The sequence below is a fragment of the Cutibacterium sp. genome, assembly GCF_030525615.1.
Lineage (GTDB): Bacteria > Actinomycetota > Actinomycetes > Propionibacteriales > Propionibacteriaceae > Cutibacterium.
This window is the reverse complement of record NZ_JAUNEJ010000001.1, coordinates 173,015-230,685: the sequence shown is the minus strand read 5'-3', so window position 1 is coordinate 230,685 and position 57,671 is coordinate 173,015. Positions and strand designations below refer to the sequence as shown.

At 59.7% G+C, this 57,671-nt stretch carries 48 protein-coding genes, 1 tRNA gene and 2 pseudogenes (2 of these 51 running past the window's edge); 15 read left to right on the top strand and 36 right to left on the bottom strand.

The window, feature by feature from the left end; genetic code table 11:
- The 3 genes from Q4B98_RS01065 to rpsA form a co-directional block, all read right to left on the bottom strand.
- Positions 1-642, bottom strand: the 5' portion of a protein-coding gene (locus tag Q4B98_RS01065; RefSeq protein ID WP_303195553.1) for a hemin ABC transporter substrate-binding protein. The gene continues 258 nt to the left of window position 1, outside the view; 642 of the gene's 900 nt are visible here — the first part of the coding sequence; it begins with the start codon at positions 640-642; its stop codon lies off the left edge, out of view.
- Between the two features lie 266 nt (positions 643-908).
- Positions 909-2,366 carry an HtaA domain-containing protein gene (locus Q4B98_RS01060; RefSeq protein WP_303194826.1) on the bottom strand — a complete coding sequence of 486 codons (1,458 nt, stop codon included), beginning with the start codon at positions 2,364-2,366 and terminating at the stop codon, positions 909-911.
- A 226-nt stretch (positions 2,367-2,592) separates the two neighbouring features.
- Entirely contained in the window at positions 2,593-4,089 is a 1,497-nt protein-coding gene (rpsA, locus tag Q4B98_RS01055) for a 30S ribosomal protein S1 (protein ID WP_303194824.1), read from the bottom strand.
- 456 nt (positions 4,090-4,545) lie between these two features.
- Here rpsA and Q4B98_RS01050 point away from each other — a divergent pair, with 456 nt between their 5' ends.
- Together Q4B98_RS01050 and Q4B98_RS01045 are read left to right on the top strand one after the other, a co-directional pair.
- Positions 4,546-5,181 carry a class F sortase gene (locus tag Q4B98_RS01050; protein WP_303195552.1) on the top strand — a complete coding sequence of 212 codons (636 nt, stop codon included), beginning with the start codon at positions 4,546-4,548 and terminating at the stop codon, positions 5,179-5,181.
- A gap of 80 nt (positions 5,182-5,261) precedes the next feature.
- Positions 5,262-8,105 carry an FAD-binding and (Fe-S)-binding domain-containing protein gene (locus Q4B98_RS01045; RefSeq protein ID WP_303194822.1) on the top strand — a complete coding sequence of 948 codons (2,844 nt, stop codon included), beginning with the start codon at positions 5,262-5,264 and terminating at the stop codon, positions 8,103-8,105.
- A 32-nt stretch (positions 8,106-8,137) separates the two neighbouring features.
- Here Q4B98_RS01045 and polA read toward each other — a convergent pair whose 3' ends face one another.
- Positions 8,138-10,810, bottom strand: a complete 2,673-nt coding sequence (polA, locus tag Q4B98_RS01040) for a DNA polymerase I (protein ID WP_303194821.1) — start codon at positions 10,808-10,810, stop codon at positions 8,138-8,140.
- Positions 10,811-10,881: 71 nt separating this feature from the next.
- On the opposite strand from polA, the gene Q4B98_RS01035 reads away from it, so the two are divergent.
- Entirely contained in the window at positions 10,882-11,295 is a 414-nt protein-coding gene (locus Q4B98_RS01035) for a PaaI family thioesterase (protein WP_303194819.1), read from the top strand.
- Between the two features lie 18 nt (positions 11,296-11,313).
- Here the strand turns inward: Q4B98_RS01035 and Q4B98_RS01030 are convergent, their stop codons facing one another.
- The gene (locus tag Q4B98_RS01030; protein WP_303194818.1) at positions 11,314-11,961 is read right to left on the bottom strand and encodes an ANTAR domain-containing response regulator; all 648 of its coding nucleotides are present in this window, start codon (positions 11,959-11,961) and stop codon (positions 11,314-11,316) included.
- A 176-nt stretch (positions 11,962-12,137) separates the two neighbouring features.
- Here Q4B98_RS01030 and Q4B98_RS01025 point away from each other — a divergent pair.
- Positions 12,138-12,220: transfer RNA gene (locus Q4B98_RS01025), tRNA-Leu, on the top strand.
- A gap of 27 nt (positions 12,221-12,247) precedes the next feature.
- On the opposite strand, the gene Q4B98_RS01020 is transcribed toward Q4B98_RS01025, so the two are convergent.
- From Q4B98_RS01020 to mraZ, 24 genes are all read right to left on the bottom strand, one after another.
- The gene (locus tag Q4B98_RS01020; RefSeq protein WP_303194816.1) at positions 12,248-12,619 is read right to left on the bottom strand and encodes a CrcB family protein; all 372 of its coding nucleotides are present in this window, start codon (positions 12,617-12,619) and stop codon (positions 12,248-12,250) included.
- Positions 12,616-13,047 carry a CrcB family protein gene (locus Q4B98_RS01015; protein WP_303194814.1) on the bottom strand — a complete coding sequence of 144 codons (432 nt, stop codon included), beginning with the start codon at positions 13,045-13,047 and terminating at the stop codon, positions 12,616-12,618. Before Q4B98_RS01015 ends, Q4B98_RS01020 begins: the two co-directional genes overlap by 4 nt.
- A gap of 237 nt (positions 13,048-13,284) precedes the next feature.
- The gene (gene pyk / locus Q4B98_RS01010) at positions 13,285-14,661 is read right to left on the bottom strand and encodes a pyruvate kinase (protein ID WP_303195551.1); all 1,377 of its coding nucleotides are present in this window, start codon (positions 14,659-14,661) and stop codon (positions 13,285-13,287) included.
- Between the two features lie 168 nt (positions 14,662-14,829).
- On the bottom strand, positions 14,830-15,750 hold the full coding sequence (locus tag Q4B98_RS01005; RefSeq protein ID WP_303194812.1) for an RluA family pseudouridine synthase: 921 nt from the start codon (positions 15,748-15,750) through the stop codon (positions 14,830-14,832).
- Positions 15,747-16,316, bottom strand: coding sequence for a signal peptidase II (locus Q4B98_RS01000; protein ID WP_303194810.1), 570 nt, complete (start codon positions 16,314-16,316; stop codon positions 15,747-15,749). Before Q4B98_RS01000 ends, Q4B98_RS01005 begins: the two co-directional genes overlap by 4 nt.
- Positions 16,313-16,792: a TraR/DksA family transcriptional regulator gene (locus Q4B98_RS00995; RefSeq protein ID WP_303194809.1), complete on the bottom strand. Its 480-nt coding sequence runs from the start codon at positions 16,790-16,792 to the stop codon at positions 16,313-16,315. Before Q4B98_RS00995 ends, Q4B98_RS01000 begins: the two co-directional genes overlap by 4 nt.
- 466 nt (positions 16,793-17,258) lie before the next feature.
- Complete coding sequence (locus Q4B98_RS00990) at positions 17,259-18,572, bottom strand: hypothetical protein (RefSeq protein ID WP_303194807.1); 1,314 nt, start codon at positions 18,570-18,572, stop codon at positions 17,259-17,261.
- Between the two features lie 307 nt (positions 18,573-18,879).
- Complete coding sequence (locus Q4B98_RS00985) at positions 18,880-19,968, bottom strand: DivIVA domain-containing protein (protein ID WP_303194805.1); 1,089 nt, start codon at positions 19,966-19,968, stop codon at positions 18,880-18,882.
- Between the two features lie 150 nt (positions 19,969-20,118).
- On the bottom strand, positions 20,119-20,409 hold the full coding sequence (locus Q4B98_RS00980) for a YggT family protein (protein WP_303194803.1): 291 nt from the start codon (positions 20,407-20,409) through the stop codon (positions 20,119-20,121).
- 11 nt (positions 20,410-20,420) lie between these two features.
- Entirely contained in the window at positions 20,421-20,939 is a 519-nt protein-coding gene (locus Q4B98_RS00975) for a cell division protein SepF (RefSeq protein ID WP_303194801.1), read from the bottom strand.
- Between the two features lie 127 nt (positions 20,940-21,066).
- The gene (locus Q4B98_RS00970; RefSeq protein ID WP_303194799.1) at positions 21,067-21,852 is read right to left on the bottom strand and encodes a polyphenol oxidase family protein; all 786 of its coding nucleotides are present in this window, start codon (positions 21,850-21,852) and stop codon (positions 21,067-21,069) included.
- Position 21,853: 1 nt separating this feature from the next.
- Positions 21,854-23,086: a cell division protein FtsZ gene (gene ftsZ / locus Q4B98_RS00965; RefSeq protein ID WP_303194797.1), complete on the bottom strand. Its 1,233-nt coding sequence runs from the start codon at positions 23,084-23,086 to the stop codon at positions 21,854-21,856.
- Between the two features lie 121 nt (positions 23,087-23,207).
- Positions 23,208-23,921 (bottom strand): cell division protein FtsQ/DivIB, encoded by a 714-nt coding sequence (locus Q4B98_RS00960; protein WP_303194795.1) that lies wholly within the window; start codon positions 23,919-23,921, stop codon positions 23,208-23,210.
- Positions 23,921-25,336 (bottom strand): UDP-N-acetylmuramate--L-alanine ligase, encoded by a 1,416-nt coding sequence (murC, locus tag Q4B98_RS00955; protein WP_303194794.1) that lies wholly within the window; start codon positions 25,334-25,336, stop codon positions 23,921-23,923. Before murC ends, Q4B98_RS00960 begins: the two co-directional genes overlap by 1 nt.
- A 31-nt stretch (positions 25,337-25,367) precedes the next feature.
- Positions 25,368-26,471, bottom strand: coding sequence for an undecaprenyldiphospho-muramoylpentapeptide beta-N-acetylglucosaminyltransferase (gene murG / locus Q4B98_RS00950; RefSeq protein WP_303194793.1), 1,104 nt, complete (start codon positions 26,469-26,471; stop codon positions 25,368-25,370).
- Positions 26,472-26,507: 36 nt separating this feature from the next.
- The gene (gene ftsW / locus Q4B98_RS00945; RefSeq protein ID WP_303195550.1) at positions 26,508-27,683 is read right to left on the bottom strand and encodes a putative lipid II flippase FtsW; all 1,176 of its coding nucleotides are present in this window, start codon (positions 27,681-27,683) and stop codon (positions 26,508-26,510) included.
- 115 nt (positions 27,684-27,798) lie between these two features.
- Positions 27,799-29,295, bottom strand: coding sequence for a UDP-N-acetylmuramoyl-L-alanine--D-glutamate ligase (gene murD, locus Q4B98_RS00940; protein ID WP_303194792.1), 1,497 nt, complete (start codon positions 29,293-29,295; stop codon positions 27,799-27,801).
- The gene (gene mraY, locus Q4B98_RS00935) at positions 29,277-30,347 is read right to left on the bottom strand and encodes a phospho-N-acetylmuramoyl-pentapeptide-transferase (RefSeq protein WP_303194791.1); all 1,071 of its coding nucleotides are present in this window, start codon (positions 30,345-30,347) and stop codon (positions 29,277-29,279) included. Before mraY ends, murD begins: the two co-directional genes overlap by 19 nt.
- Positions 30,344-31,801, bottom strand: coding sequence for a UDP-N-acetylmuramoyl-tripeptide--D-alanyl-D-alanine ligase (gene murF / locus Q4B98_RS00930; RefSeq protein ID WP_303194789.1), 1,458 nt, complete (start codon positions 31,799-31,801; stop codon positions 30,344-30,346). The genes mraY and murF overlap by 4 nt, the downstream gene beginning before the upstream one ends.
- A complete protein-coding gene (locus tag Q4B98_RS00925; RefSeq protein WP_303195549.1) occupies positions 31,798-33,339 on the bottom strand; it encodes a UDP-N-acetylmuramoyl-L-alanyl-D-glutamate--2,6-diaminopimelate ligase in 1,542 nt (513 codons plus the stop codon). The genes murF and Q4B98_RS00925 overlap by 4 nt, the downstream gene beginning before the upstream one ends.
- 35 nt (positions 33,340-33,374) lie before the next feature.
- Positions 33,375-35,129 carry a penicillin-binding protein 2 gene (locus tag Q4B98_RS00920; RefSeq protein WP_303195548.1) on the bottom strand — a complete coding sequence of 585 codons (1,755 nt, stop codon included), beginning with the start codon at positions 35,127-35,129 and terminating at the stop codon, positions 33,375-33,377.
- Positions 35,130-35,299: 170 nt separating this feature from the next.
- Complete coding sequence (locus Q4B98_RS00915; RefSeq protein ID WP_303195547.1) at positions 35,300-35,653, bottom strand: cell division protein FtsL; 354 nt, start codon at positions 35,651-35,653, stop codon at positions 35,300-35,302.
- Between the two features lie 95 nt (positions 35,654-35,748).
- Positions 35,749-36,762 (bottom strand): 16S rRNA (cytosine(1402)-N(4))-methyltransferase RsmH, encoded by a 1,014-nt coding sequence (gene rsmH, locus Q4B98_RS00910; protein WP_303194787.1) that lies wholly within the window; start codon positions 36,760-36,762, stop codon positions 35,749-35,751.
- 142 nt (positions 36,763-36,904) lie between these two features.
- On the bottom strand, positions 36,905-37,333 hold the full coding sequence (gene mraZ, locus Q4B98_RS00905; protein WP_303194785.1) for a division/cell wall cluster transcriptional repressor MraZ: 429 nt from the start codon (positions 37,331-37,333) through the stop codon (positions 36,905-36,907).
- Between the two features lie 337 nt (positions 37,334-37,670).
- On the opposite strand from mraZ, the gene Q4B98_RS00900 reads away from it, so the two are divergent.
- Genes Q4B98_RS00900 through Q4B98_RS00890 form a run of 3 tightly spaced genes read left to right on the top strand, consistent with a single transcriptional unit; the run spans position 37,671 to position 42,051 of the window.
- A complete protein-coding gene (locus tag Q4B98_RS00900; RefSeq protein WP_303195546.1) occupies positions 37,671-38,627 on the top strand; it encodes a MoxR family ATPase in 957 nt (318 codons plus the stop codon).
- Positions 38,624-39,844, top strand: coding sequence for a DUF58 domain-containing protein (locus tag Q4B98_RS00895; protein WP_303194784.1), 1,221 nt, complete (start codon positions 38,624-38,626; stop codon positions 39,842-39,844). The genes Q4B98_RS00900 and Q4B98_RS00895 overlap by 4 nt, the downstream gene beginning before the upstream one ends.
- Positions 39,841-42,051, top strand: a complete 2,211-nt coding sequence (locus tag Q4B98_RS00890; RefSeq protein ID WP_303194782.1) for a DUF3488 and transglutaminase-like domain-containing protein — start codon at positions 39,841-39,843, stop codon at positions 42,049-42,051. The genes Q4B98_RS00895 and Q4B98_RS00890 overlap by 4 nt, the downstream gene beginning before the upstream one ends.
- A gap of 3 nt (positions 42,052-42,054) precedes the next feature.
- Here Q4B98_RS00890 and Q4B98_RS00885 read toward each other — a convergent pair whose 3' ends face one another.
- Positions 42,055-42,528 carry a DUF3040 domain-containing protein gene (locus Q4B98_RS00885; protein ID WP_303194781.1) on the bottom strand — a complete coding sequence of 158 codons (474 nt, stop codon included), beginning with the start codon at positions 42,526-42,528 and terminating at the stop codon, positions 42,055-42,057.
- Between the two features lie 125 nt (positions 42,529-42,653).
- Between Q4B98_RS00885 and gcvT the strand changes: the two genes are divergently transcribed.
- From gcvT to gcvP, 3 genes are read left to right on the top strand one after another with little or no spacing between them, the layout of a single operon-like run.
- Positions 42,654-43,769: a glycine cleavage system aminomethyltransferase GcvT gene (gcvT, locus tag Q4B98_RS00880; protein ID WP_303194779.1), complete on the top strand. Its 1,116-nt coding sequence runs from the start codon at positions 42,654-42,656 to the stop codon at positions 43,767-43,769.
- Between the two features lie 28 nt (positions 43,770-43,797).
- The gene (gcvH, locus tag Q4B98_RS00875) at positions 43,798-44,169 is read left to right on the top strand and encodes a glycine cleavage system protein GcvH (RefSeq protein ID WP_303194777.1); all 372 of its coding nucleotides are present in this window, start codon (positions 43,798-43,800) and stop codon (positions 44,167-44,169) included.
- On the top strand, positions 44,169-47,147 hold the full coding sequence (gene gcvP, locus Q4B98_RS00870; protein WP_303194775.1) for an aminomethyl-transferring glycine dehydrogenase: 2,979 nt from the start codon (positions 44,169-44,171) through the stop codon (positions 47,145-47,147). Before gcvH ends, gcvP begins: the two co-directional genes overlap by 1 nt.
- Before the next feature lie 82 nt (positions 47,148-47,229).
- Here the strand turns inward: gcvP and Q4B98_RS00865 are convergent, their stop codons facing one another.
- The 4 genes and pseudogenes from Q4B98_RS00865 to Q4B98_RS00850 form a co-directional block, all read right to left on the bottom strand.
- The gene (locus Q4B98_RS00865) at positions 47,230-47,922 is read right to left on the bottom strand and encodes a FadR/GntR family transcriptional regulator (RefSeq protein ID WP_303194774.1); all 693 of its coding nucleotides are present in this window, start codon (positions 47,920-47,922) and stop codon (positions 47,230-47,232) included.
- A 102-nt stretch (positions 47,923-48,024) separates the two neighbouring features.
- A pseudogene (locus Q4B98_RS00860) lies at positions 48,025-48,222 on the bottom strand (hypothetical protein); the annotation flags it as partial.
- A gap of 69 nt (positions 48,223-48,291) precedes the next feature.
- The gene (locus tag Q4B98_RS00855; protein ID WP_303194772.1) at positions 48,292-48,750 is read right to left on the bottom strand and encodes an Hsp20/alpha crystallin family protein; all 459 of its coding nucleotides are present in this window, start codon (positions 48,748-48,750) and stop codon (positions 48,292-48,294) included.
- A 120-nt stretch (positions 48,751-48,870) separates the two neighbouring features.
- A pseudogene (locus tag Q4B98_RS00850) lies at positions 48,871-49,600 on the bottom strand (alpha/beta fold hydrolase).
- Positions 49,601-49,645: 45 nt separating this feature from the next.
- On the opposite strand from Q4B98_RS00850, the gene Q4B98_RS00845 reads away from it, so the two are divergent.
- Together Q4B98_RS00845 and Q4B98_RS00840 are read left to right on the top strand one after the other, a co-directional pair.
- Complete coding sequence (locus tag Q4B98_RS00845; RefSeq protein ID WP_303194771.1) at positions 49,646-50,812, top strand: carotenoid dehydrogenase; 1,167 nt, start codon at positions 49,646-49,648, stop codon at positions 50,810-50,812.
- A gap of 44 nt (positions 50,813-50,856) precedes the next feature.
- The gene (locus tag Q4B98_RS00840) at positions 50,857-53,121 is read left to right on the top strand and encodes a UvrD-helicase domain-containing protein (protein ID WP_303194769.1); all 2,265 of its coding nucleotides are present in this window, start codon (positions 50,857-50,859) and stop codon (positions 53,119-53,121) included.
- Here the strand turns inward: Q4B98_RS00840 and metF are convergent.
- The gene (gene metF, locus Q4B98_RS00835) at positions 53,018-53,956 is read right to left on the bottom strand and encodes a methylenetetrahydrofolate reductase [NAD(P)H] (RefSeq protein WP_303194768.1); all 939 of its coding nucleotides are present in this window, start codon (positions 53,954-53,956) and stop codon (positions 53,018-53,020) included. The genes Q4B98_RS00840 and metF overlap by 104 nt on opposite strands.
- 91 nt (positions 53,957-54,047) lie before the next feature.
- Here metF and Q4B98_RS00830 point away from each other — a divergent pair, with 91 nt between their 5' ends.
- Positions 54,048-55,145, top strand: a complete 1,098-nt coding sequence (locus Q4B98_RS00830) for a polyprenyl synthetase family protein (protein WP_303194765.1) — start codon at positions 54,048-54,050, stop codon at positions 55,143-55,145.
- A gap of 10 nt (positions 55,146-55,155) precedes the next feature.
- On the opposite strand, the gene Q4B98_RS00825 is transcribed toward Q4B98_RS00830, so the two are convergent.
- Positions 55,156-55,554 carry a barstar family protein gene (locus Q4B98_RS00825; protein ID WP_303194763.1) on the bottom strand — a complete coding sequence of 133 codons (399 nt, stop codon included), beginning with the start codon at positions 55,552-55,554 and terminating at the stop codon, positions 55,156-55,158.
- A 322-nt stretch (positions 55,555-55,876) separates the two neighbouring features.
- On the opposite strand from Q4B98_RS00825, the gene Q4B98_RS00820 reads away from it, so the two are divergent.
- Positions 55,877-57,322 (top strand): protein kinase, encoded by a 1,446-nt coding sequence (locus tag Q4B98_RS00820; RefSeq protein WP_303195545.1) that lies wholly within the window; start codon positions 55,877-55,879, stop codon positions 57,320-57,322.
- A gap of 49 nt (positions 57,323-57,371) precedes the next feature.
- A protein-coding gene (locus Q4B98_RS00815; RefSeq protein ID WP_303194761.1) for a DMT family transporter crosses the window boundary here: on the top strand, positions 57,372-57,671 show its 5' end (the start). The gene runs 657 nt beyond the window's last position; the window shows 300 of its 957 coding nt (coding positions 1-300); the start codon lies at positions 57,372-57,374; its stop codon lies beyond the right edge, outside the window.

The following is a 57,671-nucleotide window of genomic DNA, read 5'->3' as shown; positions in this document are numbered from 1 at the left end:
GTCCCCGGCAACGTCGTCGCCACCAACTCCGTGGATGAGTTCGCTGGCTCCATCCTCCGAACCGAGGATGAAGAAGATTCCTGCTGTCCCGCGCACGTAGAGCATCGCCACCTTCATCGGCTTTTTCGGAGCCCACTGGGCTATGTCTTCCTTGGCCGCGTCGATCTCGTCCTGAGTTCGCTTCACCAGCGCCTCACCGGCCGCAGGATTACCGATGGCTTTCGCGACAGCGCGGATAAGGTCAGGAGTCTTGTCGACGCTGCGATGAGGGTCGACAAGGACGACGGCAATTCCCGACTCGCGAAGCTGGTCAAGGGCTTCCCGAGGACCGACACTGCGGTCGGCAATGATAAGGGTCGGCTTAAGGGCGGCGATGGCCTCAACATTGAGGGTGTGGCCGTTCTCGGTGACGACGGGAACATCGTGTAACTGCTTCTCGGTTGACGAAACAGTGCGCCCGACGATCTTGTCGCCCATTCCCAGTCCGATGAGAGTACGAGAGAGAGTGCCGTAGAGATCGAGGGCCAGAATCCGGGAAGTATCGGTGATCGTGACCTTGTTGTTCTCGACATCTGTGAGAGTGACGGGAAGCTTCTGGCTGAAAGACCCATCAACGGGAGCCGGATCGGACAGGTCCGGCACCTCGGTAAGACCGCGCAGAGTGCGTGGGTCGGGCAGCTTTTGCGCCGTCGCTGAGGGAGCTACCGAATGGGTTGATGACGGTGTAGCGGTCACAGAGCTGGGAGACGTTTCAGTCTGTGTGGCCGAAGGAGCACACCCGGTCGCCAGCATCGCAAATACGAGACTGACTCCGGCAATTCGACGGCGCATCCGGGGCATAGGACGACCTTTCGTGGAAGTAGTGGGGGTGGGGTCAGTCGACCCCACCCCTAGTTAGATTGGATCGATCAAAGCTCGCAGTAGCGGCGTCGGCAGGCCACTGCCGTCGCGGCGACGACGATCAGGGCCAGGCTTCCTGCAGCGGCGAGATCACCGCGGGCAGAAGACGGCCCGAGAGCGCCAGTGGCTGGAAGACCAGGGCCGGAGGTTCCGGTAGTCCCGCTACCGTCACTAATGACCTTGCCGGTGACAGCATCGATGGTGACGTCATGGCAGACCTTCTCGGAGGAGAGGGTGAGCTTGGAAGTCAAGGAGTCCATCGGCTCGCCGGTCTTGTAGAATCCGGCAAATGCTTTAGCACCGATAGCCGTCAACTTGACCGAAGAGCCATTGATCTTGACGTTACCTGAGGTGGAAACGGAGAAGGTTGCGAAGTCAACTCGTCCATAGTCGGTCTTCTTCCCATCGGTGGAGGAAGACTTGACGGTCAGGTACACGTGCCCCGTCGATCCCTTGATGACCAGAGACGGGTTGGAGAACGTCACGTCCAAAATGCCCTTGTGACCGGTCATGTGAATGGTACCGGAGTAATTGAGAGTCCCCGACTTGGTGGCGGGATCGAAGGACCCGCTGCTCACGGGGAAGGTGAATGCAGACCCATTCCAGTCGGCACCGTTTGACAGTTTCCAAGAGCCATTGGCGATCGGACCGCGCAAGTAGCTGGTGAATGAGGTCCTCAAGCCCCACGTCAGGGAACCGCCAGCCACCTTGGCCTTGCCGTTGGTGCAGACCTTTTTGGTAATGGTGCGATGGGGAGCAGGAGTGGTGGCAGCAGGCTTTGTTACGGGCTTGCTCGTCCGGGCAGGCTTGGCCGGAGTCTTGGGCTTAGCTGCAGTCGACGACTTAACGGGCGTGCTGCGCTTGGAAGGAACTGCCGGCTTAGCAGGAGTGCTGGGCTTGGCCGAAGTTGAGGGCTTCGCAGGAGTGCTGGGCTGAGCAGGAGCGCTAGAGGCCGGAGGCACTGGAGCCGCCTCATAGGTCACCGGAGTACGCGTGTCATTGGACTTGTCGGCCACCCCGGCACCATGAGCCTTGGTCGTCAGAACGACGTAGTCTTTGCCCTCCTCGAAGGCCGGGACATACATCTTGATAGTGAACGAACCGTCTGCGGCCATCGGTGCCGCTTGGGCAAAGCTGGAGCCTGCAGCTTTCATCTCCGGCGTGTAAACCCAGATCGTGGAGGGAGACTCCGTCATGGGCTTATTCGGGTCATAGCCGACGAACTTGTCCGAATTGCCATAGAACTGCTTGACCGACGATGGAGCGACGGCAACGTACACGCCGGCGCCCTTCGTCGCGAATCCCTTTCCGGTAATGGTGATGTTGCCACCATCACGGGATGCTTGTGAGACAGTCACAGTCGGACTGTCGGCCGCCCACGCTGCCGGAGCGACCAGAGCTCCAGCCAGAGCCAACAAGGCCCCGAGCACGCTGGCGACAAGTCTGCGCATGGCCGATGTGGTCATGAGACGTCCCCTTTGCTAATAGATACGACTCACCTTGAGTCGCCGTATAGCTTAGCCTTACCTAATCATTGTGCGCAAGGGTGGAACGCTGCCCACAGCTGTGTGTACAAGGGGTGATATCAAAAATGCTCCGCCATCACGCGACCATCTCAGACCACTCATAAAGCACGAGGGGCTCCGCCATGATGGCGGAACCCCTCGATGTTACGAGAAATCAGCTGAGCATTCAGTTGTGGGTCAACTTGTCACGGAGGGCCTGCAGGGCCTCATCGGAAGCCAACGAACCCTCAGCTGGTCCGCTGGTGTAGGAGGACTGAGCGCCACCCTCGGCGAGAGCGGCCTCCTGGTCTGCCTGCTCGGCCTCGATAACCTGCTTGCGGTGGGCCTCCCAGCGAGCCTGGGCCTCGGCGTACTGCTGCTCCCAAGCAATGCGCTGCTCGTCGTAGCCCGGCTTCCACTCGTTGGTCTCCGGATCGAAACCCTCGGGGTAGATGTAGTTGCCGTCTTCGTCGTAGGAGGCGGTCATGCCGTACAGCGACGGATCGAACTCGTCAGATTCTACGTCGATACCCTCGTTGGCCTGCTTGAGGGACAGCGAAATACGGCGACGATCGAGGTCGATGTCGATGATCTTGACCATGACATCGTCGTTGACACTGACGACCTGCTCTGGGATCTCGACGTGACGCTCGGCCAGCTCTGAGACGTGAACCAGACCCTCGATACCGTCCTCGACGCGGACGAAAGCACCGAACGGAACGAGCTTGGTGACCTTGCCGGGAACAATCTGGCCGATCTGGTGCAGCCGAGCGAAGGCCTGCCACGGATCTTCCTGAGTTGCCTTGAGGGACAGCGAGACGCGCTCGCGGTCCATGTCGACATCCAGCACCTCGACAGTGACGGGCATACCGACCTCGACGACCTCGCTCGGGTGATCGATGTGTTTCCAGGACAACTCGGAAACGTGGACCAGACCGTCCACACCGCCAAGATCGACAAACGCGCCGAAATTGACAATCGAGGAGACGACGCCCTTGCGAATCTGACCCTTCTGCAGCTGGTGCAGGAAGTTCTGGCGAACCTCGGACTGAGTCTGCTCAAGCCAAGCGCGACGAGACAGCACAACATTGTTGCGGTTCTTGTCAAGTTCGATGATCTTGGCCTCGATCTCCTGACCAACGTAGGGCTGAAGATCGCGGACACGCCGCATCTCAACGAGGGACGCGGGAAGGAAGCCACGCAGACCGATATCGACGATCAGACCGCCCTTGACGACCTCGATAACAGTGCCAGTGACGACGCCGTCCTCTTCCTTAATCTGCTCGATCGAACCCCATGCGCGCTCATACTGAGCACGTTTCTTGGACAGGATCAGGCGACCCTCCTTGTCCTCCTTCTGCTGGACGAGGGCCTCGATCTCATCACCGACGTTGACGACCTCAAACGGGTCCACGTCGTGCTTGATCGACAGCTCCTTGGACGGGATAACACCCTCGGTCTTGTAACCGATGTCAAGGAGAACCTCGTCGCGGTCCACCTTGACGACGGTTCCAGACACGATGTCGCCGTCATTGAAGTACTTGATGGTGGCGTCCACAGCGGCCAGGAAGGCCTCCGGGCTGCCAAGGTCGTCAACCGCCACAGATCCATCGGCGGCGTTGGCGGCTTTCTGCTGGTCGATGTCGACCGGGTTCGAGGTGGAGGCCTCAGTGGAGGAGGTCATGTAGTAGGACTCCGATTGATGTCAGGTGGTTTGAAACGCGTTACAGCCCCGATCCTAGGGATCGAGCACGATCTACTCCCGTCCGAGACCGCACAGACGATAACGCAGAAATCAGCGTAATACCCGGGCCTGCGAAGGGTCAATCCAACCGCCTCGAATCTCCCCGGCGAAGCCGTACGCCCCCAGCGCAACCGACGCTCAGGGCCAACAATGCGAGGAAATTGTGAGCGTAGAGTATCCTATCGGCGAACCGAGAGATCGGGCACCCTTACTCGGGAGATACTCCCTCTACATCAAAGCCTCACCTTCCACATGGAGGACAACACAGCTATGACCGATCAGTCTCCTAGACACGGGGCGAACGATCCTTCGACGGAACCGGACGAGAACGGACCCTCCTACTTTTCAACCGATGACGCGAAGTCGAGTAGCCCCAGGTGGCGAATCGTCGCAATCGTGGTCGTCATCGCGCTCATCATCGCGGCCATCGCGGCCATCTTTACTCAGCGTGACAAGAACGACGACTCAGCCAGCGGCCCGGCAACCAGCTCGAGCGCATCGTCAGCAGCCCCGGCAGCCTCGTCCACCAAGAAGCCTCCGGTCCCAGCGGGCTGCATGAAGGACCCGAAGCCCATCGTTCCGGTGAAGTACTCCATTGACCGCATGAAGGTCTCTGCGAAGGTGCTGTCCGTCGGACTCGACAGCGCTGGTGCAGCTGGAGCCCCACCACGTGACGACCCGTCCTCCATGGCGTGGTTCAACCAGGGTCCCAAGGTGGGTTCCGACAAGGGCAACGTGATCCTTACCTCCCACACTTTCCACATCGGGGAAGCCCTGGGTAACCGGATGTACGACAAGAACGACGGCATCAAGCCGGGAGACATTATCCGGATTTCAGATAAGGCCGGGAACACGGTCTGTTACCGCTACACCCACAACACCAAGGTGTGGGTGAAGGATTACGACCCGAACTCAACAATCCTCTACAACAATGATGGCCCAGCCCAGGCTGTCATCGTGGTCTGCTGGGATTACGTCAAGGGCAAGGGACACGAGTCACGGGTCCTGTTCTACGCCGAACCAGTGGCCTGATGTGACAGGTTCACCACAAATTCATATCAAGCTGCCCTAAAGACGAGCGCGCACATTCGGTCATACTTAGAGTTAGAACTATGAACCGAGGTGCGCGCTCATCCATTTCGTCCACGCTTCTAACCGATCTACTGGAGGTGCTCGGGGAGGCCAAAGTCAGCCACGATCCCCTCGATTTGGCCGCAATAGCTCCTGACGCATCCCACTATTTGCTTACTCCTGGTGTCCTCGTGCGTGCGGGGTCAACCTCCGATGTCGCAGCGGCCATGGCGATTGCTCAACGCCACAAAGTAGCCATCAATTTCCGTTCCGGCGGAACGAGCTTGTCCGGGCAAGGCCTGACGAACGGCATCATGGTTGATACCCGCCGGTCGTTCCGTGGCATCGAGGTTCTCGATGGTGGCCGCAAAGTTCGCGTCCAGCCCGGGGCAACTGTCGTCTCCGTCAATTCCGTCCTTGCCAGGTACGGTCGCAAACTCGGCCCCGACCCAGCCTCATCAGTAGCCTGCACTCTAGGCGGAGTTCTCGCTAACAACTCCTCAGGCATGAGTTGCGGCACCGCCGCCAACTCCTACCGAACCCTGGATTCCATGGTCTTCGTACTTGCCTCGGGGACTGTCGTCGATACCTCCGATCCACAGTGTGAAGACAAGCTGGCCTGTGCCGAGCCAGAACTCGTTGAAACCTTGCTGGAGTTGCGCGACCAGTGTCGCGAAAAGGCCCACGCTGAAGAGATCACCTTCCAGTTTTCTCGGAAAAACACCATGGGTTATGGACTCAACGCCTTCCTCGACTACGACACCCCAGCCCAGATCCTCTCCCATCTCATGATTGGATCCGAGGGGACCCTCGGGTTCATTGCCTCGGCCGTCATGAACACGGTAGAGATCATGCCGAAACTGGCGACTGCCCTACTCCACTTTCCTACCCTCGACGCCGCAACCAAGGCCCTTCCTGCACTGGTGGAATCTGGTGTTACCGTCACCGAACTCATGGATTCCTCCTCCCTACAGCTGTGCCGCGACGACCCGACCAATGGCCACATCATCCCGCCAGCTCCCGGAAGCACAGACGCTGCTCTTCTGGTTGAGTACCACTGCCCAGACGAGCAGTCCCGCAACGACGCCATTGCGGCTGGTAACAGCGTCATTTCTCATCTGGACCTTGTTAACGAACCCACTTTTACTGACGACCCCGCAGTTCGCGGCCCTATCTGGACCCTGCGCAATGGCCTGTATGCCAAAATTGCCGGCACCCGACCCTCCGGACAAACGGCGCTCCTAGAGGACATTGCGGTCCCCGTTGAAACCCTCGCTGGGGTGTGCGGAGACCTGCAGCAGCTCTTCAGCGAGTACAACTACCCTGAATCGATCATCTTCGGCCATGCCAAGGACGGCAATATTCACTTCCTGGTTCTCGAGGACTTCCGCGAGAGGAAGGGTCTGGACCGATACGAAAGATTCACCGAGGACATGGTCACTCTCGTCCTCAACGCCCATGGCACCCTCAAGGCCGAGCACGGCACCGGGCGGATCATGGCACCCTTTGTGGAACGCCAATACGGGTCAGACCTCTACCGGGTCATGAGGCAGGTCAAAGAGTCGGCGGACCCCACAGGTGTGCTCAACCGCGGCAGCATCATTACCGATGATCCCAAACTGCACCTCAAAGAGATCAAGCTCACCCCGACCGTTCAAGAAGAGGTCGATCGCTGCGTCGAATGTGGTTACTGCGAGCCGGTGTGCCCGTCCCGGGATCTCACCTTGACCCCTCGCCAACGCATCATCATGCAGCGAGCGATCGCTCAAGCCCGCGACGACGGTGACGAGGAACTGGCAACCGATCTCCAAAGACGTGCCACCTACCCGGTGGTGCAGACCTGCGCGGTCGACGGGATGTGCGAAACAAACTGCCCATTGCACATCAATACGGGTGATCTGGTTCGTCGGCTACGCGCCGAGCAAAACCCGGCCGCCTGGCAAACCACCTGGGACCTCGCCGCCAAAGGATGGAATCCTTTTGTCTCGGCGGCGAGTGTCGGAATGTCCGCCCTCAAGCCGATTCCGGCTGCTGCCACGAATGTGTTCACCAGTGCCGCACGGAATGTGCTGGGAACCGACCGCATACCAAAGGTCTCCGATGAGTTACCTGGCGGCGGACAGCGGCGAAGCTCCGGACATCGGGACGCCCCGAGAGGACGACCTGAAGTCGTCTACCTGCCGGCTTGTGTCAACACCATGTTCGGCGGAGCGGTTCCTGGCGAGGAGACCCTGGAATTCTCAATCATTGCGCTTCTCACCGCAGCCGGGATTGGGGTCACGGTCCCTGAAGGCATCAATTCGCTGTGTTGTGGCACGCCGTGGAAGTCCAAGGGAATGACCAAGGGGTACACGACAATGCGACGTCGTGTCGTTGCCGTCATACGCCAGGCCACCCATGACGGGGAACTGACAGTCATCTCGGATGCCGTCAGCTGCTCGGAAGGGTTCATACACGAGCTTGAGTACGAAGGGGTCAAGGGAATCCGAGTCGTTGACGCCGTGCAGTACGTTGCCGAGGAGGTACTGCCGATCCTGCCGCCCCTTCCCAAGGTGCCATCGGCTGCCCTTCATCCCACCTGCTCCTCAACACGGATGAGCTGGAATGACGCCCTGAGGCGCTGTGCCGAGGCGGTGGCAGATGAGATTGTCGTCGCCAATGCCTGGGGCTGCTGCGGATTCGCAGGAGATCGCGGCATGTTACATCCCGAGTTCACCGAATCAGCCACGCGACGGGAAGCAGCCGAACTAACGACCCGGGACTTCAATCTCTATCTATCGGCAAACCGTACCTGCGAACTCGGTATGCAACGGGCCACCGGCAAGCCGTGGCGGCATGTGCTCTCGGTCCTCGCCGAGCGAATGGTGACGTATGCACCGGCGTGATCGGGGATTCTCACTCACTATTGGCGTGGCCCTCAGTGCGCAGCGTCGAACCAAGATCGTCCGACCCCGATCGACACAGTTAGAGGCACCGATAGCTCCATGGCGTGACCCATCGCGTCGATGACGATCTCGCGAACCTTCTCCTCCTCACCGTTGGCGACTTCGAGGATGAGTTCGTCATGGACCTGTAACAAGACGCGGCTCCTCAGACCAGCCTCCTCAAGCTTGTCATCGGTGGCGAGCATGGCCAGCTTGATGAGATCAGCGGCTGATCCCTGGATGGGTGCGTTAAGGGCAGCCCGTTCCGCCATTTCCCGACGCTGACGGTTTGTCGACGTGAGGTCAGGCAGGTAACGCCGACGTCCCAGCAAGGTCTCGGTGTACCCCTGTCGCCGAGCCTGGTCGACGACTTCTTGCAAGTACTCGTGAACCTTCCCGAACATACTGAAATAGTCGGCCATGAGTGCCTTGGCCTCACCGACGCTGACCTTGAGCTGATTGGACAGGCCATACGCACTCAGCCCGTACGCCAGGCCGTAATTCATAGCTTTAATCTTGGAACGTTGAGCGACGCTGACATCCTCGGGAGCAACCCCGAAAACATGGGATGCCGTCACGGTGTGGAAGTCCTGCCCGGATCGGAACGCGTCGATGAGAGATTGGTCTCCCGAGACGTGAGCCATGATCCGCATCTCGATCTGGGAATAGTCGGCACTCATAAGGGCCTCGTACCCATCACCGACGACGAATCCTTCCCGGATACGACGCCCCTCCTCGGTCCGCATCGGGATGTTCTGGAGGTTCGGATCCTTGCTTGACAGACGCCCGGTAGCTGCGATCGTCTGCATATACGTGGTGTGGACCCGACCGTCGTCACGAACTTCCTTGAGCAGACTGTCAACAGTCTGACGCAATTTGATGGCATCACGGTGCTCCAGCAAATGGGCCAAGAAAGGATGCTCAGTCTTCTCGTACAATCCGGCCAGGGCAGCGGCGTCGGTGGTGTATCCCGACTTGGTGCGTCGAGTCTTCGGCATGTCGAATTTGTCGAAAAGCACCGCCTGCAACTGCTTGGGGGAAGACAGGTTGATCTTCTCGCCGGCCTCCTCCCACGCAGCTTCCTGAGCACGGGTCACACGCTCGTCAAATTCAGATCGCAGCTCCTCCAGAATGTCGGTGTCAACGGCGATTCCGGCCCGCTCCATCGATATGAGGCACCGTTGCACCCCCATCTCGACGTCATGGAGCAGCTTGCCTCCACCCCGATCTTCGACCTCCTTTTCCATGACGTCGGCCAACATGGTGACAGCCACTGCCCTCTCCATGGATTCAGCGGAACGGTCGTCACCAAAGTCGAGCATTTCCTGGTCGCACTGGTTCTCTGTCTTCCCAAGGGTGACGTTGAGGTGAGTACGCACCGCGTCAGCAAATTTGTGAACACGGCGATCTGGGTGAAGCAGGTACGAGGCAAGCTCGGTGTCACATGTCAGGCCGACAACCTCCCAGCCTCGCTCTGCCAATGCCTCGATGGGACCTTTCGCCGAGTGCATAGCCTTGGCGCGCCTCTCGTCTGCCAACCATGCGGCGAAGGCCTTCTCATCATCCGGTCCAAGGTCGGCCACGTCAAACCACACCGCTGTGCCGTCTGAGCCTCCCAGTGCGACAGCCTCGACATCACCTGACCCGCTGCCCCAGGCACCCGTGACGTCTATACCAACCCGGCCTTCGACCTTGGAAAGCCAGTCTCCCAAAGTGCCTGATGTGAGCACAGCACCGGAAACGTCGAGGGTCTCGTCGGTCTCAACAACCTCGTCAGCGTCCGACTCCAACGCAAGCACATCGTCCCACAACTTCCGGAATTCGAGGACGTCGAAGAGCGCGCGGGTAGCCTTCGGGTCCCAAGGCTGACGAGCAAGCTCGGCCAGGGTGATGTCAAGGTCCAGGTCACGTACCAAGGCGTTGAGCTTGCGGTTACGGATGACGTCACCAAGGTGATCTCGGAAAGACTGGCCAGCCTTGCCTTTAACACTGTCAGCCTCGCGAATGAGGTTTTCCAGACCGTCATAGGCCTTGAGCCATTTCATCGCCGTCTTGGGGCCGACACCGGGAACACCGGGGAGATGGTCAGCGCTCTCCCCTACCAATGCTGCCAGTTCCGGGTAACGAGCCGGGGGCACAAGGTATTTCTCCTCGACACTCTCGGGTGTCATACGGGCGATTTCAGAAACGCCCTTGTATGGATAGAGCACCGTCACTTGGTCGTTGACGAGCTGCATCGCGTCCCGATCCCCCGAAACCAGCAGAGTCTTGAAACCCTCGGCGGTCGCCCGGGTAGACAGGGTTGCAAGGATGTCGTCGGCCTCGTAGTTCTCCTTGGACAGATAAACGATGTGAAGAGCGTCGAGGATTTCCTTGATGAGGTCGATTTGGCCGGGAAACTCTGGCGGAGTGGCGGCACGTCCAGCCTTGTACTCGGAGTACTCCGCCGTGCGGAAGGTGCCGCCTGCCAAGTCCCACGCCACCGCGACGTGGGTAGGTTCCTCGTCACGCAACAACTTGATGAGCATTGCGATAAACCCATGCACCGCATTGGTGTGCTGGCCCGTCGAGGTGATGAACTTCTCCATTGGCAAGGCGTAGAAGGCCCGGAAGGCCATGGAATGCCCGTCAAGGACCATGAGGGTGGGCTGCGTCGTCTCGCTCATATCTTCGACTCTAGAGGACGCCACGGACAGTACTACACGCCCGTTATAGCAGGCAGTGGCATGATTCGCCTGTGACCTATTCCATCCCGGACCATCCTCTTCCCGAGTGGCTCGCTGAGCTCGTGAGCCCCCTTGACGACAAGATCGGCGTCAAGGTTCGTGAGGTTTCGCCCACCCGCTGTGTCGTCACCGCGCCGCTCGATGGCAACACCCAGCCCACCGGTCTATGGCACGGCGGCGGATCGGGTGTCCTCGTGGAAACGGCAGGCTCTCTGGCGGCCATGGCCCACGCGCGCACCTTCGAGCATTCCGCAGTCGGCACCGAGTTGTCGGTCTCGCACGTGAGACCGCCCCACGGCCATCACGTCATTGCCACTGCGACGGCGGTACATCTCGGTAGACGCACGACGACCCACACCGTCGAGATTGTTGACGATGAGGGCCGCGTCTGTGCTGTCGGACGGATGACCTGTCAGATCATCTGACGGTGTGACATACCGACATCACTTCTCGTTCTCCGCGTGGTCAATGACTCCCTGAGCCACTTCACGCATCGACTTGCGCAGATCCATGGCTGTCTTCTGAATCCACCGGAAGGCCTCTGGCTCGGTGAGGTCCAGGCTCGTCTGCAGGATTCCCTTGGCTTGGTCAACGATCTTGCGCGATTCCAAACGCTCCTCGAGGTCCATGACTTCGTCTTCGACGCCACGGATCTCCGCGAAGCGGGCCATAGCGATTTCGATAGCAGGAATGACGTCCGAGGCATCAAAAGGCTTGACGACATATGCCATGGCCCCGGCTTCCTTGGCGCGCTTGATGAGGTCACGCTGGGAGAACGCGGTCAGCATGACAACGGCACAAATACGGTCCTCGGCAATCTTGTCAGCTGCGGTGATGCCGTCCATTTTCGGCATTTTGACGTCCATGACGACCAAGTCGGGTTCGAGCTCATTGGCGAGACGGACGGCTTCTTCGCCGTCACTGGCCTGACCGACGATCTCGTAACCGTGCTCTTCGAGAAGCTCGACCAGATCGAGGCGGATAAGGGCCTCGTCCTCAGCCACCACGACGCGTGGATGTTCCGTCTCCAGCCCCAAATCAGAGGTTGACCGGGTGGTGTCCTGTGGCTTGCTCACGGTGGTTCCTTGCATGTCGATCGTTGACAACTCGATTCAATCTTAATGGTTAACACGCCTTGCCGCACACGCATGTATGCCTGAGCGTCACGGCATACCCCTTAGTAATGGCCCAATAGTTGATCGTCACCAACACTTTCGTAGCCGAAAAATCGGCATCTCGGCGCAACTGTGGCACAATAGGCAAGCCGGCCCGAGTGGCGGAATGGTAGACGCGGCGCACTCAAAATGCGCTGTCCTTGCGGGCGTAGGGGTTCGACTCCCCTCTCGGGCACCGTCGGCTTTACCTCAAGTGGTCCCTTTACGCCAGTGATCCCAGGTACAGGCCCAGGACCGCTGCCAGCACTCCGGCAAGTGCCATCCCTAAACAATGCAGAACTCCCACGTGTACACCACGGCTCGACGCGGTACGTACCGTCTCCACTGACGCCGTACTGAACGTTGTGAAGCCGCCGCAAAACCCTGTTCCCAGTGGTCCTTCGAGATTGTGTGAGAATCCCAGATGGTTGAGAGCTGCCGCAGTGACGAATCCCAGCAGCAAGGATCCCAGCACGTTGATGACGAGGGTCCCCACCGGTACTGGGAAGGAGAACCGAGAGTTGATGTGCGTGTCGAGCAAAAACCGCACGACCGCGCCAAGGCCACCAGCCACACAAATGCACAGCATCGTCATGAGGACCTCCTGCGAACTGCAGCACGCACTGTGGAGATCATGACCCACGCCAGCAAGGCTCCCATCGTGACGCTCCCAAGGAGATAACTGACGGCCGCCAGCCACTGCCCGGACATCGCTCGCTGTCCCGTCTCCACTGCCAAGGTGGAATAGGTCGTGAACCCGCCCATCATGCCGGTGCCGAAGCAAAGTCGAACAGCTCGACGAATCCCCACGTCAGGACCAGCAACCGCGAGGATTTCGAGCAGAGCCGCCAGGACGAACGCCCCGACAAGGTTGGTCGCCAAGGTCGCCCACGGCATTCCGTTAGCTGAGGTCGGCCAGGCGTGAGCAATACCGTCTCGCATGAGGGTTCCCAGACATCCCCCCAGGAAAACCAGCCCTGCCTGTACCGAACGACGATCTAGGAATCCCGAAGTCACTGCCACGGTGAGGAGTCCTTCCAGCCACTACGCGACACCCGGTATCCACAAGGCGTCAAGTGCACTTCGGTTCGGCACTGACGGGCGGGATCCATCGCCAACAAAGATTCCCTCAGTCCCTGTGCTGCCATATCGACCACTTCCCAGACAAGGATGACGTCGTTCAACCCGCCATAAAAAGGGGACGTCCCCCGCCCCTAGGAGGGGACAGGGGACGCGACGACAAGCGAGGCTCAGCCGCTGTCAGTCGTCTTCCTTGATACGAAGAATGCGCAGATTGTTGGTCTTGCCCGGGACGTCCAGCGGGGAGCCGGACAGCACAACGACACGGTCACCAACAGGCACGAAGCCCTTGTCACGCAGGTAAGCGTTCACCCAGCGGTACAACTCCTCAGCAGTCTTGAAGGCCGGGGTGACAACAGCGTGAGCGCCCCACACCCATGCAAGATCCTTCGTGGTGGTCTCATCAGGGGTGAAGACGATCAGCGGGGTGCTCGGACGTAGACGCGCGATACGACGGGCTGTATCACCAGACTTGGTGAAGGCCACGATGAACTTGGCCTCGGCACGCTCGGCAATCTCGGCGGCAGCTTTCGACATGATGCCGCTGGTGGTGTGCGGGTCCCAGTCGATCTTGGAGATCTTGTCCAAGCCGTGCGCCTCAGTGGACTCGACAATCTTGGCCATGGTTCGGACGGTCTCACCCGGGAAATCGCCGACGCTGGTCTCAGCGGACGTCATGACACCGTCGGCACCGTCCAGGATGGCGTTGGCCACGTCAGCGGCCTCGGCCCGGGTCGGACGGGGGGCATGGATCATAGACTCAAGCATCTGGGTAGCCACGATGACGGGCTTGGCCTGCAGGCGTGCCTTCTCGATGATCTGCTTCTGGATCAGCGGGACCTCTTCAAGCGGGCACTCAACTGCCATGTCGCCACGGGCAACCATGACGGCGTCGAAGGCGTCAATGATCTCGTCGAGGTTCTCGATGGCCTGCGGCTTCTCGAGTTTGGCAATGACCGGGACGGTGCGTCCTTCCTCGTCCATGATTTCGTGGACCCGGTCGATGTCTGAGCCATGGCGCACGAAAGACAGGGCTACCAAGTCGATGCCAGCCTTGAGGGCCCAGCGCAGGTTGTCCTCATCCTTCTCGGTCAGGGCCGGGATAGACACGGCGACACCGGGCAGGTTAATACCCTTGTGATCCCCGACCGGGCCGGCGACAGTGCAATGGCAGTTGACGTCGTTGCCGCTGACTGAGTCAACCTGCAGGACCGTCTTACCATCGTCGATGAGGATGACGTCTCCGGCCTTGCAGTCCTTGGGCAAGCCCTTGAAAGTGGTGGAGACACGCTCCTGGTTGCCCAGAATGTCATCGGTGGTGATGGTGAATTTGTCACCAACCTTGAGATCAATTTTGCCGTTCGATTCTCCGTCGGGCTTTTCGAACAGACCAGTACGGATCTTCGGACCCTGCAAGTCAGCCAAAGCCGCTACGTTAAGCCCGAGTTCTTTCGAAACCGAGCGAACCAGGTCAAGACGACCTTGGTGCTCAGAGTAATCGCCGTGGCTCATATTGAGGCGAGCGATATTCATGCCAGCCTCCATGAGCTCCTTCATGGCGTCATGGTTGGACACAGCGGGTCCAAGGGTGTTCACAATTTTAGCTCTACGCACGCTCCCACGATACCGCCCGACATCATTGAAACCCGACTCGGGGAGCCTCTCAGCGCCGGATGCACATGAGACGTTCACCAATGATGCACGGATGACCAGAGCCATCCGTGTTCAGCTTTGCCGCACAACATTCAGCGCGTGCTGAAGATCTTCCGGCGGGTCCGAGTGGAAAGTCACCCATTCGCCACTGCCAGGATGGGTGAAGGACAATTCCGCCGCATGTAACCACTGCCTCTCAAGCCCCAGTTCCTTGGCCAGCAATGGATCACACCCGTAAAGCGGATCCCCACAACAGGGATGTTTAACAGCCGCCATATGAACCCGAATCTGGTGGGTTCGGCCTGTTTCAAGATGTACTTTGAGCAAGGTTGCGTGACGGAAGGCCTCGATCGTCTCGTAATGGGTGACAGAGTGACGCCCACCATCAACAATTGCCATCTTCCAATCGTGCCGATGATCGCGTCCGATGGGGGCATCGATCGTTCCTGTGAAAGGATCCGGATGGCCCTGGACCAAGGCGAGGTACACCTTGTCAACGGTTCGGTCTCGGAACGCCTGTTTCAACAAGGTATAGGCGTGTTCGCTCTTGGCGACCACCATGAGACCGGAGGTCCCGACGTCGAGTCGCTGTACTATGCCCTGGCGCTCCGGTGCCCCGCTCGTGGAAATGGCGAATCCAGCAGCAGCCAGATGTTCAACGACGCTGGGGCCTTCCCACCCCAGCGACGGATGAGCCGCTACTCCAGCCGGCTTGTCGACGACGACGACGTCAGAGTCATCATGAACGATTCTCATTCCCTCGACAATCTGAGGGGTGATTGCCGGGGTGGCAACGGGGTCCGAGAGGTCGACGTCGAGCATCTGCCCCATAGCGACGCGAATAGAGGCGCGGGACACCTTCTGCCCATCGAGAAAGACCAACCCTTCCTCGATGAGACCAGCGATCCGGGATCGGGACACCCCGCTCATCCGAGCGGCGGCGACGTCAACTCTCTCTCCGTCAAGACCATCAGGTACTAGCAGGACGCTCACATATCCTCCTTTTCGTCCCTCTCCCCCTTCACATTGTCATCCGTGGTGTGACCTTCGCTGTCGTGCTGGCCAAAAATCGCCTCCAGCACGACGAGGATGGCAGTACAGGTGATGAAGATATCGGCGACGTTGAACACCGCGAAGTGCGGCACACTGATGAAGTCGACGACATGGCCCCGCAGTGGGCCAGGAGATCGAAAGATACGGTCGGTGAGATTTCCGCAAATACCCGCGATGAGCATGCCACACGCAATGACAGACCACCGATGACGAGCCTTCGGCACTCCCCACAGGCACACGACGACCAGCATTGCGATCGCGAAAAGACTGATGAGGACAGTTACCGTCGACCCCATGGAAAAGGCAGCACCGGGATTACGCAGCAACCGCAGGGTTATGAAACCGCTAAACCATCTCGGTGGGTTGTAGGGATCGAGACGTGCCACGGCCTCAGCCTTGGTCCATTGGTCAAGGCCATAGCCAACCACTGCTATGGCAACCAAGATAAATCGCCAACGCCTCAACTGCGCACCTGCCAGCGCAGTCGGATCGGTGGGGGAAGTCACCGGCGCTCTTCGCGCTGCTTGCACTTGACGCACATGGTTGCTCGTGGAAAGGCCTGTAAACGAGCCTTTCCAATTGGCTTTCCGCACGACTCACAGGTACCCCAGGTCCCCTCGTCAAGCGCTTCAAGAGCCAGCTTCGACTGGTCGTAAACAGCACGAGCATTGCGAGTGACGGAAATCTCCTGATCTCGCTCGAATTGGGAGGAACCAACGTCGATAGTGTCCATACCGGCACCATCATTGCCCTGCTTCATAAGATCGGCAAGATCGTTCTCGGCCTTGTCGAGAGCGACGCCCATCCTCTCGACATCCGACTCCAAAACATCAATGATCTCGCGGACCTCATCAGTCGTCCAAGGCTCATCGCCATCGCGAACCGGCAGGGAGGCAGCGATCGCCTCCGCATCGTGATCTGACATCGGATTCTCCATAGTCGTACGGGGACCGTTTCCGGCTTGGTGGTATGTACCGCTCATGTCATCACCTACGTGGGGGTGGCACGAACTGAGGGCAGACATTACACCTATGGCACAAGCCGTTTGCAAGAGTGCAACCGCCGATGTTCACCATGGCCGTAAATCTGTTCCGTGTCTGGGGTTGGATGGCCAAAGGGCTTCTTAATTATGACGAGGCATTTCCACTGGCGACAACACAGTAGGGACCGCCTCATACCGAGGCGACCCCTACTTCGTGTCCTAGCAGGTGCTAGTTGTCACTGACCCAGCGGTTGTAGCGGCAACGCGCAGCGTAAACCGCGCTTCCGAATCGTCGGTCACGACGCCGCCATCACCGCGCAGGCTTGGTGACGATACTGCGGGGAGCTGACGGTGTTGAAGGTGGCGTCTGGGTAGAAGACATCAACGCGCACGGTGTCGTGGCCAGCAGCCACATCCTCTCCCCGGAGAAGAGGGGACTTTACCGGTCTTGTCGTCGATTGAAACCTCATACCCATCGAACACTCAGGTAGTTATCCGACAACTGACCTTTATCGTCTTCAGCGTAAAGGTAGGCAGTGTAAATGGTCGACTTATCTAGTTCCTTAGGCACCGTGAAGTCGCACGACTGCAAAGTACCATTGCTTTCAGGATGAAGACCCTTGCATTCGGCAATTACGTCTTTAGCCCCTGCCGCTTTCCACTGAATACGGTAGTTCAGATTATCCGAGAACTTCGTCGGAATATTCACCGCAGTCGTATGCGCAGTATCTCCAGGATGAGCCGGCTTATCCGTGGTATTAAACGGCGTCACTTCAAAATCGATGTCACCAGCAGCGATAGCGAAATCAATATTCCGCATATCATAATTGGTGGTAGCCATATTAATGGTCGTCCAGCCAGCCCCGTGGGAATTCCAGTTACCACCAGAATACGACGAGTAGTAGTTCTGGTAGAACGGGCTAGTCTTGATGACACCCGGAATATCCTCAGTGGACACAAACAACCAATCACGATTGATATGCTTGTGATCCTTGTTGATATTCGGCAGAGTCCACGATCCGGCATCCGGATTATCGGCAATGGTATGCCACATATCTTCCGGAACGTTTCCACGCTCCGTTGCCGACTTCCCGTAAGTGCCATTGAACCGCAGCCGGTACTCACCATCCTGGCCGGTAAAACCACTGACAGTCTCAGCGATCCACTTCTCCTTGCCCTCCTGAGCCATCTTGGCGTGGATCCAGTTCTGCAGCTCAGCCTCTTTCTGAGCCGTCCAGTCAGAACCGCGAACATCCGGGTACTTCTTGTTGATCTGCTGCACCGCATAATCAGAAAGGTACGAAGCATAGACCTTCACATTCGGGGCAACAAAATCGCCGTTCTGGCTACGCGACGCGTACAACGCCCACGTCTCAGAACCATTCGCAATACCATAGTTCCACTGGACATGGCCCTGAACCTGGCCGCCCGTCTTTTCCGCCGGATTATCCTTAGCCAGGATCGAGCCATCAGGGTTAGTCAAGTGCATCACCGAATTATCGATGCGCTCACCAAACTTGAAGTCCGCCCCCTCAATAACATTCGAATCAATTTTCTGAACGAGGTTTCCAGACAAGTCATAGACGGCAGTCTTCGGGAACACCACAGAGTTACCCGGGGCAGACAGCATCTGATACGTGCCATCATCAGGATTAACAGCCCAGATACGCCACTTCTCAAACTCCGGCTTATTCGGATCAGCGTCAAACTGGACAGGATCACCCAAAGCCGTAAAGAAATTCTTCATATGGATAGCAAACGTGCCATCCGAGTTCGTCACACTGCTGTAGATAGGTGACGCAATTCCCTCAGACTTATCCTGGCTCTGGAACCACTGAGCGTACACACGTACGCCCTTCATCGGGATCGGCAGCGGCTCCGGCCTAGACTCGCTGTTGACGTCATCTCTCGAATATGCGGTGTCAAAACCTTCCCTTATGTACGCCCCGAAGCGTCGACATGGTCCTCGGCCCACGCCCCTTGTGCGAAGAGCCCCTAACCCATCCCAAACCTGAATACCAGGCCAACAGCACTGTGCCCCCGGTTAAAAGTAACCGGGGGCACAGTGTTTCGATATACGTGTTGTCTCAGTTCTGCTGCTGGCTGCGGCCAATAAGAACATCCAGACGCGGGGTGGAGGAGCCTCCGGGAGCTACGCGGTTCTCCGGCTTGAGCAGCTCAGGCAACTCAGCTGGCTCGAAAATTCCCTTCTCGAGGTTGTCAGCTTGCGCGCGCAGATGGGAGGTAAGAGCGTCGCGGTAGCTCGCCTCGAAGGAGCGCAGATGGTCGACCTTTCCGGCCAAGGTGTCACGTTCAGCCTCGAGCTCGCGGAAAAGCTCGGTGCGCCGGTTCTGGGCATCGGAATTGACCTTGTCAGCATTGCTCTTGGCATCCGATGTCATCTTCTCGGCGTTGACGCGGGCGCTGGACTCGATGCGCTCGGCGCGAGTCTGAGCGTCAATTGTAAGCTCGTGAGCCTTGGTCTCGGCGGCCTGAACCTTACGGCCAGCCTCATTCTCAGCCTCGCGAACGACGCGCTCGGCGTCAGCGAGAGCCAGCTCAACCATGCGGACGACGGCGGGAGAAGCCTCGGCGCTGGTGGTCACGACAAGCTTCTCAACGCCATCCTCGGTGGTCGTCTGCTGCGGAGCGGCAGAAGAGGTACGGCTACGAGCAGCCTGGGCCTGAGCGTCGCGCAGCTGAGCGCCGAGACGCTCGTTCTCACTACGCAGGCGAGCAACCTCAGCCGGGTCGATGTCCTGGCCTGGACGCCGAGCGGCCTGGCGCAGCTCCTCGATCTCGAGCTGCAGAGAAGACTTTTCTCGCTCTAGCTGGTGGGCGCGGTTCTCGGCCTCCTGCTGAGCAGCCTTGGCGCGTTGGACCTCACCGGAGTCAGCCGCCGAACGATCATTCTGGTGAGAGCGCAGCTCTTCGAGCTGAGCACGAAGATACTCGTTCTCATTGACGAGATCCTGATTGGGCTTCTGGTCACCCTGATCGCCAGACTTCAGAGCCTCGATCTGGGCTTTGAGGCGCTCATTCTCGTCGGTGAGGGTCATGAACGACGCCTCAACCTTGTCAACGAAATCATCAACCTCAATGGCGCGGTAGCCCTCGCCAGGGCGTTTGACCATCGGGAAACGAACCTTGCGCACCTCTTCGAGGGTCAGCGTCATTGTGCACTCCAAGATGTCGGAAACAGTCAAGACCCGTGAGGCGGACCGTATGGTCCGGGGCGGACACGAGATGGCTATAAGGCTACTCCACCGCAGCGCTCGCGTCACTTAAGGTTCAACCTCACCTTTGGGGTATACGCCATTACTGCATTACCAGAACAGGATGATGACCAGCCGCTGCAGAACAGCCAACAACACGAATACGATGATGAATCCGACTGAGAGGCCGACACTGCCGAACCTCACCGGAGGCACGAGTCGATCGAAGAACTTGATGGGAGGATCGGTGATCGTGTAGACGATCTCAAACAGCACGGCCATGACACCATGCGGCTCGAAACCGCGTATGAGCAGCGGTACCCAGGACATAATCATTCGCACGATGAGCAGCACCGTGTAGATCTGAATGAGCCACGTAAGGATGGTCCCGGCCAGGATCATGGATAACTCCGTCAGGATTGGTTGAAGAATCCGCCGCTGGCGATACGGGCTTTGTCCTCCGGGGTGACATTGACATTGCGCGGGCATAGAAGAAAGACCTTGCTCGTCACGCGCTCGATTGTCCCGCGCAGGCCGAAGATGAGACCGGCGGCGAAATCAACCAGACGCTTGGCGTCAGCGTCGTCCATCTCGGTGAGATTCATAATGACGGGGATTCCTTCACGGAACTGCTCGCCAATCGTCCGCGCCTCGTTGTAGTTACGCGGGTGAACAGTCAGGATACGGTTGATGTCAGCAATGCTCGGCTCGTCCAACTCCTGTCGCCGACGCTGCTGAACCGCCTTACGCTCCCTGCCACGCTGCTCAGTGGAATCACGATGATGCAACTCGGTCACCTCCGAAGATGGCTCGTAATCGTCGTCGGAGTAAACCTCCGTGGTGAGCTCCTCGTCCGGAAGAGCCTCCTCGTCGTAGCGACGATCGTCAACGATGCCGACGTACGAGGCGATCTTCCTGCCGATTCCTGCCATCTGGAGCTCCTTCTCATGGGCGCGTCCCCGGGACGGGGATCTCACCATTCAAGCCTGCCACGGATATTGCCACGGTTTGACGGGACACGCGAAGCGCTGACACATCACGAAACCGATACACCCATCGTCACTGCGGATTGGGAACCCTCCACACCAGGCCAGCAAGGCGTCCCGCACCGTGATCTCTGCGATGGGAAAACAAATCTTGCCCTTCAAAAGTGCAGGGATCAAGCCCGACTGCTGCCACCCCTAGGGATTCCAGCTGTGCCAGGGCGCCGGACCCCAGGTCGATGGCAGGAGTGCCGTGGCGAGTTACAGCTCGGGTTGCCGGATGTTCGCTCCATACCTGCTCAGCCATGTCAGCAGGAACCTCGTAGCAGCTGCCGCAGATATGAGGCCCTATCCATGCCAACACATCAGTGGCACCCATGTCTCGCATGGCCTCGACAGTAGCTGGCAGAACTCCCGCCAGAAAACCAACTCGGCCAGCATGGGCCACTCCGATAACTCCAGTACTGGGGTCTGCCAACACCACTGGCATACAGTCGGCGACCCGGATCGCCAGCGCAACCCCGGGCAGGTCGGTCACCATGGCATCGGCAATAGGCAGTTTCTGTTGCCCAGCCACGGCGTCGCCCAGATAATGCTGCGGAATCCAGCCTTCGATGTCGTCAGGGCCAACCCGCCACACATCCTTGCCGTGAACTTGATGACAAACCATCACTGGGCCGAGGTTGAGCCTGGCACGCAACGCTCCCACATGCTCGAGAACGTTCGGATCCTCGTCGGTCCGTCCCAGGTTGAACCCGTCGAAACCATGGCCACCCCAGCCGCGACCGTCGGGGTCGACACGATCTGTGAAGGCGACCCCGACACCATGATTGGCACCGGGGTCGATGACGAATCTCAGCACGTCACTTCAAGAAGTCCGGGATGTCCAGATCATCCTCAGGTTCGTCGGCCTGGGGACGGTTATTCTGCTGCTGAATCGGCTCCGGCTGAGACGGGCGATGAGCGAACGGACTGCCCTGAGTATGCGGCCGAATCGGGGTCGGCTGCTGGTTACCGTTGCCCTGAGCGTTCGCACCCAAATCAGGTGCCTCAGCACCGACAGCACCCGCCGAAGAACGATTGTTACTCATCGCTGGGCGGGAGGCCGGACGCTGACTGATTCCAGGCTGCTTGGTACTGGTGAGCTGACCATTCTCGAATCCGGCTGCGATCACCGTGACGCGCACCTCGTCGCCCAGGGCATCGTCAATGATCGTCCCGAAGATGATATTGGCCTCGTCATGGGCGGCAGCCTCGATGAGGTTAGCGGCGCTGGCAACCTCAAACAGACCAAGGTCAGAACCGCCGGCAATGGACAGCAGCACCCCGCGAGCGCCGTCAATGGACACCTCGAGCAGCGGCGACGAGATCGCCATCTCTGCGGCAGCGCGAGCGCGATCCTCACCGGAGGCCCGGCCAATGCCCATGAGGGCGGACCCTGCGTTCGACATGACGGACTTGACGTCGGCGAAGTCCAGGTTGATCTGACCCGGGGTGGTGATGAGGTCTGTGATGCCAGAAACACCTTGCATGAGTACCTGGTCAGCCTGTCTGAAGGCATCCAAGATGGCGATCCGCTGATCCGTCATGTCCAGCAACTTGTCATTGGGAATGACGATGAGGGTGTCGACTTCATCACGCAGATTGTCGATACCGGATTCAGCCTGGGAGGACCGACGGTGACCCTCGAATGAGAATGGACGAGTCACCACACCAATCGTCAAGGCCCCGAGGGAACGAGCAATCTTGGCGACGACGGGGGCAGCACCGGTGCCAGTCCCACCGCCCTCACCAGCGGTGACGAACACCATGTCAGCGCCTTTGAGGGATTCCTCGATCTCATCGGCGTGGTCCTCGGCAGCCTGACGTCCCTTGTCGGGGTCCGCACCGGCCCCCAGGCCTCGGGTAAGGTCCCTGCCAATGTCAAGCTTGACGTCGGCATCGCTCGTGAGGAGGGCCTGGGCATCGGTATTCACGGCGAGGAACTCGACTCCCTTGAGTCCTGCCTCGATCATGCGGTTAACGGCATTACAGCCGCCGCCACCTACCCCCACGACCTTAATCACGGCGAGGTAGTTCTGGGATGGAATAGCCACTGGAGTTCTGCCTCACTCTTTTCTGATGGACCGGTCTAGAGCAAGGGTATGAGCACGTCAAAAGGGTGTCCAACGCTATCGGCCACCTGGACCTCGACCCTCAACCCCGGCTTGAGACTGCTCAGCGGGCAGTTGGATGTTCCGGGGAGGAGACGTCAAAACGGGATGCCTTGACATTGAGCATCGCAGCGGTGACCTTGCCTTTGAGTTCGGACTGGTTAGCCGATCCCCACACCACCGTCCGCTTTCCAGACAGTACTACGACAATCGAATCACGGGATTTGGCCTCGATATGGTCGACCTGTCGCCTGAGCTCAGCGGGAAAGGAGTTGACGACTGTTGCAACATCACGCAGCAGGGCACGATCACCAGATGCTGTGGTCGCCCACATCACCTTCGGGGTGGGCTTGGTGGTCCGGTTGAACATGATGCCAGCAGAGTCAATCCACAGGTAGCCCCCAGAGGTTTTCACCTGATACGCGAGCTTGAACTCTGTGACATCGATAACGATCGTATGCGGCCACTTCCGGTGCACCTTGGCCTGTTGGACGACACTCACAGAAGTCACGCGATCAGCGATCTCGTCAGTGTTAACCCGCGCCAGAGGCTGACCTTTCTGCACCTTGGCTGCCTGCTCAACCTGGGAAGCCGTGACTAGGCGTTGTCCGCGAACCTCGACGGTATCGGCACTGAACACGGTGGTGTTACGCACTACCCAGATCGCCGCGACAGCAAGTATCACCACCGCAGCGACTATCCCTACGATCATCAGGTTGCGTCGCCGGCGGCGTCGGCGGCGCAGCTCAATGGCGACGTTGATGTCGGAAACCGGCATCAGGACTTTTCCTCCAGCAATCTCACCAGCACCGGACCTACCAAAGTCACGTCACCGGCTCCCAGAGTGATGACAAGATCGCCGGGCCGTACCTCTTCGGCAAGAGCTTCCGGAAGGTCTTGTTTGTCAGGAACATAGCGGGAATCCCCACCGGCCGCGATAACCGCGTCGTGAACCATCTCGCCGGTTACACCAGGAATCGGGTCTTCCCGGGCAGGATAAATGTCACAGACGATGACGCGGTCGGCCAGGGTGAGGGCCTGCCCAAATTCATCGGCGAAGTCCCGGGTACGGGAGAACAAATGAGGCTGGAAACAGGCCAGGACCCTCCCCTGCCCTGGCACTGCCCGGCGCGCTGCCCCAAGCGTGGCGCGCAGCTCAGTCGGATGGTGAGCGTAATCGTCAAATACTGCTACATCGCCGACGCGTCCTACCAGCTGGAAACGCCGCAGGGTCCCTGTGAAGGTCCCGATCCCCGCAAGGAGTTCATCATGGCCAATCCCCAATAGCGAGCCAACGCAGTAAGCGGCAGCGGCGTTGCAGAGGTTGTAGCGTCCGGGCACCTGAAGCTCGAGTCGCCCTCTGGTGGACCCGTGGACGAGGGTAGCCGAGGCCGTCGTCCCCTCCAGATCAATGTCGACGAGCCGGACGTCTGCCTGCTCCGACTCACCATAGGTGACAACCTTGACCGTACCGGTGCTTTCCAGCCGAGCCGCAAGCTCAGCCGCTCCCGGGTCGTCGACATTGGTTACGACATAGCGCACCTCCGGCCGGGTCGCCATCGAAACGAAACCATCGAAGTAGGCTTGCGGGGTACCCCAGTTGTCGAGGTGGTCGGCTTCCACGTTGGTGACGACAACAATCTGGCTGGGGTATTGCAAGAAGGAGCCGTCAGACTCATCGGCTTCGACGACGAAAGCCCCTCCGGTACCCAGATGTGCCGCCTTTCCGGTGGCTGCCAGCGGTGAACCGATGACGTATGACGGATCTACTCCCGCGTGATGAAGCATGGTGGCGACCATTCCGGTGGTCGTCGTCTTGCCATGAGTGCCGGCAATCGAGACACCTTGATGGTCAAGCATGAGGGCAGCCAAGGCGGCCGAACGGTGCCAGACGCGCAGGCCACGTCGGTTAGCTTCCCTCAGCTCTGGATTGTCGGGACGGATAGCTGAGGAGACCACGACCGTGCGAGCCCCGGCTAGATGAGCAGGATCATGACCCACCCAGGTTTGGACTCCAGCGGCTGCCAAATCACGCAAATTGGCCGAATCAACCTGGTCAGAACCACGAACATCAACTCCCATGTCGTGGTAAATCTGCGCGACACCACTCATCCCGGCTCCGCCGATGGCAATGAAATGGACCGGCCCAATGGTGCTGGGGTCGAGCAGCTCGACAGGTTCCCGTAATGACATGAGTTTTCTCCTCAAACAGTCGTCGGGTCAATCACTTCGAATGAGCAGCCGAGATCACCCGGACCGCCATCTCTTCGGCGGCGTGAGCAGGCATGAGCTCCCGTCCAGCAGCTGACATTCTGGCCAGAGTTTCGGGGTCATGGATGCGGGCAGTCTCGACAAGGAGACGTTGGGAGTCAAGGTCGGCGTTCGCGACAACAACACCGGCACCGGCAGCAACCGACGAAGAGGCATTACGGGCCTGTTCGCCGTTACCATGTGGCAGTGGAACGTAGATCGTCGGCAGACCGACTGTTGCGGTCTCCACCACTGTTCCAGCACCGGAACGGGCCACCATCAAGTCGGCAGCTGCGTACGCGCTGGCCATGTCATCCAGGTATCCGACCGGCAGCCATACGGCTCCAGTCGTCTCGTCGACGACCTTGGTCTTGTCCTTGATGTTCTTCGGGCCCAGGACATGAAGGATCTGTACCCCGTCAGCGAGGAGGTAGTCCCGCGCTGCGATCACCGCGTCATTAATGGCGACCGCCCCCTGAGATCCTCCGGAGACGAGCAGGGTAGGGCGGTCGACATCCAGCCCGAAACCCGCACGGGCACGTCCCCGGCGCTCAGCTCGGTCACCCTCACTGGCATCTGCCAAGTCAGTGATCTGCTTGCGCAGCGGCATACCGACAAAGGTGGCATTCGGCAATGGGGTATCTGGAAAAGCTGTGCCGACAAAGACCGCAAACCGTGAGGCAATCTTGTTAGCAAGTCCAGGAACCGCGTTCTGCTCGTGGATGACGACCGGGATCTTGGCTTTCTTGGCAGCCAAGTACGCAGGCAAGGACACATACCCACCGAAGCCGACGAGAACGGCAGCGTCACGGCGCTTCAGCACTGCTCCTGCCTTCTTTACCGCTCCTGCCAACCGGCTAGGAACCTTGAACAAATCAACGTTCACCGTGCGCGGCAGGGGCACCGGAGGAATCATGTCGAGTTCGAGACCGGCCTCGGGGATAATACGTCCCTCAAGGCCTTTGGGAGTACCAATGCAAGACACGGTGGCTCCACGATCCTGCAGAGCGTTCGCAGTGGCAATGAGCGGAGATGTGTGGCCAGCTGTTCCTCCACCGGCCAAAACAACGTTCACCATAGGTACTCCTCGAGGAAATGGGATAGGGCGTCGAGATCAACCACGATGACCTCCATCAACAACACTCGTCACACGCGCAGGCGCAGTGCGTCGCGAAGCCTCAATACTGCGTCGAGCAGCAGGCTCGGTGCGCGCGCACGCCAAGATGGTGCCAACCGCCAAAAGCACTGACACTAGGGCCGACCCGCCGATGGAAATGAAGGGAAGCGGCACACCAACGACCGGCAACACGTTCAATGAGACTGAGATGTTTATCACTGCCTGGGCCGCAATCCATGCGGTGGCCGTCGATGCAGCTGAACGACGGAAGAGAGAGTCCTGTCGCATAGCCGTCCGCACTCCCGCCCATACCAGCATGGTGAACAGTAAGATGACAGCCAGGGTTCCCATTAAACCCATCTCCTCACCGAGCACGGCGAAGACGAAGTCGGTCTGGGCCCCGTCGTAGAGTCCTCCCCACTTCTGACGGGAGGCACCAATGCCGACTCCCCACCAGCCACCGGTTGCAAGAGCATAGATCGCAGAAAGCGGCTGCTGGGACGTCATCTCGCCATTATCGGGATGCAGGAAGGACAGCACCCGCTGAGCTCGGTACGGCGTACGCACGACGAGTAGTAGGACTGTCAGCAAGCCCAGACCGATGAGGGTGAACATGTAGCGTTTCGGCACGCCGAAATTCCACATCTGCGCCAGCATGATGAGTCCGATGACCATCGTGGTACCAAGGTCTCCCTCGGCCACGACGAGCAACCCGATCACTCCATACAGCACGAGATAAATAACCACGCCCTTGAGTGTCGCCATCTCGTCCCGACGCGATGCCATGTAGCTGGCTCCCACAAGGACCAACGCAAACTTCGCAAATTCCGAAGGCTGCAGGCTCACTGGGCCGAGAATCAGCCAGGCCTGGTTTCCCTTACCAGCATCGGACCCCAAGGAAGTCAACACCAACACCAGCATCACAGCGACCACGGCGTAGGCCAGGCCGCCGAGAAAGCGTAGGTGCTTCTCCGACAGCCGAGACACCACCGCTGCGGCAAGTGCCCCCACAGCGAGAAAGCCAATCTGGCGAATAGCAAAGTAATACGGCCCGTGCCCCAGAGACTGGGAATACACCGACGACGAGGACAACCCCATCAATGCGCCGATACCGCACAAGAGCATGGTGGCGGCAAGAATGACGTAATAGTCCAAAAAAGGTTGAGCCAGCAAACTGCCTGAAGCTCCGTCACCACCGTCGAGTCGCAGAAAGTGCCTCAACCGGCTGGCAGGGACTCGGCGTCGGGTTCTACTCATAGGTCGAGAAGCCCGGGGGTCGACCGACTTCTCAGCCATCGGCATCCGGCCCGTCAATCTGTCGTGCTGCGCTGGCGAAATCGTCACCGCGAGCAGCGTACCCAGGCCATATATCAAGACTGGCGCATCCGGGGGCCATCAAGACCGTGTCACCAGGGCGGGCCATCTTGGCAGCTTCACGGACTGCCGTGGCCATACATTCTCGCGACATATCGTCGATGACGACGACGGGACAATGCGGGGCGTGCTGTGCCAAAGACTTAGCAACGACCTCGCGATCAGTTCCCAGAACGATGGCACCGCGTAACTTCTCAGCGTGAGTGGTAACGAGGTCGTCGAAATTGGTTCCCTTGGCCTGTCCACCAGCAATCCATACGATGTGTTCGAAAGCGCGCATCGACGAGTTCGCAGCGTGCGGATTGGTGGCCTTGGAATCGTCAACCCAGGTAATGCCACCAGCTTCATGGACGGTCTCGATACGGTGACCGCCCAAGTGAAGATCCCGCAGCCCTTGCCCAACAGCCGGGGCAGGAACACCGAAGGAACGTGTCAGGGCCGCAGCAGCCAGGGCGTTTTCGACGTTGTGCGGAGCGAAGGGATGGACATCATCGAGACGGGCCAGCTCCATAGCCGAGGTCGCTCGTTGATCGATGAATGCACGGTCAACGATGAGATCATCGACAACACCGATCATGGAGGGTCCTGGGATACCGGTGGTGAAGCCGATAGCACGGGCTCCCTCGACGACGTCAGCGTCTTCGACCATGTGCTCGGTGGCAGGGTCAGCAACGTTGTAGACGCACGAATTCGTCACTTGATGGTAGATACGAGCCTTGTCTGCCGCATAGGAAGCGAAGGGATCATCCTCATGGGCATACCATTCCAGATGGTCCTGCTGCAGGTTAAGGACGGCAGCCGAATGCAGGGACAGAGAATTTGACCAGTGCAGCTGGAAACTGGAGAGTTCGACAGCAAAGACCTCATAGTCGATCTCATCGGCCATCGCCTCCAGGATGGGGCGACCGATGTTGCCGACGGCGCAGGCTCGCAACCCTGCCGCCTTGAGAATTGACTCCGTCATCTGGGTAGTCGTCGTCTTGCCATTGGTGCCAGTAATCGCCAGCCATGGGACGACACGGTCCGGATGCATGAGACGCCATGCCAGTTCTGGCTCTCCCCACACCGGGATTCCCTGAAGCAGAGCACTGGCCACCAGGGGCTGAGTCGGGCGCCACCCCGGAGACACGATGACAAGGTCGGTGCCGGCAGGAAGCTCAACTGCAGCTCCTGGCCCCAATCGCACCTCGGCACCGAGAACCTCGAGCAGCCCTCCCTTGTCACGATGAGAGTCGTCGTCGGAATCGTCGAGAACGAGAACGTGGGCGTCGAGTTCAAGCAAGGCGTCGGCAGCGGCATAGCCGGAGGTGCCCAAGCCTGCGACCACAACGTGTACTCCCGACCAGTCGAAGAGCCGGTCGGCCGCACTCAGATCGACTTTTTCGGAAAACGTCACTGCCTTGCCACCCATTCTGCGTAGAAAATCCCCAAGCCAGCTGCTACAGCTAGGCCACAAATGATCCAGAACCTGATGACCACGGTCACCTCAGCCCACCCCTTCAACTCGAAGTGGTGGTGCAGTGGGGCCATCTTGAAAACACGTTTCCCACCGGTGAGTTTGAACACACTCACCTGGAGTATCACCGAGACCGTCTCAATGACGAACAATGCACCGATGATGACCAGCAGCAATTCGGTACGGCTGACAACGGCCATACCCGCGACAGCCCCGCCAAGGGCCAGGGAGCCAGTGTCGCCGAGGAAGATCTTGGCCGGTTTCGCATTCCACCACAGGAACCCAAAACAGGCTCCCGCAATGGCGACAGCGACCACAGCGATGTCGTGGGGGTCGCGGACTGCGTAACAGTGGTTACCGGCGGTGGTCGCCCGTGAACACCATTGGTTGAACTGCCAGATACTCAGCAAGGTGTATGCACCGAATACCATCGTGCAGGCACCCGTCGCTAACCCGTCTAGGCCATCAGTGAGGTTCACTCCATTGGAGCTACCTGCAATGAGCACGATGACCCAAATAATCCCTAACCAAATCGGCAAGTGAAGCCAGGAAATATCGCGCAGGAACGAGATCGCCGGAGATCCCGGGGTGACCCCATGAGAATCCGGGAAGTACATCACTCCGATAGCAAAGGTGATGGCAACGAATGCCTGACCAAGCAGTTTTCCCCTCGGTTTAAGCCCCAACGAGCGCTGTTTGGAGATTTTCGTCCAGTCATCAAGGAAGCCGATGAATCCCAAACCCACGAAGAGCCAGAGAATCAAAACGGCTGACAGAGTCGGGTGAGTCCACGTCACCAAGTGCGCGACGATGTAGGCCAGCAAGACCGAGACGATGATGACGGCACCGCCCATGGTTGGTGTGCCCTTCTTCGTCTTGTGAGTGGTCGGGCCGTCGTCACGGATGAATTGCCCATATCCCCTCGCGGCGAGCCAGTGGATGAACCACCGCGTACCGACAAGGGTGCCGATCATCGACACCGCACCGGCGAGCAGGATGTTCTTCACGCCTGAGCCTCCATATCCTCGAGCACAGCGCATCCCACCCGTTCCAGGGCCAGACCCCGAGAAGCTTTGAGGAGAACGACATCGTGCGAGGTCCAATTTAGCGACCCAGCAGCCTCTTCCACGGTAGTGACGACCGCATGTGCGCCTTCGGCACGTGCGCCAGCAGCAATATTCTCGGCCTCGTTACCCACCGCAAGGACAATCTCAAACCCAGCCTGAGCAGCTCGTCGACCCGATTCGGCATTGAACTCGGCAGAGTACTTGCCGAGTTCGAGCATGTCTCCGAGCACCGCAATTCCACGGGTCTGGGGATCGGTGGCTCGGCGAGTCGCCAGAACGTGTTCCATGGCTTTCAAAGAGGCCGCCATGGAGTCAGGGTTGGCGTTATAACAGTCCTCGACCAGCACCAGACCATCGGCACGCTCGCGCAGCTGCATCCTCATGGCAGACCGTGACACAGCCTGACTCAAGGCCTCGGCAATACGACTGACGGTATGTGCGTCCACGGCACCGTTGAATTCCAGAGCAGCCAGTGCGGCCGCTGCAGCGGCGACAGCGTTAGCAACCTGATGGGCACCCATCGTCGTCAACTGGACCGGCCTGGTCCAGGTCCTCTCACCGCAGCGAACGCACAGGGTAAAGGAATGTCTATCCAGATCGTCAGCAGTGATGGAGTCGGCCCAGACCTCGATTTCGGCGTCAGGGCGACGATGCTCGGCGTCAGGGCTGAACCATGCGATGTGGCCACGCGTTCGCGAAGCCATTCCGATCACCAGATCATCGGCGGCGTTAAGAACAGCCCAGCCATCACAGCCCAGGGCCTCCACAATTTCCCCCTTGGCCTGGGCAATAACCTCACGGGATCCGAATTCACCTAGGTGAGCGGTTCCGATGTTGAGAACCATGGCGACATCAGGAGTAACGATTGAGGTCAGCCAGGAGATATGTCCAAGACCGCGAGCCCCCATCTCGGAGACGAGATACGCCGTCGTCTCATCGACGCGGCACGCTGTGAGAGGCACGCCGATCTCATTGTTGAATGACCCAACCGGGGCAACTGTCGGGCCAAAGGCCTCAAGGACCTGGGCCAACATGTCTTTGGTGCTGGTTTTGCCGCTGGACCCAGTGAGAGCAATTGTCCGCATCCCGCGATCCCGCTCGAGACCCACGACGTGACAGGCCAACCTCGATAGGCCAGCCTGGCCGTCGTCAACGATGAGGTGTGGCAGTTGGGCGTCCGTGGTTCGCGTACCCATCACGGCTACCGCGCCAGCCTCCTGGGCAGCCTTCGTGAAATCGTGTCCGTCCACCCGAGTGCCGGGAAGAGCAATGAAGAGGGAACCCGGGGTCACCTTGCGGGTGTCGATGACGACGTCGGGGCCCACCTGCACAGAACCATCGACTGGTTCGGCCTCAACCCATCGGGAGAGGGTGGCAATGTCGATAGCTCTCATCGTGTCTTATCCTCCTCGGCCTGCCGAGCCATGGCCTGCCATTCAGCTCGGATGACCTCACGGTCGTCGAATGGCAGCACCTCGCTGCCAACACGTTGTCCTGTTTCGTGTCCCTTGCCGAGCACGCATATGACGTCTCCGACCTCAGCCATTTTCAGAGCTTCGTTGATTGCCTCACGACGGCTTCCGCCATCGATGACGATGACACCGACACCGGCCGCCTCGTGGGCTCCCTCCAGAACCGCTGCGCGGATCACGGTCGGATCTTCGGTACGCGGATTGTCGTCAGTAACGATGACGACATCGGCCCTTTCCGCTGCAACTTCACCCATCGGGCCACGTTTGGCAACATCACGGTCTCCGCCTGCCCCCAAAACGGCTATCAGACGTCCCCCGCTGATGGCGGACCGTGCGGCATCAAGGGCCGACGCAATCGCCTGAGGAGTGTGCGCGAAGTCGACGAGAGCGGTCGGGGAACCAGGTCCGAGGTCAATACGCTCCATCCGCCCCGGCACCTGCGCAGAACACAATCCTTGCTTGACCTCATCGAAGGACAGCCCGGCAGTTTCCAGCATGGCGAGGGCCATCACCGCATTGCGGACGTTGAACTCACCGGGCAGGGACAATTCGAGGGTGCGCTCCCCCGACGGGGTCTTGACCTCGAGGATTGCCCCACGCGTACCAGAACGCCATGAGGTCACCTGGTAGTCAGACGGTTCGTGGATCGAGGTCGTCACGACCTTCACACCGTTACTCTGCATCCTCTCGACAAGCTGACGACCACGCGGATCATCGACGTTGATGACCCCGGTTCGAGCTAACTGTGGGGTAAAGAGTCGCGCCTTAGCCTCGAAGTAAGCGTCAAGGGTCTTGTGGAAGTCAAGATGGTCACGTCCGAGGTTGGTGAAAGCCACCACATCGAATCGAGTGCCATCGACGCGCTGCAAGGCGAGGGCATGGGATGAGACCTCCATGACGACATCCGTCGCTCCTCTTTCAGCCATGGCGCCAAAAAGGCCCTGAAGATCAGGAGCTTCCGGAGTCGTCACTGTGGTACGGGTACTTGGCAACTCTGCGCCGTCAAGCCGGAACCCAATTGTCCCGATCGTTCCGACGTGGTGACCGGCAGCACGCAATCCTGCCTCGACCAGAAAGGCTGTCGTCGTCTTGCCGTTGGTGCCAGTAATGCCAAACATCATCATGGCATCTGCAGGATGACCAAAGATCTTGGCAGCCGCTACTGCCATGGCAGCGCGAGGGTCCGGTACCACGATGATTGGCACACCAGCGTCTGCAGCAAGGATCGCACCTTCTTCGTCAGTAAGAACAGCAACCGCGCCGGACTGTGCCGCTGAGGCAGCGTAGCGGGCACCATGCACATGGAGACCGTGCAACCCGACGTACAAGTCGCCTTGGCCTACCTGACGCGAGTCCAAGGTAATGCCGCTGATGGCAGGACCATTCTCATCGGCTCGACACCCGTCGAGCGCAGCTACTATGTCAGCCCACGCGATGGGATTGACCTGTGAGGGCCGCATCGCGACCTCTGCAGCTGACGTGGAAGTTTCAGAACTCACGGCTGGTACTCCAAAGGTTCTTTGGGCGCTTTGTCAGTAGACGGTTGCACACCGTATCGCGGCAGGGCGACAGACATCAGTTGCCGTGCCGCCGGCTGTGCCACCTCCGTGCCTAGGTGCCCTTTGGTGGGCTGGTTGATGACGACGTAAGTGAGAATCCGGGGCTTCTCAATAGGGGCAACGGCGATAAACGAGGATACGTAACCGCGATAGCAGTGGCACTCCGGGTCAACTCGTTGAGCGGTACCCGTCTTTGCACCCATCCGGTAATCCGGGATGGGGCGTCCCTTGACCGTCGAGACGACGTTCTCCATCATGTCGCGAACCTGATCGGAAGCCTGCTGAGAAATAACTCGCCGAGTCGTTGTCTCTGGAATCTCCGCGGATTCGCCGTGACCGTCCACAGCCGACTTGATGATCGTCGGAGAGTGGTAGACACCGCCATTGACAACGCCAGCCACCGCAGCGGCCTCCTGGATCGCAGTCACTGCCAGACCCTGACCAAAGGCCACTTGATCGCGGGTGTAGTCGGGCATGTCGGGCTTGGGAATCTGTCCATGCGCCTCACCAGGCAGACCAATTCCGGTAGCTGTCCCCAAACCGAAAGACTTGAGGTAGGAAACGAAGGATTCCTTGTCAAGCTTTCGGGCGAGGAGAGCTACCCCGATATTCGAGGAGTGGACGAGCACACCGCGAGCAGTCAAATACTGGGTGCCATGGGACTCAGCATCGGTGATCTTGCCACCTCCCGAGGACAAGGCGGGAGGAACGACAACTCGGCTGTCAGGGGTGATGAGTCCCCGGTCAGCGAGAGCTGCCATCGTCAGTACCTTCTGAACGGACCCCGGCTCGTAAGCGTCCTGGATGGCCCGATTTCGAGTCTGATCTTCGGTGGCTTTTCCGGCTTCGTTCGAGTCGAAGGTGGGTGTCGAGGCCATGGCGAGCACCTCGCCATTCGTAACGTCCATCATGACGACTTCACCACTCTTAGCCTTGGCGTTCTTAACAGCCGTTTCCAAGGCCTGTTGGGCCATGAGCTGCATTTGCGCATCAATAGTCAAGGTGTAACTGGTGCCATTGACGGCGGGAACGAGGGTATTGGACCCCAACGGGATACGTCCCCACGTCGAAGCCTCATAGGACTCCTTGCCAGCCACACCGGCCAAGGCCTTCTCATGGGCGTATTCAAACCCACTAGCGCCCTTACCCTCGGAATTGACGAATCCGACAACATTGGACGCCACTTTCCCGGAGGGATAGGTACGGATGGGGTCATTTGAGCTGAAAACCCCGTACCAGTCCCCCTTCTCCAGATCTTGTTTGATGAGGTCGAAGGTGTAGCTATTGACGTGGCGCCGGACGACCACGTAGCGGCTGAGAGTGCCATTGGACTCGGTAGCCGTGACAGCCTTGCGATAATCCTCGGGACGTCCACCAAGATGCTTGGCAAGAATCTTGGCCACCGCCTTCGGAGCGGCAGCTGCCTTCTCCTGCTGGGTACGACTCATGGTGACGCGCTCGTCGACGCCATTGCGCGAGATCATGCGCGGGTCGACGAATACCAGCACTGCTGGCTGGGTCTGGGCCATAACAGTGCCATTGCGATCAGTGATCTGGCCACGATTGGGCTCCAAGTCGTATGTGTACTTCATCCGCGCAGCCGCCGAAGCTGCATACGCCGGAGCCTCAATTGCCTGCAGCTGCAGGGCACGGCTGGCCAGACCAATGGCGACCACGAGGAATGCTGCCATGACGATGGTCAGACGACCGCGTTGGGATGCTACCTGCCGGGCTGGTTTGCGACTCGACGCAGGCCGACCGGAACGAGACCCGAGTTGCGACGTCGCTGATCCTCGCCGAGCCGCAGAGGGTCGGGCGGAACCGGGGCGTCGAGTGGGGCTGGCGGGGTGTCGGGAATCACTCACGGCTGACCCGCCTTTGGCTTGGTCGTCTCACCGATGACTCCTGGCACCTCCTTGCCGTCGACCTTCGTCTGAGTTCCCATCACTTTGCCAGTACGCAGGTCGATGAAAGAGCCGTAGGGGTTCGGTCTCATGCCAAGCTCCTTGGCCTCTTGCTGCAAATGCTGCGATCCTCGCAGCTGAGCGACCTCACCAGCCAACACAGCTTCCTGGTGCTGCAGAACGCTGAGGTTGCGATTCTCCTTGGCAATCGTCATGGATTGTGCCTGAATCGTGGTGTTCAGCACCAGAAGCCCAGCGTATCCAACAGCGAGCATGACAACGATGAGAATGGCGAAGCCGAGTCGCCCCATCCTCTGCTGCTGGCCCCTCTGGGGCAGGACGCGCAGTACAGAACGCGACGACGTGGTACGCGCGATCGGCTGGGAACGCGGTGCTGGTTCGGCGCTCATCGGCTCTCCTTGGTCGCATACTGATCGGTGACGGAGCCGCGACGGACCCGCTCGATAACCCGCAACCGTGCTGAAGCGGATCGTGGATTTGTAGACACCTCATCGGCATCAGGGCGTTCAGCTCCTCGAGTGACCGCGCTGAACTTGGCTGCCATCGACTCCGGAACCATTGGCAAACCTGCTGGGGCAGAATCGGCGCAGGCGTCACGAAAGACTTCCTTGACTGGCCGATCCTCCAAAGAGTGGTAGGCGAGTACCGCCATCCGACCACCGACGGCAAGCCGGTCGAGGGCGCGCGGCAATACTGCTGAAAGAGTCTCCATCTCTCGGTTGACGGCAATGCGCAGCGCCTGGAAGGTGCGCTTGGCAGGATGTCCCGAGCGCTTGTGCCGTACGGAAACCGGTATTGCCTCGGTGATGATCTCAACAAGGCGCCCAGAGGTCGCAATGGGTTGATGAGCACGCTCGGCGACGATGGAACGCACAATGCGATCGGCGAACTTCTCCTCGCCATATTCGCGCAGTATCCGGACCAGGTCGGCTGAGGCGTACTCGTTGACAATCTCGGCGGCAGTAGGTCCACCGGACTGGTCCATGCGCATATCAAGCGGGGAATCAACGGAGTAAGAGAACCCGCGGTCCACCTCGTCAATCTGCAGTGAGGACAGCCCGAGATCGAGCAATACTGAATTCACGTACTCCAGCCCGAGATCATCAAGGATTTCGGGGAGCTGGTCATGGACGGCGTGGACAAGATGGACACGGTCTCCGAAAGGTTCGAGACGCGCACCTGCCATCGACAGGGCCTGCTGGTCACGGTCGATACCAACAACCTGAACCTGAGGGAACCGATTCAGAACGGCTTCGGCGTGGCCTCCCATACCAAGGGTGCCGTCGACGTGCACGCAATTGTCACCCTCGAGAGCCGGAGCAAGAAGGTCGAGAATACGGGCGGGCATGACCGGGATGTGGACGGCATCGCTACCGGTGGCATCGGTCGCCATGAGCATCCTCTCCCCGGCATGGTTTGCCAGCAACGTCTTCGACCGGTGTCAACGACCCGTGATCCGGGGTTCCGCTCCGGCTGAACCACCTGGCACAGGGGAAGTTGTGTCAGGGTGCCCGGTCGGACCGGAGCCTCGGATCACGTCGTCACTGTTCGGCAAAGACCTCCTCGTTCATGTCAGCGAAGGCCTCTTCCTGGGCTTCGGAGTACTTCTCCCACTCGACGGCGTCCCACACCTCGACACGGGTGATCGCACCCACTACGACGATCTCTTTGTCGAGACCGGCATAGCGCCTCAACATCGGCGGAATCATCACCCGCCCTTGCTTGTCTGGGGCGGTGTCGCTGGCTCCCGCTGCCAGCATGCGCTGGTAGTCACGAACCTTCTTGACGCTCACCGAGCCTTTGGCGATCTCCCGGGTCATCTCCACGAAGGTTTCAGTCGGGTAGATCGCCAAACACCTGTCCTGGCCTCTGGTGATGACCAACCCATCGTCCAACTCGTCGCGGAACTTCGCCGGTAGGAAGAAGCGGCCTTTTTCGTCGAGCTTGGGAGTATGCGTACCCAGAAACACCGGGCACCTCCTTGCTCCACGATCTCCTCCACTTGCCTCCACCATACTCCACAACGCTCCACTACGTCACCATTGCCACTCCCTGTTCGCCACCTACCCCCACTCCTGCCGCGCGATGAGGCCGTCATATGCCCCTTCAAAGGAACCCTTCGACCGTGTTCCGGGGATCACAGCAGCAACTCGGGCCTCACCGTCAGAAAGTCCCGATAGCATGGACCCGGCCATCGCTGTGCATGCCAGGAGGATCCCGTTGAGCTACGAAGAACTGCATTCGGCCTTTCCGGCCCATGCCCAACTATTCGACGATGTTGCGACCACGTCGGCGACGATTGACGACGTGGTGGCCGTGACGAATGCCATTCGCTCAGCCGTGGCGGGAGTCATCGAGGGTAAGAACGAACGCATCGACACCGCCCTCATCGTCCTCCTCGCCCAAGGACATCTCCTGGTGGAGGACGTTCCCGGCGTCGGCAAGACAATGCTCGCCCGCGCACTCGGCCGCGCCATCGACAGCACTGTGCACCGCATCCAGTTCACTCCGGATCTACTGCCCTCCGACATCACCGGCGTCAGCGTTTACAACCAGGAGAAGAAGGAATTCGTCTTCAAACCTGGCGCCATCTTCGCCAACATCGTCGTCGGAGACGAGATCAATCGAGCCTCCCCCAAAACCCAATCGGCTCTCCTCGAGGCGATGGCCGAGTGCCAAGTGTCAGCGGATGGCCAAACCCACGTCCTTGACTCTCCCTTCATGGTTATGGCCACCCAGAACCCGATTGAGATGGAGGGCACCTACCGTCTGCCGGAAGCCCAGCGCGACCGCTTCATGGCTCGCATTACCATGGGCTACCCAACTCGCTCCGCCGAACTTGCCATGCTCGAACACCATGGCGCAGCCTCTCCCCTCGATCAGGTCATCCCGGTCACCGATGCCGCAGAGGTTCGAAACCTCATCTCCGCTGTTCTCAAAGTTCATGTGGCAACCGACATTCACGAATACGTTCTGGACATCGTCGCTGCCACCCGCCATCACGAGTCCATTCGGTTGGGGGCGTCTCCCCGAGCTGCCCTTCACTTGATTCGCGCCTGTCGAGCTCGCGCTGCCATGAGTGGCCGTGGTTATGTAATTCCTGACGACGTTCAGGCCCTTGCTTCCCCGATCTTGGCTCACCGTCTCGTGCTCTCAGGACGCAGTGGGGCTGCGCGCCACGGCACTACCCAGGCAGCCGAGTCTGTCATCGACTCAATTCTGCGCCAGGTCCCGCTACCCGAGCGGACCCATCAGGACCGATGAGTTCCTTCTACGCGCCTAACTCCCCTCGTCATGGGATTCTCACCGCGCGAGGGCGTGCTGTCGGAATCGTCGGCATCGTCCTCGTGGTCATCGGGCTGAGCATCGATCAACGGGACCTTGCTCGAATCGGCATTCTCCTGTTCCTGTTGCCGTTAATCGCCATCGCGGTTGTGGCATGGTTCCGTCCCCGGGTTCGGGCCAAACGCAGTCTGGCCCCGGTACGGATACCGTTGGGATCCGAAGCCGTCGAAACTGTGACCGTGGAGCATTGTGGAGGATTGCCCTTGGGAGCGGCGCAGTTCACTGACGTCTTGCCAGCTGCCCTGGGTCAACCGGGAGGGGGCTCCTCGACCATTGAGACGTCGATTGTCCCCACCACCCGTGGTCGTTTCACGATCGGTCCCGTCATGATGCGTACCGTCGACCCTTTCGGCATGGCTTGTCGCCATACCAATCTTGGTGAAGTAGCCGAAGTCGTTGTGACGCCACGAATCGTCGACCTGGGCGCTTCCAGAGAGCTTGGCGCTCAGGGATTCGACACCAGATCTTCCGCCGTCAATGCCGGTAGACGCGGCCCTGATGACGCCATGGTGCGTGATTGGCACACCGGCGACTCAGTACGTCGTATCCACTGGCGATCCACAGCACACCGCGGCGATCTCATGGTCCGTCGTGAGGAACAGGCTTGGAACCCATCCGTAGTGGTGATGCTGGATTCCCGAGCCCGTCGCCACGCTGGCACTGGCCCCAACGCCTCCTTTGAGTGGGCCGTCAACTCAGTGGCATCCATAGCTACTCGCCTCACGACGGACGGGTACGTCACTTACGTCTGTGATTCCGCCGGCCCGCTCACCGGTGATCTTCTCGAGACCCTCGTCGATGAACCGTTGAGACCTGACGCCACCCTCGGCAAAGCCGTCGAATCCTGCCAAGGAATAGACGGCCCAGCCATCGCTGTCCTCGGAAGACTGGAATCAGATGACATTGATGATCTCGTGGATCTGAGACGAGACCGAGCTGCGGGACTTGCTTTTGTTCTGGACACTGACACCTTCGTGGCCCGCCGATTCCGTGGAACTGTTGAGCAGGCCGAAGAACACGAACAAGCTTTGACCAAGCTGTCAGATGCCGGATGGACGGTCGTTCCCGTCTACTCCCGCACCTCCATTGAGTCAGCCTGGCAACAGCTGTTGGGTGATGGGGTGGCGGTTTCATGAGCAATCCTCGTCGTGCCGCCAAGCCTCAGCCTTGGCTCTTGGAGTTCCTCGGACCAATCGAGCAACCACTCCACGGGGCGGCAATCCATCTGGCCGTTGCTCTAGCGTTAATTCTGACGACTCTTTCGCTGTCGAGTCTCACCACTGACCCTTGGTACTGGATCGGGCCGACGGCCATCATCATCCTCTTGGAGGCCATTGGGCTGCTGTGCCGACGCCGTCATTGGGATCACGCCGAGGTACAGGGCGTACAAGCCATCACCGTTGTCGTCATTGCCGTGGTGATGGGAGGAATCTGCGCATCCATAGCCGGGTCATCGGGCAGCTTCCCCTTCAGTTTCCTGCACCTTTACCGCGACACCGTCACCCTCATCACGACCACTTACGGACCTCTCCCGCCGTCGATTGGAGTCATCTGGTTGGCGACGACAGTAGCCGGTATCCTCACCGTCCTGACAGACTTGGTCACCGTCACCTTGGAGAGCCCAGGATGGTCCCTTGCCCCACTATTGGCCGCTCATCTGTTAACTGTTCTGGCGGTAGCTGATGACGCCCCGTGGTGGAGTTTCACTCTGGTTGCAGCTGGGTGGCTCACCATCCTTGCTGTCGATCACGCGCTGCGCGGCGGCGGCCGATTGACTGGGCTTTCAGCGATTATCATCGGGGCCATCACTATTGCCCTTGCGACGATTCTGGCGACCATCGCTCCAGTGTGGGGCCACCTCGACCTGGCTCGCCCGTCAGCAGGTCCGTCGGCTCCGGTGCGCATGAGTGACCCCACTATCGATCTACGTCGCAATCTCCACAACAAGTCAACGGCCTCAGTCATCGACTACATCACCAACAGCCCTGACGGCGAGTACCTGCGCCTGACCTCTTTGCCCAAGATGACAGATGGTGGATGGGGACTCATACCAGTCGATCTTGAGCACTCTGCTCCCGGCGTGGTTCCGGGACTGACCGGCCATTCACAGACCCACGACGTCGATATCGCAATCAACAGTTTCTCGTCCCAATACCTGCCCGCACCATATGGGCCGATCGATGCCGATGTGGACCATACCTGGGCCTGGGACCCCGGCAGCCTGACGATCGTCTCAACCTCAGCCGATCACCACCACGCGACCGACGACATGCAATACACCATTTCCGCCCAGGAACCGGATCCTGATCCAGCAACCTTCGATGAGGCAAAGGTCGGCGTTCCTGACGACACCGTCTATACCGAGGTCCCAGATTCGGTACCAGCCGACATTCAGGAGCTGACTCACGACATCGTTCAAGGCAAGACCGCCCCGGTGGCCAAAGCCGTCGCCATCCAGAACTGGCTGCGCGACGACTCCCGATTCCATTACGACATCAATGCCCCCGAAGGCAACGGGTTCCAGGTGCTCCAGGCCTTCTTGCTGCGAACCCACAAGGGATACTGCATTCACTTTGCAGCCTCGATGGCGCTCATGGCCCGCCTCGAAGGAATCCCCTCACGGGTTTCTGTCGGATTCCTTCCTGGAGATCACAAGGGTGACAGATGGGCAGTGCGAGCCAACCAGATGCACGCGTGGCCGGAGTTGTACTTCCAAGGCTATGGATGGGTGAGGTTCGAGCCGACCGCCGCAGTGGCTCCAGAACCGGCTTGGACCAACAAGACTGCTGCCACGCCGTCTCCCAATGCGACCGCGTCTGCCACCATGACACCCTCGCCGCAGTCGACCAGCTCGCCATCATCAACTCCAGCGCCCACAGCCCCCATTACCCCGGCAGTGTCAAACAGCCCCGTTCCCGTCAGCACCACCGGCCATAACAGCGTCAATTGGCCAGTCCTCATCGTCGTGCTGATCGTCCTTATCCTGCTCGTCTTGCCGATGTTCATCCGCATGACCATCGCGCGACGCCGAACGTCGAACGGGTCCCCAGCCGACACCTGGCAGGAGTTGCGCGCCCTGTGGATTGACCACGGGCTACCTTGGCCCGATGGCACACTTCGCCGCCAGGCCACCGCATTGACCCAAGACATGGACGAGGCCACCGCCCGGGCCGTACGTCGGCTGGCCTTGGCCGAAGAAAGGGACCGCTGGTCGGGTGAGGAGGGTCATTACGAGTCGATGATCTCCGACCTCGCAGCGGTCAAAGAGTGGCTGACGAAAACACGCACTCCGAAACCTCATTGGTTGGCTATCTGGATTCCGGCGTCTCTGGTCAAGCGATGAGTCTCATCGCGACTGACGCCGCCGCCACCTCTCCTCCATCCGCGCGGTGAAAGAGTCAGGATTGCTCTCACGGTTTCCGCCATTCGGCTGCATTCGACCCCTACTCCCCCGGATTCTGCGGTTGCCTCCTCGGATTCCACCGCCGCGCAGGGTTATGTCCTGGTCTGTGGGCACCAGCACTCCGACCGCCGCAGCCATAACGATGAAACCGGCAACTGCCAGCAAGCCGCTGCCTATCACGACGCCTCCGACAACTCCGGCAAAACCCAGCAACACCATGGCAGATCCGAGAAGGATCTTACGGCGACGAACCCGGACACGACGCATCCGCCGCTGCTCCACAGCATTCGCTACCGGGGAGGGACGACGGGTTGCGGAAGCTTTCTGAGAGAACGATCGGGTGAAATCAGGATCGTCAGTGGACAGGTATTCTTCGAGCTCGGCGAGGCGCCGCTGTTCCTCTGCTGACAAGGGCATCTCGAACTCCTACCCGACCTGCCACGGAGTTCGCGGTATGAACTCCGTCGTACGTCATCAAGTCTACTTCCTTAGTTCTGACCGGGAGCAAGCAAGCGGTCCCACGTCATGCCATACTTCCAAACATGACCACGCTTCGACTCACACCACTGGCGGCTGTTCATGAAAGTCTCGGAGCATCCTTCACCGACTTCGCAGGCTGGAACATGCCGGTGCGGTACTCCTCAGATCTGGCTGAACACCACGCTGTCCGCAAGAATGCCGGTATCTTCGATCTGTCCCACATGGGCGAGATCAGAGTCTCCGGGACCGACGCTGGGAAAGCCCTCGACTATGCCCTGGCAGGCAAGCTCTCGGCTGTCGCAGTGGGCCGCGCAAAATACTCCCTCTTGTTGACCGACACTGGCGGCGTCGTCGATGACGTAGTGACTTATCACCTCCCTGACGGTGACTATCTCGTCGTTGCCAACGCAGCCAACGCCGAAACCGATGTCGCGGAGCTGACTAAGCGGTGCGCTAAATTCGACGTCACCGTCTCCGATGAATCAGCTCAGACGGCTCTGGTCGCAGTACAGGGCCCCAAGGCCGTCGACATCGTGCTGGCGGCCTTGGCGTTGACCGAGACCACACTCAATTCCGACGACGTCCGCGACCTCAAGTACTACCGCTGCCTGACCGGCCAGCTCAATGGCTCCCCTGCCCTCGTTGCCCGTACCGGATACACCGGCGAAGACGGTTACGAACTCTATGTACCTGCTAAGGCAGCTGAACATCTCTGGAGTCTCCTCATGAAGGCGGGCGGCCAAGATCTCACCCCGTGTGGTCTGGCCTGCCGTGACACGCTGCGCCTGGAAGCTGGTATGCCCCTCTACGGGCATGAGCTGGGTACCGATATCCACCCCTCCCAAGCGGGCCTTGGACGGGTCGTCAATTTCAAGAAGGAAGGGGATTTCGTCGGGCGCTCTGCTCTCGAAAACCGTGAAGACACCCATGACCGGGTGTTGGTCGGACTGGCTGGGGAAGGCCGTCGCGCCGGACGGGCCGGTTACACCGTCATGAATGAAGGTCAGGAGGTCGGATATGTCACTTCCGGCATCCTCTCCCCCACTTTGGGCCACCCGATCGCGATGGCCTTCGTCGATCGCGACGTTGCTGAGGTAGGTACCTCGCTCAGCATCGATGTGAGAGGCAAGACTCTCAACGTCACCGTTGTCGATCTGCCCTTTTACAAGCGTTCCTGACACCAACCACCAATCATTAGGAGCAACTATGAACCTGTCCGATCTCAAGTATTCTGCCGAGCACGAGTGGGTGGCCATTGACGGCGATGTCGTCACCGTTGGCATCACCGACTACGCCGCTGAGGCCCTCGGCGACGTCGTCTTTGTCGACATTCCCGAGGAGGGCAGCGACGTCCAGGCCGGATCGGTCGTCGGCGAGGTGGAGTCGACCAAGTCGGTCTCTGACCTGTTCAGCCCGGTCACTGGGACCGTTTCCGACGTCAACGAGGCCATCTCTGAATCCCCTGAGCTCGTCAATTCCGACCCCTTCGGTCAGGGATGGCTGTTCAAGGTCTCGGGCGGACAGCTCGCTGAAGACCTGATGGACCGCGACGCCTACCTCAAGCTCACCGCCGAGTGATGGCGATGATCGACCAGGATCGGCACACCCACGAGGGGGCACGTCCCTTCTCAACCCGTCACGTCGGATCTGTCGACGAGGATTTGCGATTCATTGCCAAGACAGTTGGAGTGACCGAACACATAGTTCGTGACGCTATCCCGCCTTCCGTCCTTAATCCTGACGGAGACAGCTGCTCCGTTCGTACCCCGAATCTGCCGCCGGCCGCTGAGGAGGAGACTGTTCGGGCCGAACTCTCTGACATTGCACAGAGCAACCGTGTCACCCGCGCCCTCATCGGGCGTGGCTATTACGGAACCCTGACCCCACCCGTTATACGCCGCAACATCCTGGAGAATCCTTCCTGGTACACCGCCTACACCCCGTATCAGCCGGAAATCTCCCAAGGTCGTCTCGAAGTATTGACGATTTACCAGCAGCTCATCACCGATCTCACCGGTCTGCCCCTGGCAAATTCCTCCCTGCTCGATGAGGCCACTGCGGCTTCCGAGGGAATGCTGTTGGCCCGCCGCGCGACCCGTAAGGTGAAATCCAACCGCTTCCTAATTCACACCCGAATCTTCGATCAGGTTCGAGACGTTGTTCTTGGCCATGCTGAAGCGGCAGGTATCGAAGTCGTCGAAACTGATCTCCGCGACCCACAGTGTTGGCGGCCCGAAGTCGAGGCTGGTTGCTTCGGTGTGCTGGCCCCTTACCCCGACAGCGCCGGTGCGCTGTGGAATCCTTCCGAGGTTTTCGAAGCCGTTCACCAGGTTGGCGGCATCGCCGTTGCCGAGTGCGACATACTGGCTCTGACCCTCATGACTCCGCCGGGAGAATATGGCGCAGATGTCGCCGTCGGTTCCTCGCAGCGCTTTGGCGTTCCGATGGGCAATGGCGGTCCACACGCGGCTTACATGTCGGTACGCGCTGGGCTGGAGCGTCAAATCCCCGGGCGTCTGGTGGGCGTCTCGAATGACGCCGATGGTAATCCCGCGTATCGCCTGGCTCTGCAGACTCGCGAGCAGCACATTCGCCGGGACAAGGCCACCAGCAATATCTGTACCGCTCAGGTACTTCTTGCTGTCGCAGCTGCTGCCTTCGCCATCTGGCATGGGCCGAAGGGTCTCACCCGGATCGCCACGCGGGTACGCAATCAAGCTCACCAGCTCGCCTCGGCCTTAACGGCTGGTGGTCTGGAAGTCGCCGATGAACCGTTCTTCGACACCCTTCGCATTACTGCTAAGGGCAGTTCCAGGAAGCTGTGGAACAGAGCCCGCGAAGGCGGATACACCTTGGACCTCGTTGATGAGGACACCCTTCAGATCGCCATCGACGAGACAGTCACTCCCGATGAGCTGCGCGAACTCGCTCAACTACTGGGCGGCGACAGCGACAGCCTCCAAACCCCGACGCAGGAAGTCTGGCCGCAGGACCTACGCCGCACCTCCGACTTCATGACACACCCGGTGTTCTCCAGCTACCACACTGAGACCGCCATGATGCGTTATCTGAAGAGGTTGGCGGATCGTGACTATGGGCTGGACCGGGGCATGATTCCGCTCGGCTCATGCACCATGAAGCTCAACGCGGCAGCTGAGATGGAGGCCATGACGTGGCCGGAGTTCGGTCAGATGCATCCCTTTGCCCCGGCGGAGGATCAGGCCGGAAGCTTGAAACTCATCCGCGACCTGGAGATCTGGCTGACCGAGCTTACCGGTTACGACACCGTCTCCCTGCAGCCCAACGCAGGTTCTCAGGGCGAATACACCGGTCTAGCAGCCATCCGCAGTTATCACCTGTCTCGCGGGGACACCGAGCGCACTGTGTGTCTCGTTCCGGCTTCTGCCCACGGCACCAATGCTGCCTCGGCCGCCTTGGCCGGTCTCAAGGTCGTCGTCGTGAAGTCCAATGACGACGGCACCATCGATAGAGACGACTTGGCTGCCAAAATTGCCCAGAATGAGGGCCGTATCGCCGCGATCATGATTACCTACCCATCGACCCATGGCGTCTACGAGGACGGCGTGCGACAGGTCTGTGACATGGTCCACGAGGCCGGCGGCCAGGTCTACATCGATGGGGCCAACTTCAACGCCCTCGTCGGATGGGGACAATTTGCCCGAATTGGCGGCGACGTCAGTCATCTCAATCTGCACAAGACCTTCGCCATACCTCACGGCGGTGGTGGCCCTGGTGTTGGCCCGGTGGCTGCGAAAGCTCACTTGGCCCCCTTCCTACCTGGCCACCCGCTCAATCCACGCAATGAGCACCCGCTCAATGGTGGCGGGACGGTAGCCCACAACGGGCACGCCGTGTCCGCAGCACCGTTCGGATCGGTGTCTGTCCTACCCATTTCCTGGGCGTACCTGCGACTCATGGGGCTTGAGGGCTTGCAGTTCGCGACAGAGGTAGCGGTCCTCAACGCCAACTACATCGCACACCGCGTCCACGACAAGATCCCGGTCCTCTACACCGGTCAGAACGGTTACGTGGCGCACGAGTGCATTCTGGACCTGCGACCGCTGACGGCCGAAACGGGTATCACCGTCGACGATGTGGCCAAGCGACTTATCGATTACGGCTTCCATGCACCGACGATGAGTTTTCCGGTTGCGGGGACCCTCATGGTGGAGCCGACCGAATCAGAGGACCTTGCCGAACTGGACCGCTTCTGCGACGCCATGCTGGCGATTGTTGAGGAAGCCCGGATGGTGCAATCGGGTCACTGGCCTGCCGACGACAACCCGCTCGTCAACGCACCGCACCCAGCTGCCCGCCTGGTGGCCGACGAGTGGAACCATCCTTACCCTCGTGAGCTGGGCTGCTACCCCGGTATGCGTCTAGGAGTCCAGCGAGATCAAGAGCGTGGGTTGGACGTCAGCACTTTCACCCGAATCCAAGCCAAGTACTGGCCTCCGGTTGGCCGAGTCGACAACACCTACGGAGACCGTCACCTGATGTGTACGTGTCCTCCACCAGAGGCGTTTGAGGACTGATGAGTACCAAAACTGGCCGGGGTTCGATCTACGTCGGATCCCGGCCAGTCGATGTCAAGAACAAGCCCCAGATACAGGTCTATCAAGCAGCTGCCTGCGGCGCGACCCGGGAAAGCCGCATGACGACAGCACGGGTGGCACGCTCAGCGCCATCACCGTCACTCATGGTGATGGCATCAAGAATGTCGCGATAATGAACGAGATTGGCGCGATCCTCATCAGTCACTTCTTGGTCCTCGTACTGCTCATCAAGATAGCTAAGCATCAACGGGACGTGGGCGACATACAGCGGGTTACGAGTAGCAGCAAGAAGAGCACGATGGAACGCATGGTCATTGTAGGCAAGGCCCTTCGAATCACCATCGCGAATGGCTTGTGTCATGCCAGACACTGCGTTCTGCAACAACCTGAGGTCAGCACCGTCGGCGCGCTCGGCAGCGAGTCGAGCCGCAATCGGTTCCAATGCAATACGCAACTCGTTCGTCCAACCCATTTCCTGATCGCGCTTATTGCCCGACATATGCCAATGCACGACTTTGGGAGACAGTACGTCCCACTGGTCCGATGGCAGCACTGTCACACCGACGTGACGCCGGGAGCGCACCAAGTTGACAGACTCAAGAATCTTGACTGCCTCGCGGCAGACGGAACGGGACGCGCCAGACTCCTGCTCAATATCTTCCAGACGCAGCACATCACCGGCCTGAAGATCACCGTCGACAATGCGAGCGCCCAGACGGCTAGCAACTGATGAAGCGAGGAACTCCTGAGGCATACTAATAAAGGTAGCGCACGTCCACATATGAGGTCCGATTTCCTCGGGGAACGCTCAATGGTTGTTATCGTCAGTGCCGTATAACAATAGCATTTATCTGAATTATGTGATGTTTACACACCGCCGACACGCACACCCTGTGCCTTTCCTAAGCTGCGAACACATAGCCTCATGAACCTCCACAACGATCTCTTTCATGGCGTCCGCAGCAGCCTCTGGATCATGCGCAACTACGGCGTCGGCAATGCTGCGGTGGAATCCCATGGCTTCTTGCTTCGGCTGAAAGAGGTGGGTACGGCCCCCAGACCCGAAAACACGACGGCCGGCTCCCATTGCTGGGAACCGGCCGTCGTATGAGCTTTGACGAACTCACTGCTCCTGGTGATCGCCTGAACCGACCTGAGCCTGGTCGACCGTGCCAGCAATGGTGGTCGAGCCATGCTTGACTTCCACCTTGCGCGGCTTGGCAGTCTCAGCAACCGGGATCGTTAGGGTGAGTACGCCATCGGTGTACTCGGCTGTGATTCGATCGGTGGCCAGCCCGTGTCCGAGAGTGAGCTGGCGAGCGAAGGTGCCCATGGCCCGCTCACGAGAGAGCCACTGCACGTCCTGATTCACCTTGGCTGCACGCTCGGCGCGAATAGTCAGGGTGCGATCGTCGATGTCAATGTCGATAGACGCCGGGTCGACTCCCGGAAGGTCCACCGCCACGATGTAGTTGTCGCCATCTCGGTAAAGGTCCATGGGAACCGCCACAGTCGCCGGCGTCCTGGTGACGTCGGAGAGCAGTCGATCCATCTCACGGAAGGGGTCAAAGGTATGAGCCATCTCAACACTCCTGCACATTCAGCAGTTTCCTGCATCGACTCACTCTGAGTCGTGATGACTCAAGTTTAGACATGAGCCACCCAGACTCAACAACAGAGTTGAGCGTAGTTCGCTCATGGCTCACATATCCTGGGTTCCGTTATGCCTTCGGTTGATGTGTCTGCCACCGGTAAGAAAAGGAACTGCAACGTCGCAGAACTCGTCGCCTTTCGTGATGTGAGCGCGGTGTCCCCCCCTCAATGGTGACCATCCGGGCGTCCGGCAGTGCGTTGACCACATCGTGCAACCGGTCCTGACGCAGGTATGACGACTTACCTCCCCCGATGACGAGAACCGGCATGGTCAGCCGGGACATTCCCTCCCACCACTGCGGATTGGGCTTGAGTAACTCGCGGCTGACCTTCCACACCATCTTGGGGTCGAACTTCCTGCGTCCAGCAACCGCCGCTACCTCCAGAAGTAAGGCATCGGAGTACCTCCTCATGGGCGGTGGATCCTGAGGCACCCGTCGCAGCACGGGCATATCTTCCAGCAACACCCGATCACATCGCTCTGGTTGCCGTTGAGCCACCATGGACGACACCAGGGCACCCAGGGAGTGACCTACCAGGGCACATTTTTCAACGTTGCGAGCGTCCATCTGCTCAATAACATCGGTAGCGAAAGCTTCCAGAGGATAGTTAGTTCCGACTCCCCTGCGGGTATCAATCGGGCCATGTCCCAGAAGAGACAGCTGATGGACGGGAACCTTCTCGACGTTAAATGCCAGCACAAGACCACCCCATGTGGTTGGCGAGCTGGTGATTCCATGGACGGCGACAACAGGAAGATCCGTGTTCACCTCTGGCACGATAGATCGTATTTTCGGCTGTACAACCATGGGAGGAGCAGGAATATGGGAACGGTTCACATCCTCGGAGACGAACTCGTTGCTCTGGCTGCCGCCCTGAGACTGGCCCGAGCCGGACACAATGTCACCATCGTCACATCCTTACCGCGATGGCGAGCTGACTCCCCACATCCGCTGGCACCCGAGATCGGCGCTACTCTTGAGCTGCCCTCGGCGTGGCGAGATCTGTTCGCAAAATCCGGACGAGCCATGGACGCAGAACTGGCTGAGATTGGCTTGAATCTGGTTAAGGAACCTGACCGCCGCCTCCGGGCTGGCGATGACATAGTGACAATGCCGACGGAACGAGGAGAGCAGATCCATGCCGTCCGCGATCGCTACGGGGAGCACACCGCGAATACCTGGCGTGACGTCCTCGACCACGCTGACACCATCTGGCAGGCTCGACGCCGCAACGGAGTCGAGAAGGCGGTAACTTCACGGCCCTCCACTCTTCCTGAGGCCATTCACGTTGATCTGTGTTCTCCTCTCGCTGAGTTGTCCACCGATGAGACTCGACTTGCTGTGACGCGAATCTTCGGCTGCTGGAACCTGGTTGGACCCCATGGCCCCACCGACCTTCAACCGTTGTTGAGTCTTCTCGACCGCAGACTGACCAAACGCGGGGTGAAAATCGATCCCTCACCAACCTCACCTCCAGACGCCATCATCGACACCATCTCCCCCGTCCCTCGGCGTTCCCGATGGCATCGCGCACCCCAGCCCTGGCTCTCCCCCACTGTCACCGTCACCATGAGTGACGAGCAGCTCCCCCACAACGGCATCGATCACACGCTGGAATGGACCCCCGACGGACTCATCGAGACATGGACTTGGTGGGATGGCAGCCAGACGCACCGAATCTGTCATGACCACACTCGTCCCATTCCCGACCCTGGCATGGGCACCGTGTGGTCGTCATGGCGTGATCGTCCTCTCATGACGTGGACCCAGCACAAATCAATCCCGACCTTGCCTGCCTCCCCCGCATCACACGGCGGCCCAGAACCCTGGGCGAGGCTCTTAACCGGCGCTCTGGCCGCCTATCTCACCCACGAACGTCTTACCGGAGAGGACATAAGCCCCACCAACAAAGCCATCGGAGCAGCAGGGCGCCTGCGGCGAGGTCACAGTTCCACCGATCGAGCCTCGACGCGTAGACTTGTTCGTTAGCCCCGCGACACCAAGTCCGAGGCAGGCTCTCGTGAAGGACGACTTTGACCGAACACGACACTTCGACCACTGACCCTCGCGTTGTACAAGCTGAAATCGCCAAGGAACAGGCCCACGTCGACCGGGTCCGAACCCAGCTGGAAATCGACGAGAAGAAAGCTCGCATGCTCGCCAAGGCGGGCCAGGATATGTACCGCTCAGACCGCACCAGTTGGGTCCGAGAAGAGGACGGAACGGCGATGTTCGAGCGCGACGCCTTCTCCTACAACGCCGCCAAGAGGTTGGCTGTCCTCGATGCCGAACACGAGGGTTTGGTCTTCGGCCGACTCGACCTCACCGACGATGGCGAGGTACGTCACATTGGACGTATCGGCGTACGCGACGCTGACTATGAGCCACTCGTCATCGACTGGCGCGCCCGAGCTGCAGAGCCTTTTTACCGGGCTACCCCGACCGACCCGATGGGAGTCATCCGTCGTCGCGTCCTGCGCTGCCGGGACGACAAAATCCTCGGCATTGAGGACGACCTGCTGGACTCATCCTCACACACTGATCTACCCATCATCGGGGAGGGAGCCCTTATGGCCGCCCTCTCTCGGGCCCGCGACACCCAAATGCACTCCATCGTCTCGACCATCCAGGCGGAGCAAGACGAGGCCATCCGCGCCCCCTACCAGGGCGTGACGACAATCATGGGCGGCCCCGGAACCGGCAAGACGGTCGTCGCTCTGCACCGCGCCGCCTTCCTGCTGTACTCCCACCGCACCCGGCTGGAAAATGGCGGTGTCCTCGTCATCGGACCCTCCTCTGTCTTCATGAGCTATATCGAGCGGGTGCTTCCCAGCCTGGGCGAGGATTCCGTTACTCTCCGTTCCGTCGGCCAGATACCCTCCGACGTCTTGAAGTTCTCCTCCGATCGTCTCGATGAACCGCACACAGCCAACATCAAGGGCGGCCTCGACATGGTGGACGTCCTTACCCGGCTCGTCGACATGCCACTGTCAGCTGATCCGAACTCCATGCGCCTTCGGGTGACCGTCAAAGGCGAGGTCCTCACCCTTGACTCCCGCACCCTGAGTTCCATCCGCCACCGCATCCTCAAACACAACCGTTACAACGACGGTCGCGAGGCCGTTGAAGCCTCGCTAAAGGACCAACTGTGGAACATCCTTCCTGCCGACGTCGTGTCCGCCCATGACCTCAGCAAGGAACAATTTGACGACTTGGTCTCCTCCCAGGCTTCGTGGCGGATGTTCCTCAATGCGTGGTGGCCGAATCTGTCACCCACAGACGTTCTGGCCCGGCTAGCTGACCCGGCGGTCGCCAAGGCAGTGACCCCCGACTGGGATGACGAAACTCGCCAACTCGTCGTCAACTCCATACCCACCGAGACCGACCGGCGCGGACGCCGTGACTGGTCGGTGGCTGACATGGCTCTGCTCGACGAGTTGGCCGCCCTACTAGGCCCAGTTCCCCCCGAGCCAGACGCCGAGGACCCGGTCTTCATTGAGGGCGGTGACGCCGAAGAACTCGTCACTTTGGGGGACCGTCTCCATGACTCCCGCCAGATCGACGAGAACGAGCCACGAGACACCTACGCCCATGTCCTCGTAGACGAAGCCCAGGACATCTCGCCAATGCAGTGGCGCATGATAGGACGCCGAGGACCACAAGCCTCCTGGACGATCGTCGGGGACCCGGCCCAGTCGGCCTTCCCTGATCCTCGACAAATCCGGTCTGCCTTCGACGAACTAACCCGCAACGCTCCTTCACGAACCTTCACATTGACGAAGAATTACCGTTCCCCGGCAGAAGTCTTCGATCTTGCGGCCGAGGTCGTTACCACCGTCCAGCCTGACGCCGACCTTCCGCAGGCGGTGCGCTCGGTGGGAGTTCAGCCGACCGTGACGCGAACCGACGATCTGTGGACAGAGGTACGCTCCCAGCTCAACACAATGCTTCGCGAGGTCGAGGGGACAGTTGGTCTCATCTGCCCGGCGAGCCTCGTCGACCACGCTCGCGACCTCGCCACAGATCCGCGAATCATCCCAGTCACGACGATGCAGGCCAAGGGGCTCGAATACGACGGCGCGGTTGTCGTCGATCCGGAGCGGATCGTCTCTGAGACGGGGAACCCCACTGGTGGCGTCCGGGTGCTTTACGTCGCCCTCACCCGCCCGACCCAGCGCCTCGCTGTTATCGGATTCACGCAGCAGAAGTCGCCTGGAACTGTGCCGGCAGACCAACCAGTTTCGGCCGGCGCTGCGCGAGCATGGTCCGAAGCTCTATGGTCGCACGAGACCTGTTGAGCGTGTAGTAGTGCAGGCCAGGAGCGCCGTCATCGAGAAGCTCACAGCACAGGACAGCGGCGGCCTCCAGACCAATACGCCGCACAGCTGCCTTGTCATCCTTGACAGCATCGATCCGAGCCACAAGCTCGGCCGGGACATCGGTGCCAGACAGTTCTGCAAATCGATGAATCTGTCCGTATGAGGTAATGGGCATGATTCCGGGGATAATCGGGATGTCACATCCCATACTGCGTACCTTGTCCACCAGTCGCTGGTAGTGGGAGGGCAGGAAGAACAGCTGGGTGATAGCGAAGGATGCCCCTGCCTCGGCCTTGTCGACAAGGATACGAGCGTCCAAGTCGATGTCGGCAGCTTCCGGGTGTCCATCAGGGAATGCCCCGACCCCCACACATGCCTCGGGGTGGACCCGCTTGATGAGTTTGACGAGTTCGGTGGCGTTGGATAGTCCCTCTGGGTGAGCAACCCATGGTTGTCCCGCTCCGCCTGGCATATCACCTCGGATGGCGAGGATATGGTCAACCCCTGATTCGGCGTAATCAGCAACCATCTTCTCCAGGTCAGACACCGATTGATCGACGCATGTGAGGTGGCCAACGGTTCGCAATCCCGTTGAAACCATGTGCTGGGTGCAGCGGAGAGTGCGATCGCGTCGTGACCCATTGGCGCCATAGGTCACAGAGATGAAGTCGGGAGCCATCGGGACGAGAGCGTCGGTAGCACTCCAGAGCCGGTAAACATCGTCCTCACTGCGCGGCGGCATGAACTCAAATGAGTGCAGGGGGCGGTTTCCCGAGGCCAGCAGGTCGGCGATGGTTGGCTTCTGGGTCTGCATGATGTCAGGCTAGGCGGCACCCCCACGTCATGAGCATGCTGTCCAACCTGCGAACTCGTTTGAAAACGCCAGTCCACTCTATGCTGGCTCTATGTTCCCCTTTGACCCGTCAGCTCCAGTCAGCGCTGATTTCCGAGAGTCTGTGAGCGCGAGGATCACCTCTTTTCTCGATGGGGAGAAGGCGGTTGTCGACGCCATTGGCGCCGAGCTATCCCCTGTTCTTGACGCCGCCCGCGACTACACCGGCGGCGGCAAGAGACTTCGTCCCGCCTTCTGTTACTGGGGCCATGTAGCTGCTGCGGGACAGCCCGCAGAACCGGACGGGCTACTGCAAGCCGCTGCCAGCCTCGAACTACTGCACGTTTCGGCCCTCGTCCACGACGACCTCATGGATCACTCCAGCACTCGCCGCGGGCTGCCCTCGGCACATTGCCGCTTCGAGGCTGCTCATGCTGCGGCCAACGGAGATGGCCCCTCTGAACAATTCGGATTCGACATCGCCATCCTGTTAGGCGATCTTTTGCTCGTGTGGTCCGCCCAAATGTTTGCCTCCACACCTCTGGAAGCCGACAAACTCGCAGCCGCCACACCTCTCCTGGACGCCATGCGCACGGAGGTCACCTGTGGTCAGGTCCTCGACGTCACCTCTCAGTCGGGGATGGCCGGGTCCGACTCGGAGTCGGCTCTTGATCTCGTCGGTCGCGTGGTGGAGTACAAGAGCGCTTCCTACACGGTGGTACGCCCTTGCCAGATCGGGGTAGCCCTCGCTGGCGGTTCGGATCGTCTGCAGCAAACGATGGCAGATTTCGGCTCCCCCATTGGACGGGCCTTCCAGTACCGCGACGACCTACTGGGCGTATTCGGGGATGCCGAGCTCACTGGAAAACCGGCAGGAGACGATCTGCGAGAGGGCAAGCGCACCGTGCTCGTCGCCCATGCCCTCAGCCAAGCGAGCCCCGAGGACGCCACTCGGTTGCAACAATTCCTCGGTCGTCCCGACCTCGACGACTCCGACATTGCTGCTGCACGCCACATCATTGAGACCAGTGGAGCCAAAGAGGCCGTCGAGTCCACCATTGATGAGTGTCACCGACGCGCTGTGGCAGCGCTGGATGACGCAAAGATGACCCAAGCAGGCAAGACTGCTCTGCGTGAACTGGCCCGCCAGTGCGTCGAGCGTCGCTTCTGAGATATCCGGCTCACACCAGCAGCAAAGCGAAACCGTCAAGCTTGTCCTCATCGAGACACTGCCCGATGGTGTCGACCAACCGTCCCCAGTCCCGAGGGCTGTCGCATTGAAAGGGCTGCCAGCCGCTCCATAGCACCGCAGTGTCTGTCCTCATATCCGCCAAGCAGTCACGCAGCGCGTCGAGGTTGCGACCGTACCGACTCGGGAAGGATAGAACGCGCCCAAAACCCGCCAGAACGGCCTCCAGATCAGCGCCTCCCGACATATGAACGACGCGCCATCCAGCGTTACGCCACACCTGTGCAACCTGTGAGACATCAGCGCTACTTACTGGGTCTACAAGCACGATCCCCGGCCCCACGGGTCCGATACCCTGAGGGCCTGGCTGTGCGTCAGTATCGATTGTCATCGAAGGATCCTCGTGAAGTTGGAGCAGCGGTTCGCAGTTCATCATCATCGCGCGTCAGATACCCAAACAATGCCACGGAGCGGACGGAACAGGGACGCACGTAGCACGGACACACGAAGCAGCACAGGCACACAGCCCAGTGTCACATCTCCTACGCAACACTCACGTACCGCGCAACAGCCACGTACCGTGCAACAGTCATGGACCCAGCCTAAGGACTCGCCGGATCATTCTCTGAGGCCCTCATAGGGACTGCGCATACACTTCGAGGTGGGCCGCACCCCCCATCTTCCCCATCCGTGCGTGAGGCGTAATCGTGAGCATGACCATGAGCACTGACCCCTTGGTGGGTCACATCCTCGAGGGTCGCTACGAGATCGTGTCCAAAATCGCTCGTGGCGGTATGGCAACCGTGTATCGAGCCCAGGATTTGTGCCTTCCTCGTATTGTCGCCATCAAACTCATGCATGAGGGACTCGACGCGGAGCTTGCAGAAAGATTTGATTCCGAGGCCAAGGCGGCAGCCCGGCTCGTCAATCCCCATGTCGTTTCAGTCTTCGATCAAGGGATGGATGGGGATCGTCCCTACATCGTCATGGAATACGTGCCTGGGTGCACTTTACGTCACGTCATCACCCAAGAGGCACCCCTGACCCCGATACGTGCCCTTGATCTCCTCGAGCCGGTGGTGTCTGCTCTCGCCAGCGCCCACGAAGATGGGCTGGTACATCGTGACGTGAAACCCGAAAACGTCCTTATCTCCGACCGAGGCCAGATCAAGGTGGCTGACTTCGGCCTGGCCCGTGCCGTCGGTAACCAAACGATGTCAGCGACTTCGGGGCAACTCATCGGCACAGTGTCCTACATTCCACCAGAGAGGGTGACGCGAGGCAGTTCCGATGAGCGTTCCGACATTTACTCGGCTGGCATTGTGCTGTTCGAGATGCTCACTGGCCACAAACCCCATACCGGGGACTCCCCCATCCAGGTGGCGTGGGCCCACGTCAACAAGGACGTACCCGTCCCCTCCCAGTATCTGGCCCATGGCACCCGCGCTGAGCGGGACATCGCATGGCTCATTCCCGATTACCTTGACGGCCTGGTGAAGGTGTGTACATCGCGCGACCCTGCCAAGCGTCCTTCCAATGGTCGCGCCCTTCTCGATCTCATGCGTCGAGTTCGCCACGCCCTCTCGACGGGCCAGACCGACGATCCAGCTCTGGCCGCTCTGCAATCACGCGCTCGCCGTTCTAGTGCCGTCATCACCGATCCTGTGGCCCACGCCCGGCAAGGGTCCACCGATCGTTCGACCCGCCGCCGCAGTGAGCCGGTCCGCCCCGGCACGGCCTCGCCGTTGCAACGGTCACGCAACAGCGCCACCCCGGTATCCCCGCGCACTCCGGTCTCGACGCCAGTTTCTCCGTTGTCCCCGATGGATCGACGCCCGACCGCGCGAGTGACCCGGCCCACCAGCCACACCCGTACTCCCAGCCACACCAGGCCCACCAACCGCACCAGGCCCGCACATCGACCCGTCACTCACCCAGCGCCCCATTCCAGATTGGCTCAGGATGCCGTTTATCGCCGCCGTCGTGGAGTCATCGCAGCCATCTTCATCATGCTGATGGTGGCGCTGTGCGCGTACTTAGTCTTCCACTTCACGTCGTCGCAATCCTCCGCGAATCCGACCCCAGGCACACATTCGATCACGCGAACATACGATCACAGTGAATCATCCGGCATGAACAGCCTGTCACGAAATATTTAGGGCCGATCTGGGTTGCAGGGCGAAGATTCTTCGGAATATCATCTGATTCGTGGTTGGTTTTCGCTCGTCTCGCCTTGCCGTGCCCGCTCTTCTTCTCATGGCCGCTCTCTGGGGTTCAACCCTGGTCGTCATGAAGGGCGCTTATGCCCACATGAGTCCACAGAACCTTCTCGCCTGTCGTTTTATCCTTGCAGCCGCCGCCTTTGGCATCGTGTTTCCCAAGGCTTGGCGCACCGATATGCGCACCATCACCAAGGGAGTGGTCCTGGGCGTCCTCTTCGCTGCCGGCCAACTGCTTCAGGGCATTGGACTAGGCACCACCCAAGCAGCCGCGAACGGTTTCATTGCC

What these genes read in the sequence shown, in the direction of transcription:
- Q4B98_RS01060 (WP_303194826.1), bottom strand. Translation starts at nt 2,366, where the DNA reads ATGACCACATCGGCCATGCGCAGACTTGTCGCCAGCGTGCTCGGGGCC.
- rpsA (WP_303194824.1), bottom strand. Translation starts at nt 4,089, where the DNA reads ATGACCTCCTCCACTGAGGCCTCCACCTCGAACCCGGTCGACATCGAC.
- Q4B98_RS01045 (WP_303194822.1), top strand. Translation starts at nt 5,262, where the DNA reads ATGAACCGAGGTGCGCGCTCATCCATTTCGTCCACGCTTCTAACCGAT.
- polA (WP_303194821.1), bottom strand. Translation starts at nt 10,810, where the DNA reads ATGAGCGAGACGACGCAGCCCACCCTCATGGTCCTTGACGGGCATTCC.
- Q4B98_RS01030 (WP_303194818.1), bottom strand. Translation starts at nt 11,961, where the DNA reads ATGCAAGGAACCACCGTGAGCAAGCCACAGGACACCACCCGGTCAACC.
- Q4B98_RS01020 (WP_303194816.1), bottom strand. Translation starts at nt 12,619, where the DNA reads ATGACGATGCTGTGCATTTGTGTGGCTGGTGGCCTTGGCGCGGTCGTG.
- pyk (WP_303195551.1), bottom strand. Translation starts at nt 14,661, where the DNA reads ATGAAGGAGCTCATGGAGGCTGGCATGAATATCGCTCGCCTCAATATG.
- Q4B98_RS00995 (WP_303194809.1), bottom strand. Translation starts at nt 16,792, where the DNA reads ATGAGCGGTACATACCACCAAGCCGGAAACGGTCCCCGTACGACTATG.
- Q4B98_RS00985 (WP_303194805.1), bottom strand. Translation starts at nt 19,968, where the DNA reads ATGACGCTGACCCTCGAAGAGGTGCGCAAGGTTCGTTTCCCGATGGTC.
- Q4B98_RS00980 (WP_303194803.1), bottom strand. Translation starts at nt 20,409, where the DNA reads ATGATCCTGGCCGGGACCATCCTTACGTGGCTCATTCAGATCTACACG.
- Q4B98_RS00975 (WP_303194801.1), bottom strand. Translation starts at nt 20,939, where the DNA reads ATGGCAGGAATCGGCAGGAAGATCGCCTCGTACGTCGGCATCGTTGAC.
- Q4B98_RS00960 (WP_303194795.1), bottom strand. Translation starts at nt 23,921, where the DNA reads ATGCCGGTTTCCGACATCAACGTCGCCATTGAGCTGCGCCGCCGACGC.
- murC (WP_303194794.1), bottom strand. Translation starts at nt 25,336, where the DNA reads ATGTCATTACGGGAACCTGTCGAGCTGCTCGACCCCAGCACCATTGGG.
- murG (WP_303194793.1), bottom strand. Translation starts at nt 26,471, where the DNA reads ATGGTGAACGTTGTTTTGGCCGGTGGAGGAACAGCTGGCCACACATCT.
- murD (WP_303194792.1), bottom strand. Translation starts at nt 29,295, where the DNA reads ATGGGTGGCAAGGCAGTGACGTTTTCCGAAAAAGTCGATCTGAGTGCG.
- murF (WP_303194789.1), bottom strand. Translation starts at nt 31,801, where the DNA reads ATGAGAGCTATCGACATTGCCACCCTCTCCCGATGGGTTGAGGCCGAA.
- Q4B98_RS00925 (WP_303195549.1), bottom strand. Translation starts at nt 33,339, where the DNA reads ATGCGGCCCTCACAGGTCAATCCCATCGCGTGGGCTGACATAGTAGCT.
- Q4B98_RS00920 (WP_303195548.1), bottom strand. Translation starts at nt 35,129, where the DNA reads ATGGCAGCATTCCTCGTGGTCGCCATTGGTCTGGCCAGCCGTGCCCTG.
- Q4B98_RS00915 (WP_303195547.1), bottom strand. Translation starts at nt 35,653, where the DNA reads ATGGGGCGACTCGGCTTCGCCATTCTCATCGTTGTCATGCTCGCTGTT.
- rsmH (WP_303194787.1), bottom strand. Translation starts at nt 36,762, where the DNA reads ATGCTCATGGCGACCGATGCCACCGGTAGCGATGCCGTCCACATCCCG.
- Q4B98_RS00895 (WP_303194784.1), top strand. Translation starts at nt 38,624, where the DNA reads ATGAGTTCCTTCTACGCGCCTAACTCCCCTCGTCATGGGATTCTCACC.
- Q4B98_RS00890 (WP_303194782.1), top strand. Translation starts at nt 39,841, where the DNA reads ATGAGCAATCCTCGTCGTGCCGCCAAGCCTCAGCCTTGGCTCTTGGAG.
- Q4B98_RS00885 (WP_303194781.1), bottom strand. Translation starts at nt 42,528, where the DNA reads ATGCCCTTGTCAGCAGAGGAACAGCGGCGCCTCGCCGAGCTCGAAGAA.
- gcvT (WP_303194779.1), top strand. Translation starts at nt 42,654, where the DNA reads ATGACCACGCTTCGACTCACACCACTGGCGGCTGTTCATGAAAGTCTC.
- gcvH (WP_303194777.1), top strand. Translation starts at nt 43,798, where the DNA reads ATGAACCTGTCCGATCTCAAGTATTCTGCCGAGCACGAGTGGGTGGCC.
- gcvP (WP_303194775.1), top strand. Translation starts at nt 44,169, where the DNA reads ATGGCGATGATCGACCAGGATCGGCACACCCACGAGGGGGCACGTCCC.
- Q4B98_RS00865 (WP_303194774.1), bottom strand. Translation starts at nt 47,922, where the DNA reads ATGCCTCAGGAGTTCCTCGCTTCATCAGTTGCTAGCCGTCTGGGCGCT.
- Q4B98_RS00855 (WP_303194772.1), bottom strand. Translation starts at nt 48,750, where the DNA reads ATGGCTCATACCTTTGACCCCTTCCGTGAGATGGATCGACTGCTCTCC.
- Q4B98_RS00845 (WP_303194771.1), top strand. Translation starts at nt 49,646, where the DNA reads ATGGGAACGGTTCACATCCTCGGAGACGAACTCGTTGCTCTGGCTGCC.
- metF (WP_303194768.1), bottom strand. Translation starts at nt 53,956, where the DNA reads ATGCAGACCCAGAAGCCAACCATCGCCGACCTGCTGGCCTCGGGAAAC.
- Q4B98_RS00830 (WP_303194765.1), top strand. Translation starts at nt 54,048, where the DNA reads ATGTTCCCCTTTGACCCGTCAGCTCCAGTCAGCGCTGATTTCCGAGAG.
- Q4B98_RS00825 (WP_303194763.1), bottom strand. Translation starts at nt 55,554, where the DNA reads ATGACAATCGATACTGACGCACAGCCAGGCCCTCAGGGTATCGGACCC.
- Q4B98_RS00820 (WP_303195545.1), top strand. Translation starts at nt 55,877, where the DNA reads ATGACCATGAGCACTGACCCCTTGGTGGGTCACATCCTCGAGGGTCGC.